This is a genomic window from Variovorax sp. F042 (assembly GCF_057814215.1).
Genome location: NZ_JBVASX010000019.1, coordinates 54,654 through 110,690, shown reverse-complemented (window position 1 = coordinate 110,690; position 56,037 = coordinate 54,654). Strand labels below are relative to the sequence as shown.

The window sequence follows — 56,037 nt, the reverse complement described above, 5'->3', positions numbered from 1 at the left end:
GAGAGCCGAAGAAGCGTCCTCGAAGCGGGAAAACAGCGCCGACAGCGACCCTGGAACGTCGAAATCACACAACCGCCGCCTTCAGTGCGCAGGATGGCTTCGGCGCGCCTGGTATTTCAGCAGCCTGCTAGTGGTGCGGCTACGGCGCCACCCAACTTCCCGACTTCCCCCCATGCTTCTCCAGCACATGCACATCGGTGATCCGCATCCCCCGGTCCACCGCCTTGCACATGTCGTAGATCGTCAGTAGCGCCACCTGCACCGCCGTCAACGCCTCCATCTCCACCCCCGTCGGCCCGACAGTCTCGACGGTCGCCGTACAGACCACTTGCGGCACGCTCCCCGCGTCGGCAAGCGCAAACGCCACAGCCACCCGCGTCAACGCCAGCGGATGACACAGCGGAATCAGATCACTCGTCTTCTTCGCCGCCTGAATCCCCGCAATCCGTGCGATGCCCAGCACGTCGCCCTTCTTCGCCGTCCCCGATTCGATCAGCGCCAGCGTCGCCGCCTGCATCTCGATGCGCCCGGTGGCGACGGCCACGCGGTGGGTTGCGGGCTTGCCGGCCACGTCGACCATGTGGGCCTGGCCCTGGGCGTCAAAATGGGTGAGAGTGCTCATGGTGAACGTTCGTTTTGAAGATGCATCATACGAGCCCGAGCCACAGACGAGGAATGCCGCGCTTGACTCCCCATCGCCCCACGAAAAGCCCGCCGATGCCTGCCTTGCGGTCGTTGTGCGCTACTTTTTTGATAGCCTCCCAGGTGCTGTTGCCGGTGCCCGCGCTGGCGCAGATGCAGCAGATCCTGCCCGGCATGGGCGATGGCGGCGAGATGACCGCCAGCGCCGAGCGCCACCTCGGCGACCAGATCGCCCGTGAGCTGTACCGCGACACGGACTACATCGACGACCCGGTGATCGCTGCCTACGTGCAGGACATCTGGCAGCGCCTGCTGGCGGCCGCCCGCGCGCGCGGCGAGCTCACGCCCGAGCTCGACGAGCGCTTCGCCTGGACGATCCTGCTGGGCCGGGACCGCAACATCAATGCCTTCGCGTTGCCCGGTGGCTACCTCGGGCTCAACCTCGGCCTGGTGGCGGTGGTCGGCAGCCGCGACGAGCTGGCCACGGTGCTCGGGCACGAACTCTCGCACGTCACGCAGCGCCACATCTCGCGCATCATGAGCAAGCAGGGCAAGCAGATGCCATTGATGATCGCGGGCCTGATCCTCGGGATGATCGCGGCCGGCAAGAGCCGCAACGGCGACGCAGGCCAGGCCGTGATCATGGGCAGCCAGGCGCTGTTCATGCAGAACCAGCTGAGTTTTTCGCGCGACATGGAGCGCGAGGCTGATCGCATCGGCTTCGGCGTGATGACGCAGGCGGGCTTCGCGCCGCAGGGCGCGGCCGCGATGTTCGAGAAGCTGCAGTACGCCTCGCGCCTCAACGACAACGGCTCGTACCCCTACCTGCGCAGCCACCCGCTGACCACCGAGCGCATCTCCGACATGCAGGGTCGCTTCCAGTTCCGCATGGACGCGGCGCCGCCGGTTCCGCTGGCGATGGACCACGCGATGATCGCTGCGCGCGCCCGCGTGCTGACGCGCCCGGGCGTCGACGTGCTGCGGCTCTGGATCGAATCGGCCTCCAGCGGTGAGTTCGCGAAAAGCTCGCCGGCACAGCAGGCCGGCACGCTCTACGCGGCGGCGATGTCGGCCAAGGAAATGCGCGACTACAAGAACGCGCGCACGCTGGTCGAACGACTGGTCGCGCGCACGGCGGAAGACCCGGCTGCGACGAAGCAGGCGCGGTGGCTCAACGCGGAGATCGAACTGGCCGCAGGCGCCGCGCCCAAGGCGGCTGCGCTGCTCGATGCCAAGTCGAAGGAGCGGCCCGAGATGATGCTCGCTGCCGAAGCCGCCACGGCGATGCGCCAGCCCGCGCCGATGATTCCTGTCTTGCGCGACTGGGTCGCCGCGAACCCGCGCGATGCCACGGCGTGGCGCACGCTCGCCAATCTCTACGGTGCCCAGAACGACACGCTGCGCGCGGTGCGCGCCGACGCCGAGGCGAACGTGGCGATCCTCGACTACCCAGCCGCGCGCGACCGCTTCAAGGCCGCGCAGGAACTCGTCCGCCAGTCCAAGGTGGTCGACCACTACGAGGCATCGATCATCGACACCCGTGCGCGGGCCGTGGAGGCGTTGGTGAAAGAGCAGGCCGCGGAGCCGCCGCTGAAGTGACGTAGCGCGGCAGCCGCTGCAGATTCAGCGCTTGGACAGCAGCCCGCCCAGCGCGGACTCGATCAGCAGCCCCAGCAGCGAATACAGCAGCGAGCCGATCAGCGCGGCCAGGAAGCCGCTGACGTGAAAGCCGCTCAGCAGCCCCGACGCGGCCCAGAACAGCAGCGCGTTGATGATGAACAGGAACAGCCCGAGCGTGACGATGGTGACCGGCAGCGTCAGCACCACCAGCACCGGCCGCACGACCATGTTGAGCAGGCCGATCACCGCGGCCGCGATCAGCGCGGAGCCGAAGCTGTTGACCTGGACACCGCTGTAGAGATAGGCAACCGCCAGCAGCGCCACGGCGCTGAGCAGCCATTTGATGATGATGCGCATAGGGCGCTCAGGATACCCCAGGGCCCACAAAACAACGAGCCCCGGTGCGTTGCCGCACCGGGGCTCGTCCAGAGAGACTCGTCCTGCCTTACTCGGCCAGTTCGTTCGCCAGCACCAGCAGCGCGCCCATGCCCATCACTGCGCCGGGAAAGGCCCAGCCCGATTGATGGGCCGGTGTCTGGTCGGGCGTTACCGGCTCCAGGTCGACGCCGATCTTCGGGCGGCGTGCATCGACCACGTGAACGGCCGAGTGCTCGCGCTTGAGCTGTGCCGTCAGTTCGGTCAGCGGGCCCTTGGCCAGCACCGGGGTCACCTGGCCGCCATTGCGCTCCAGCAGCGGCAGCATCTGCGCCTGCACCTTGCTGAACCACTTGGCGCGCCAGTTCTCGCGCGCGCTGTGGCTCACCCACTTGCTGATGCGATGCGTCATGCGCGGCGCGCAGGCCACGAGCACCCAATGGCGCGCCACGACGGTGCTCGCGTCCGGAGCAAGTTCGGCGAACTGCTCACAGGCGTAGGTGACGTCGTCGACATAAAGAATGATCTTTTCCATGGCGTGCTCCTTCAGGTAGTTAGAGTGACAGAGACTGGTTTGGACAGGAAGTTCGTGGTTGAGCAGTGACCACCGGCTCAGCCGGTCGTCACCGCCTGTTGTTCAGGCTTGTTGCGGGCGTGGCGCGCAGCCACCCACTTGCCGATTGCCAGCACCAGCAGCGCACCGGCGATACCGGCGGCGTACTTGACCACGTCGGTCTGCGGCACCTTCGGCACCCAGGTCCAGGCGGCGGCGTTTGCCAGTGCGGGGTCGGACACGGCCATCGTGCCGGCGATCCAGCCGAGCAGCATGCCGCCCAGCGTGATGATCATCGGGAAGCGGTCCATCAGCTTGATGACCAGCTGGCTGCCCCAGACGATGATCGGGATGCTCACGAGCAGGCCGAAGATCACGAGCGGCATCTGGTGGCCGTCGCCCGCGCCTTGCGCGGCACCGGCAATGGCGATCACGTTGTCGACGCTCATCACGAGGTCGGCCACGATCACGGTCTTGACCGCGCCCCACAGCTTGTCGCTGCCGGTGATGTTGCCGTGTGCGTCGTCGTGTTCAGGGGCCAGCAGCTTGACGCCGATCCACAGCAGCAGGATTGCGCCCACCAGCTTCAGGAACGGAATGGCCAGCAGCGTCAGCGCGAAGAAGATCAGGATGACGCGCAGGATGATGGCGCCCGCTGTGCCCCAAAGAATGCCCTTGGTGCGTTGAGCTGGCGGCAGCTTGCGGCAGGCCAGCGCGATCACGACGGCGTTGTCGCCACCCAGCAGGATGTCGATCATGATGATCTGACCGACCGCGACCCAGAACTCCGGGGTCATGAACATTTCCATAGATTCCTCTTTTGTCTTTGCGCCCCAGCCTCTCCCTTCAGGGGCGACGACGGAAGGCGCATGCCGATGCGTTTCGATTCATCCCGTACGGGAAGGTCGAAAGCGAGGAATGAAGTCCGGGGGTGACACCGGGAGCTTGCGAACGCTTCGACCAAACCTGCACAGGTTCAAATCGAAGGTCTCGCTCGACAGCGCCCGCGCGAGTGCGCGTACGTTGTCCGGCAGGCCGGAAGTGTTTTGCTTCGTATTGACGACCTGACGATTCGCGCTGCCGTGGACAGCGGTCGGGAGCTACTCCCCTTCGTGGGGCGGATTAGAGCATCGAAGCTCCCGTCGCTGCAATCGAAAGTTTCCACGGGCTTAAAGAGAACGCCTTGGAAATGCTGATGGATAGGGCGTTTGACGCTCTGCTTTTCATAGCAATCTTGTCCCTTCGGCGTTTCAGGACATTGCCGGACTATGATCGCCGTCCGCTGCTTTTTCACGTTCCATGGCCGCCATACACATCACCGACATCGAGGCCGCCATCAATCACTGGCGCGAGAAGACGCCGTCGCCCGACGGGGTCACGCTCGGTCCCGAATTGCGCGCGCTGGCCGAGGTCTACGCGCTCATGGTTTTTCACCACGAGGACGAAGTCGACGAGGTCGGCTTTCCGCCCAAGGCCTGGGCCGCCTGGATGGCCTGGTACGAGAGCACGCCCGACACGCCCTGCATCGCGATCTGCTCCACCAGCCAGGGCGACGACGAATGCAAGGGCTGCGGCCGCACCTTCGACGAGGTGCAGTTCTGGCCCGGCATGACACCCGTCGAGAAGCGCGCCACGTGGCGCCGCATCACGATGGAAGACTCGGCCTGGCGCTTCAACCGCTATGCCGAACGCGCACGCGAGGCAGAACCGCCGCCGTCCGCCGCCGAGCCTGAGCTCGATCCCGACGACGAGAAAAACTGGGCCCCCTGACCATGCGCCGCCTCGCGCAAGCCCCCAACCTCGCGATCGCGACCGTGTGGGTGCACGCGCTGCGCGAAGAGGGCGTGGCCGCCACCGTGCAGCGCGAATTCCTCGGCGCGGTGATGGGCCAGCTGCCACCCGACCAGTGCCTGCCCGAGATCTGGATCGACGACGAGGCCCAGTTCGATCTGGCCAGGAGGCTGCTGCACGAGTTGCAGCACCGCCCTCAGCGCAGCTGGCTGTGCGTGTGCGGCGAGCAGGTCGAAGGCGGCTTCGAGCAGTGCTGGCAGTGCGGCGAGATGATGCCGGCCGCCTAGCCGCGCGGTATTACTTCCAGCGAAGCAGTTCGACGTCGATGCTGTTGACGCCGTCGCCCAGCGTCAGCGTGTTTTCCTGAATGGTCGCCTGCAGCTGCATGCTGCGCTGCGCCAGCGCGGCCAGCGCCTGCGAGGCATTCGTCGGCACGCGATAGACCTTCAGGTTCTGCGGCCGCGTGAGCTTGTTCTCGATGCCGCGCCACCAGATTTCTGCCGCGTGGTTGAAGCAATAGACGATCACCTCGTCAGCCTTGCCGCAGGCCTTGATGATGGGCTTGTCTTCCGGCTGGCCGACCTCGATCCAGATCTTGACCTCGCCCGTGAAGTCGCGCAGCCACACGTCGGGCTCGTCGACGTTCGACAAGCCGGCGCCGAAGGCCAGCGTGCCGTCGCCCTGGCAGATGTCCTGCAGCTGGTGCGCGTTGAGCGCGAGCGCGACCAGCCGGATCATCATCCGCTCGTCGGTTTCGCTCGGGTGGCGCGCCAGGGTCAGCGCATGGTCGGCGTAGTAGCCGTGGTCGATGTCGGCCACCGCGAGGGTGGCCTTGAAGATGGTGGACTTGAGGGCCATCAGATGCGCTTGGCCAGCTCGGCAGCCTTGCCGACGTAGCTGGCCGGCGTCATCGCCAGCAGGCGGGCCTTTTCCTCTTCCGGAATCTCCAGCGAGCGGATCAGCCCGTGCAGCGCCTCGGCCGTCACGGTCTTGCCGCGCGTCACTTCCTTCAGCTGCTCGTAGGCGCCCTGCACGCCGAAGCGGCGCATCACGGTCTGGATCGGCTCGGCCAGCACTTCCCACGAGGCGTCGAGGTCTTCGGCCAGCGCTTCCTCGTTGAGCTCCAGCTTGCCCAGGCCGGTGGCCAGGCTGGCGTAGGCCAGAGTGGCATAGCCGAAGGCCACGCCGATGTTGCGCAGCACCGTGCTGTCGGTCAGGTCACGCTGCCAGCGGCTGATGGGCAGCTTCTCGCTCAGGTGGCGCAGCACCGCGTTGGCCAGGCCCAGGTTGCCTTCGGCGTTCTCGAAGTCGATCGGGTTGACCTTGTGCGGCATCGTCGAGGAGCCGATCTCGCCCTTCTTCAGGCGCTGCTTGAAGTAGCCCAGGCTCACGTAGCCCCAGATGTCGCGCGAGAAGTCGATCAGGATCGTGTTGGCGCGGGCCACCGCGTCGAACAGCTCGGCCATGTAGTCGTGCGGCTCGATCTGGATGCTGTACGGCTGGAAGCTCAGGCCCAGGCCCAGCGGCGCGGGCGTCTCGATGACCTTGCGGCTGAAGGCTTCCCAGTCGAAGTCGGGCCAGGCGGCAAGGTGGGCGTTGTAGTTGCCGACCGCGCCGTTCATCTTGCCCAGCAGCTGCACCGAGGCGATCTGCGCGCGGGCCTTCGACAGGCGCACCGTCACGTTGGCGATTTCCTTGCCGACCGTGGTCGGGCTGGCGGTCTGGCCGTGCGTGCGCGACAGCATCGACACGTTGGCGAACTGGTGCGCCATTTCGCGCAGCTTGGTGATCAGGCCGTCGATGGCCGGCAGCACCACCTTGTCGCGCGCGGCCTGGATCTGCAGGGCGTGGCTGGTGTTGTTGATGTCCTCGCTGGTACAGGCGAAGTGCACGAACTCGGCGGCCGCAAGCAGCTCGGGCCGGGCCTCGAACTTGGACTTGATCCAGTATTCGACCGCCTTCACGTCGTGGTTGGTGGTTTTCTCGATTTCCTTGATGGCCAGCGCGTCGGCCTCGGAAAAGTGCGACACCAGGCCCAGCAGGTACTTGCGGGCGCCGCCCGTCAGGGGCTTGAATTCGGCGAAGCCGCAGTCGGACAGCGCAATGAACCACGCCACCTCGACTTGCACGCGCCGGTGCATATAGCCCTGTTCACTCATCAGCGGACGCAACGCCGCGAGTTTGGCCGCGTAACGGCCATCAAGGGGGGAAAGGGCGGAAACGGTGGAAAAGCTCATGCCCGAATTTTAGGCGGCCGGCGGTCCGTGGGGCGGTACCGACACATTGGGGTCGATTTGGGGCTCTGGTTTTCCCGTTCACCTAAAATGACTATTAACAAACGTCATTAAAGCTAGGGAGAGAGCCTTCATGAAACTGATCGGATCCGCCGCCAGCCCTTATGTGCGCAAGGTGCGCGTGGTGCTGGCCGAAAAGCGGCTCGATTACCAGTTCGTGATCGAAGACGTCTGGGCTGCCGACACCACGATCTCCAATTCCAACCCGCTCGGCAAGGTTCCCTGCCTGATCATGGAAGGCGGCGAGGCGATGTTCGACTCCCGCGTGATCGTCGAATACCTGGACACCCTGTCGCCGGTCGGCAAACTGATTCCGCAGCAGGGCCGCGAGCGCGCCGAGGTCAAGACCTGGGAGGCGCTGGCCGATGGCGTCATGGACGCCGGCGTGCTCTGGCGCCTGGAAGCCACCTGGGCCGGCCGCAACGACGGCGAGCGCAGCGCGGCCTGGATCGAGCGCCAGCGCACCAAGGTCGAGGACGGCGTTGCCGCCATGTCCAAGGGCCTGGGCGACAAGCCCTTCTGCAGCGGCATCCACCTGAGCCTTTCAGACATCGCAGTGGGTTGCACGCTGGGCTGGCTTGACCTGCGCTTCCCCGAAATCGACTGGCGCGGCGACCACGGCAACCTCGCGAAGCTGTTCGACAAGCTGATGCTGCGGCCCAGCTTCATCGACACCAAGCCCTGAGAAACGAGCTCTGAAGAAAGGCGCCACGCGGCGCCTTTTTCTTTTCAGCGCTTGCGCAGCGTGTACTGCACCACGTCGATGTTCGCCTGCGAGAACGCGGCCTCGCAGTAGGCCAGGTAGAACTCCCAGATACGCATGAAGCGCTCGTCGAAACCCAGCTGCAGGATGCGGCCGCGCTGCCCGAGGAAGCTCTCGCGCCAGCGGCGCAGCGTCTCGGCGTAGTCGGCGCCGAAGGCGAATTCGTCCACCACCTCCAGCCCCGCGGCCTCGGCCTCGCGGCGGAACTCGCGCGGGCACGGCAGGCAGCCGCCCGGGAAGATGTACTGCTGGATGAAGTCGGTCGAGTCGATGTAGCGGTCGAACAGCAGATCGTCGATCACGATGCTCTGCACGCAGGCGCGGCCGCCCGGCTTGAGCAGCCGGCTCACGCTCTGGAAGTAGGTCGGCCAGTACGCGCGGCCCACGGCTTCCACCATTTCGATGGAGCACACCGCGTCGAAGGGGGCGTCGGCGATGTCGCGGTAGTCCTGCAGGCGCAGGTCGGTGACCAGTCCGGCGGTGCGCTCGCGGGCGTAGGCGAGCTGCTCGGTCGACAGCGTCACGCCCGTCACCGAGGCGCCGAAGTCCGTCGCCGCCATCTCGGCCAGCGCGCCCCAGCCGCAGCCGATCTCGAGCACGCGGTCGCCGGGTTGCACGGCCGCCAGTTCGAGCGCGCGGCGCACCTTGGCGCGCTGCGCCTCGGGCATTGGCTTGGACAGGTCGCCATCGAACCAGGCCGACGAGTAGTTCATCGTCTCGTCGAGCCAGAGTTTGTAGAACGCGTTGCCCAGGTCGTAGTGCGCGTGGATGTTGCGCGAGCTGCCCGCCTTGCTGTTGCGGTTCATGAGGTGCCGCACGCGGTACAGCAGGCGGCCGGGCCAGCTGCCGTACACCACGTCCTCGATGGCGCGGCGGTTGGCGATGAACACCTTGATCAGCTCGGTCAGGTTGGGCGTGGTCCAGTCGCCGGAGATGTAGCTCTCGGCAAAGCCGATGTCGCCTGACTTGAGCGCGGCCTTGCAGGCGTTCCAGTTGCGCAGCGTGAGCGACGCCGTGGGGCCGCTGCCCGGCGTGGCGCCGAAGTGCCGCACCGAGTCGTCGGGCAGGCGCACGGTGAGCGAGCCATGGGCCAGCCGCTGCAGCAGGCCGAGTACGGTGCGCGCGGCGGCGGGCGCGCCCTGGGGCAGCGAGAAGCGGGACGCGGTTGTTGTGGACGTCATGGATTCACCTGCTGCTGCTGGTTGTCGCGTGAAACGAAGTGCGTGGGCGGCGCCGGCCTGGCGACCAAGGGCACGCGCTTGACCCACAGCTTCGCAGCCTGCCAGTGGATGCGCGCGATCAGCCCGAAGGTCATGGCCGGGTAGCGCCACAGCGCACGGCGCACGCTGGCCGCGGTCATGGGACCGAGGTCGCCGCTCACGCTGGTCTGCAGCAGCGGGCCGTCGGTGTCGTCGTGGTCGATGCGCACCACCGTATGTGCGCGGCCGGCATCGACGAAGAAGCGGAAGCGGTAGCTGCCATGGACGCTGCAGAAAGGCGAGACGTGGAAGGCTTTCGTCGCCTGGAGTTCTTTGCCGTACACCGGGCGGTCCAGCAGGTAGCAATGGCGCTCGCCGAAGGTGTTGTTGACCTCGACCACGATCGCCCGCAGCGCGCCTTCGGGCGTGTGGCAGTACCAGAAGCTCACCGGCTTGAAGGTGTAGCCGAACACGCGCGGGTAGCAGTGCAGCCAGGCTTCTCCGCCGGCGTCGTGGATCTGGTGGGCGGCCAGCAGGTCGTCGAGCCAGGCCAGCGCGCCGCCTTGCTCGGGCGGTCGGCCGTCGCCGTGATCGACGTCGTGAAAAGAGATGGCGGCCGCGCGGTTGAGCGCCACGGCTTTGCTGCCGTGCTCGCGCAGGGCGCGCATCGGCAGCATCAGGAAGTAGGTCGGATAGACGAAGGCGTTGCGCGCCGGGCGCAGGCGTGTGTGGCGGACTTCGCCGAAGCCCATCAGCGGCATGGTCTGCGTGGGTGTCATGCTGCAAGCCTCGCCGTCGTCGGGTTCTCGCCGGCGGAAAGCCGTGCGCGCAGTCCTTCGGCCACCGCCAGTCCGGCCTTGAGGCCGTCTTCGTGGAAGCCGTAGCCCATCCACGCGCCGGCGAACCAGGTGTTGCGCTGGCCTTGCAGGGCGGGCACCTCGGCCTGCGCGCGGATCGCGGCGAGGTCAAGCACCGGGTGGTCGTAGTCGTATTCGGCCATGACCTGACTACGCTGGACTTCGCGCACCGGATTCAACGAAATGACGACCGGTTGTTCCCAGGGCAGCGGCTGCAGCTTGTTCAGCAGGTAGTGCAGGCAGATGCGGCCCGATTCGCGCTCGCCGGCTCGTTCGTAGTCGGCGCGCTCGTAGTTCCAGGCGGCCCAGGCCGCGCGGCACTGCGGCAGCACCGTTGCGTCGGTGTGCAGCACGGCATGGTTCGACTGGTAGCGGATCGCGTCCAGCACCGCGGCCTCGGCGGGGCTCGCGTCGCCGAGCATGGCGAGCGACTGGTCGGAGTGCGTGGCCAGCACGACGTGGTCGAAGCGCTCGACGCCTGCGTCGGTGGCCACCAGCACCCCGGCGTCGCTGCGGGTGATGCTGCGCACGGGGGTGTTCAGGCGCTTGTCGGGCAGGCCCGCGACGATCTTCTCGACGTAGTGGCGCGAGCCGCCGCGCACGGTGCGCCACTGCGGCCGGTTGGCGATCTGGATCAGGCCGTGGTTGTGGCAGAAGCGGATCATGGTCGCGACCGGGAACCTCAGCATCCGCGTGGTCGAGCAGCTCCAGATGCAGCCCATCATCGGCAGGAAATACCACTCGCGAAACGCCGTGCCGAAGCGGTGGGCGTCGAGGAATTCGCCCAGCGGCTGGGCCATTTCGCCCTCGGTGCCGGCCTCGGCGATGCGCGTGGTCAGGCGGTTGAAGCGCAGCAGGTCGCCGAGCATTCCCAGGAAGCGGCGGTCGAACAGGTTGCGCCGCTGCGCGAACACGGTGCCGAGGCTGTTGCCGCTCCACTCCAGCCGGCCGCCGCTGTTGTCGCGCGCGGCCTGGACCGAGAACGACATGTCGGACGCAGCCGTCTCGACGCCGAGTTCGGCGAAAAGACGGATCAGGTTCGGGTAGGTGCGGTCGTTGTAGACCAGGAAACCGGTGTCGACGCCATGGGCGACCCGGGTGGTGTCGGCGGAGGAGCGTGGAAGCTCGATCGTTGCCGTATGGGCGTGACCACCGAAGTAGTCACTGGCTTCGAAGAGGGTGACGGTGGCCGCGTCGCGCAGCGAATGCGCTGCGGCCAATCCTGAGATGCCGGCGCCGATGACGGCGATGCGAGGGGGCCGCGTCATCGCGAAACCCCAGCCCGGCTGGAAGACAAAAATGCTGCGAGGCGCCCCGACGCGAAGGAGGGAGGGAGGGAGGAGGAGAAGAATCGCCTCGGGATTTCGACCAGACGGCAGGCGCCCGGAAGACCTCGCAACATGAAAACTGCTGGGCAATCACTGCCCACCCAAGTTAGGAGCGCGACATCCGCGGCACGGTTCCCGCGCGTTTGGTAAACGTTTGTGACGCCGAGTTCACGATGATTTAGACGCATCGGTAAATAATATTACCGATTCGTTTTCTTGTGAACTGCTCAGTCTCAATTTGACCCGAGTTGCTTCTCGATGACGTTCACAAAGCCGTTTTCATCGGGCGCCGTCATGCTCGACCACGCCTGCACGACCTTGCCGTCGCGCCCGATCAGATACTTGTAGAAGTTCCACTTCGGCGTGGTGCCGGAGGCCTGCGCGAGCTGCTTGAACAGCGGATTCGCCTCGGTGCCGCGCACCGACGACTTGGCGAACATCGGGAATTTCACGCCGAAGGTGCTTTCGCAGAAGTCGGCAATTTCCTTGTTGGAGCCCGATTCCTGGGAGAAATCGTTGGACGGGAAACCCAGCACCACGAGCCCGCGCGAGCGGTATTTCATGTCCAGCGACTCCAGCCCCTTGTATTGCGGAGTGAATCCGCAGAAGCTGGCCGTATTGACTACCAGAACCACCTTGCCGGAGTACTGGCACAAAGACTGGGGTTTTTCATCCTGCAGCCGCGGGAAGGTGTGTTGCAGGATTGCCGGGCATCCTGCGGCCTCTGCCGGAGCGGGCGCGGCGGACGCCGTCTGGGCGTGGGCGGGAAGGGTCGAAAAGAGGCTCGCCACGAGGGAAATCGCGGGGGCGCAGCGCCAGAGCGTCGACAATCGGAAGAGGGTTCGCATGGCGGGCTCCTGGGTCAAAAAGGGGGGTGTGCATCCGTGCCGCAACGGCGCACGTATTCGCATCATCGCGCGTCTGTCATGGTCGCGCCAAACTGGCCGACTAAAATCGGCGGCCATAGAAAGACATTGATGCTCTATCCGGAACTCTTCAGACAACTCGAATCCGTCCGCTGGGACATGGACAAGGACATTCCCTGGCAGTCGTTCGACGCTTCCTTGCTGTCGGAAGAGCAGGCGCAAACCATCAAGATGAATGCCATCACCGAGTGGGCGGCGTTGCCGGCCACCGAGATGTTCCTGCGCGACAACCGCCACGATAGCGATTTTTCCGCTTTCATGTCGATCTGGTTCTTCGAAGAGCAGAAGCACTCGCTGGTGCTCATGGAGTACCTGAAGCGCTTCAGCCCCAAGCACGCCCCCACCGAAGAAGAGCTGCACGAAGTGCGCTTCGACTTCGACCCGGCCCCACCGCTCGAAACCCTCATGCTGCATTTCTGCGGCGAAATCCGCCTCAACCACTGGTACCGCCGTGCCGCCCAGTGGCACACCGAGCCGGTCATCAAGCACATCTACACCACGCTGAGCCAGGACGAAGCCCGCCACGGCGGCGCCTACCTGCGCTACATGAAGCGCGCGATGGAAAAGTTCGGCGACGAGGCCCGTGCCGCGTTCACCAAGGTCGGCGTCCTGATGGCCAGCGCGCGGCGTACGGCGCAGGCCCTGCACCCGACCAACCTGCACGTCAGCAAGGCGCACTTCCCGCGCGACACCATCCAGAGCCGCATGCCCGATCCGGACTGGCTCGAGCACTGGCTCGACAAGCAGATCAAGTTCGATGCCGTCTGGGAAACCAAGGTTGGCGAGCGCATCCTGCACAACCTGAGCCTGCTGATGAACCGCAGCTTCAAGACGGTCCAGGAACTGAACCGCTACCGCAAGGAACTGGCGGCCACCCTGGGCCCCAAGCCCGAATACCAGGGCGCATAAAGAAAAACGCCCCGCACGCCGGGGCGTTCTTTCTTGAAGGACCCGTGTCACAAACCGGGGACGCCAGCCGTCTAGCTCCCATGGACGACGCCACCCTCACCTTCGACCGCCACCGCCCTCGCCTGCAGGGCATCGCCTACCGCATGCTCGGCTCCCTGGCCGAGGCCGAAGAGGTCGTGCAGGACGCCTGGCTGCGTTGGCATGAAGCCGCCAAGGACACCTTCGACAGCGCCGAAGCCTGGCTCGTGACCGTGGTCACGCGCCTGTCGATCGACCGGCTGCGCGCCGCCAAGGTCCAGCGCGAGCATTACATCGGCGCCTGGATGCCCGAGCCCATGCTGACCGAGGCGCCCGACACGCCCGAGCAACTGCTGGAGCGCGCCGACAACATCTCCGTTGCCTTCCTCGCCGTGCTGGAGCGCCTCGCCCCCGAAGCCCGCGCCGCCTTCCTGCTGCGCGAGGTGTTCGATGCCGACTACGAAGAAGTCGCCCGCACCCTCGGCAAGAGCGAGGCCGCCTGCCGCCAGCTCGTGCACCGCGCCAAGGTCCAGGTGCAGGAAGGGCGCCCGCGCTTCACCGTGCCGCGCGAAACCCACGAGCGCCTGTTGCGCGCCTTTGCCGACGCCGCCGCGCGCGGCAGCCTGCATGACCTGAAGGCGTTGATGGCCGAGGACGTCGAACTCATCGGCGACGGCGGAGGCAAGGTGCAGACCTTCAGCAAGATCCTGCGCGGCAGCCAGCGCCTGGCGCAGCTGTACTACTCGCTGTGGCGCCGCATGGGGCCGGCGGTGCGCATGGAAATGGTCGACATCAACGGCGAGCCGGGCATGCTGCGTTTTCTCGACGGCGAACTCGAATCGGCCCAGACCTTCGAAATCGAGAACGACCGCATCGTGCGCATCCGCGCGCAGCGCAACCCCGACAAGCTGGCGCGCATCGCACAGCTTTTTTCTTCGAAATAGTTCGCGCGGCGTGTCACAGGGCGCATGGCTCGCCCGTCTTCAGTAGGTAGCAAGCAGATTTCATCGCAACCCACCTGGAGAAACCCATGAACACCACCGCACGCCTGAACTGGTTCAAGCTCGTCCCGAAGTCCTTCGAGGCCATCCTCGCCGTCAACACCACCATCGAGTCGAGCACGCTCGGCAAGACCCTGGTCGACTTCGTCTTCGCCCGCGTCTCGCAGATCAACGGTTGCGCCTACTGCCTCGACATGCACGTGCGCGACCTGCGCAAGCAGGGCGAGGAGTGGCAGCGCATCAACAGCCTGCCCACCTGGCGCGAGGTGAGCTTCTTCAACGAGCGCGAACGCGCTGCGCTGGCCTGGGCCGAATCGCTCACGCGCCTGGCCGACGACCATGACGAACGCGAAGCAGAATTCGCCGCGCTGAAGGCCAATTTCAGCGACGTGGAAATTGCAGAACTCACCGTGGCAATCGCGCAGATCAACACCTGGAACCGCCTCAACGTCGGTATGCGCGTGCCGGTCGCAGTCAAGCCGCTGGCCTGAACGGGCTTACCTGCGCTCCACCACCATCGGCGAGATGCGCAGGCTCTCGCGCAACTGCGCGACCGCTTCGCCGGCCGCATTGCGCGAGGCAAAAGGCCCGGCCTGCAGCCGGTGCGTGCCGGCTTCGCTGAACACATGCAGCTGCGGCGCCAGCGAAGGCAGCCCGCGCGCGGCCTGGTTCAGCAGGCTCTGTGCACCGTCGCGTTCGCGAAAGGCGCCGAGTTGCACCCAGAAGCCCGGCAGTGCCAAAGGCTGTGCAGCGCCGGCAGGTGGCTGTGACGCAGGCGCCGCCTGCAACGGGGCCAGGTCGCTCACCACGATGGCCTGCCGGGTCGGCGGAATGGAAGGCGGCGACTGTGCCGATTCCGGCTCAGCCCCCGGCGGCAGCGCCGCGGCCATCGGCGTCTGCGGCGTGACGGGCATCGTCGATGCCGGTGGTGGCATGTCGTCATTCACCGTCGCGACTGGCGCCACCCATTCGGCCGGCACCCGCACCTGCTGCGCGCTCGCCACACGCACCGGCGCTGCGCGTACGGGAGCAGGCGCTTCAGCCGCCGCATACGCCGTCCCCGAATCCCGCCGCCATGCGCCCGTGCGGATGTCCTCGTTCGTGATCCGCTCGATCTCCACCGGCGCGACGCCGCGCAGCAGGTCGAGCTTGAGCGCGGCCGTGTAGCTCAGGTCGATGACGCGGCCGTCCACGAACGGGCCGCGGTCGTTCACGCGCACGATCACCTCGCGCCCGTTGGCCGGGTTGCGCACGCGCACATAGCTCGGCAGCGGCAGCGTCTTGTGCGCGGCCGTCATGGCGTACATGTCGTAGGGCTCGCCGCTGGAGGTCGACGCCGCGTGGAACTTGCGACCGTACCAAGAGGCCAGTCCCGACTCGCGGAACGGCCGATCGTCGGTGAGCGGCGCATAGCCGCGACCCAGCACTGTGTACGGCTTGCTGGTGCCGCCGCTGGTGCGGATGGGCTCGATGCGGGGTTCGGCATCGGGCACGTTGGCGAGGTCCGGCGGAATGTTGGTGCCCGGCCCGTCGCGGCCGCTGGCTACGCCGCTCCCGCTGCGCGGACCGCTCGCGCAACCGGCCAGAAGGACGGCGACAGCCACCGCGCACGCAGCCAGCGCGGTGGCGGCGGAGGAGCGAGCGCCGTCAGCCAAATACCGCCTTCCACAGCGCCAGCATGGCCTCGCGCTCAGGGGCCAGGGCGGGCGGGGTGACTTGCGTCGGTTCTTCGTTGAGGCGCGCGCGATGCTGCACACGGCGCAGCTCGCGATAAGCCCGCGCCGCGCTGCGGCCCACGCCTTCGGGCAGCAGCCCCGCCAGTTCGGCGCGCAGCAGCAGCGCGATGTTGCCCACGTTCGGAATCAGCTCGGGATGCTCGCCCGACGACGACAGCACCAGAAACTGCACCGCGAACTCGGCATCGACCATGCCGCCAGGGCTGTGCTTCACGTCGAAGCGATCGGTCTTCACCGGCCGCGCGCCGCGCAGCTTCTCACGCATGGCGATGATCTCGGCCTTCAGCGCCTCGCGGTCGCGCGGCGACACGAGCACGGCCTCGCGCACCTGGTCGAAACGTGCGCCCAGTTCGGCGCCGTGGTCTTCGCTGCCGAGCACGAAGCGCGCGCGCGTCATGGCCTGGTGCTCCCAGGTCCACGCGGTGTTGCTGCCGCGGCCGAGCTGGTATTTCTCGTAGGCCTCGAAGCTGGTGGTAAGCAGGCCCGAGTTGCCGTTGGGCCGCAGGGCGGTGTCGATCTCGAACAGGTCGCCCTCGCGCGTCTTCACCGTGAGCCAGTTGATGAGCTTGCGCACGTAGGCCGCATAGACCTCGCCAGCGCGCTCGTCGTCATCGTCGTAGACGAACACGATGTCGAGGTCGCTGCCGTAGCCCAACTCTTTTCCTCCCAACTTGCCGTAGCCGATGATCGCGAACTGCGGCACCTCGCGGTGCCGGTTGCGCACGTGCGGCCAGCACCAGCGGGCGGTCACGCGCAGCGTGGTGTCGGCCAGCGCGCTCAGGTCGTCGGCCACCTGCTCGACGGTGATGCGGCCGTCCACGTCGCGTGCCAGAGTGCGGAACACCTCGGCGTGGTGCGCGTGGCGCAGCAGGTTCAGCAGGCGCTCCTCGTCGGCTTCCCCGGTGCGGGTGAGCGATGCGTGGCGCGCCTCGAGCTCGCGCTCGAACTCGGCGGCGACGAAGCGGCCCGACAGCATTTCGTCGCTCGCCAGTTCGTCGATCACGCCCGGGTGCTGCATCAGGTAGCGTGCCGGCCACTTGGCCGCGCCCAGCAGGCGCAGCAGGCGTTCCTGCACGGCCGGTCGTTCGACCAGCAGCGCGAGATAGCTCTCGCGGCGCATCAGCGGCTCGATCCAGTCGGCCCAGCGCATCGCGGCATCGACGTGGCGCGGCGTCTGCCCGGCGCCATCGCCGTCGGGCTCCTTGAGCCACTGGCCGGTGCGCTGCACCAGCTGGCGCAGCCGCCCGCGTGTTTCTTCGCGCAGGGCCAGCACGCGGGGCTGTTCGCACCAGTCGCGGATGCGCTCGGCGAACACCGGGGGCAGGTCGTCGAGCAGGTCGGCCAGATCGGCGGGCGCGGCGGTCTTCTTGCCGCTGCACTTGCCGTTGCAGGGCTTCTCGCCGCCGAGCAGCTTGTCGAACTCCTGCGCGACGAACTCGCGGTGCGTGTCGAGCTGCGCGAGGAAGGGGCAGCACTCGGGATAGCCCAGGGTCTGGGCGATCCAGCGCAGGTCGTCGTCGGACACTGGCAGCACATGGGTCTGCTGGTCGTCGAGGTATTGAATACGGTGCTCCACGCGGCGCAAAAAATCATAGGCCGCGGCCAGAGCATCGGCCGTTTCCTGCGGCATGAGGTTGGCGCGCGCCAGGCGCTGCAGCGCATCGAGCGTGGGCCGCGTGCGCAGCTCGGGAAACTGGCCCCCGCGAACCACCTGCAGCAGCTGCACGGTGAACTCGATCTCGCGGATGCCGCCGCGCGACAGCTTCACGTCGTTCGCGCGCTCGGGCCGCCCGGCGCTGCGGCGCGCCGACTGCTCGCGGATCTGCCGGTGCAGCACGCGCAGCGAATCGAACACGCTGTAGTCGAGATAGCGACGGAACACAAAAGGGAGCACCGCGCCGCGCAATCCCTGGGCCTGGCCCGCGAGCACGATGTCGCGCGGAGCCACCACCCGGCTCTTCATCCAGGCAAAGCGCTCCCATTCGCGGCCCTGCACCTGGAAATACTCTTCAAGCGCATCGAGCGAGACCACGCTCGGGCCCGAGTTGCCGTTGGGCCGCAGAGCCAGGTCGACGCGGAACACGAAGCCGTGCTCGGTGGTGTCGCCCACCAGCGCATAGATGCGCTTCACGGCGCGCGCAAAGTACTCCTGGTTGGCCAGCCGGCCGCGCCCGTCGGCGTCGCCCCTGGTCTCGCCGTCCACGTCGTAAAGGTAGATCAGGTCGATGTCGCTCGACACGTTGAGCTCGCGCGCGCCGAGCTTGCCCATGCCGACGATCCACAGCTGCGCGCGCTGGCCCTCGGGCCCGAGCGGGGCGCCGTGCACTGCGTCGAGTTCGTGGCATGCGTCCTGGCACGCAATATCGAGTGCCAGTTCGGCCAGCTCGGTGACGGCGGTGGTCACCACGGCCAGCGGCGCCTGCTCGTCGCAATCAAGCGTTACAAGCCGCTCCATCACAAGCTGCCGCACAATTCGCAGTGCATCGCCAACGCTGTCCCCACGTTGGCGCAATGCCTCGTAAGCCACCGTCATCGACTCGCGCCGCGGCGCACCAGGGGGAAGCAATGAAAGCTCGGCCGCATACCTGCGACGCAGGCGCTGCACGAAGCGTGAGTAAGAAGAGAGCGCGCTGCGCGTTGAAGTGGCTGGCAACTGGTTCACACTGATGCTGGTTTCCGTGGAACCCCTCTGAATGCTGGCGGTCATAATTCCCGACACAGCGCGATCCTCAATGAACGACACGGCGTCTACCCCTTCACGTCTGCTCAAAATCACCGCTGTGACGGCGCGCTGGCTGCTGGGTCTGTTGATCGCTGCATGGCTTCTGCTGGCGCTGTCAGTCGTTGTCCTACACGCGTGGATTGTGCCGCGAATCGGCGATTTTCGCGGCGCACTGGAGGCACAGGCTAGCAAGGCCATCGGCGTGCCGGTACGCATCGGATCGATCACCGCCCGCTCCGAAGGGCTTTTCCCGGCCTTCGAACTGCGCGACGTGGTGCTGCAGGATGCAGACAAGCGAGAGGCGCTGCGCCTCGTGCGCGTGGTGGCCAGCGTGTCGCCGCGCTCGCTCTGGCGGCTCAACTTCGAGCAGCTCTACGTAGAGGGCCCGGAGCTCGACGTGCGCCGTGACACTCAGGGAAAACTCCATGTGGCTGGATTGCACATGGCGACCGATACGACCGGAGAGACCCGCGGTGCCGACTGGTTTTTCGCTCAGCGCGAGCTGGTCATCGAAGGCGGCACCGTGCGCTGGACCGACGAACAGCGCCAGGCCGAACCCCTGCTGCTGACCGACGTGCGCTTCGTTGCGCGCAACAGCGCCCGGCGCCATGGCCTGCGGCTCGACGCCACGCCGCCGGCCGGCTGGGGCCAGCGCTTCACCCTTCGCGGCCAGTTCCGCCAGCCGCTGCTGTCGATGCGCAGCGGCCACTGGCAGACCTGGGACGGCCAGCTCTATGCCGACCTGCCCTACATCGACGTCACGCGGCTCGGCCAGTACGTCTCGCTCGACGCCCGCATTCGCCAGGGCAACGGCGCGCTGCGCCTGTGGGCCGACGTCGACGACGGCCAGGTCGTCGGCGGCGCGGTCGACCTGGGGCTCGACAAGGTCGACGTCTCTCTCGACAAGGGCCTGCCGCCGCTGGTGCTGAACGCCGTCACCGGTCGTCTCGCGGGGCGGCTCTCCGAGGAAACGCTCGAGTTCTCGACCACTGCGCTGCAGTTCGACACCAGCGACGGCCTGCGCTGGCCCGGCGGCAACCTGTGGCTGCAGCACACGCCGAACAGGGGCCGCACGCCCGAGCACGGCGCGCTGCGCGCCGACCGCCTCGACCTGGCCGCGCTCGCCCTCATCGCCGACCGGCTGCCCCTGGGCGACGCCACGCACCGCGTGCTCGACGCCTACGCGCCGCGCGGCCTCGTCGAGCACGTCGACCTGAACTGGCAGGGCTCGCTGGGCGCGCCCAGCCGCTACCAGGCCAAGGGCCGCGTCAGCGGCCTGCGCATTGCCTCGCAGCCCGGCGCGGCGGATGAGGCGGCGGGCCCGCCCGCGGCGGCGGCCTCGGCACCGTCGGCGACCACCGCTGCGGCCACCCCGCCCAGGGTCCATGCGGGCACCCCCGGCCTGAGCGGCGCCACGATCGACTTCGACGCCACCCACACCGGCGGCACCGCCACGCTCGCCATTGCAAAGGGCACGCTCGAATTCCCGGGCGTGTTCGAGGAGCCGGTCATTCCCATCGACCGGCTCTCGACGCAACTGCAATGGAAGCTCGACAACGGCAACGCGCAGCTGCAGATGTCGAAGCTGAGCTTCGCCAACGCCGACGCCGAGGGCGACGCCCAGGCCAGCTGGCGCACCAGCGACCCGGCCACCTCGAGCAGCAAGGCCCGCTTTCCCGGCGTGCTCGACCTGCAGGGCAAGCTGACCCGCGCCGACGGCACGCGCGTGTTCCGCTACCTGCCGCTCGACATTCCCCAGCACACGCGCGACTACGTGCGCGAAGCCGTCACCAAGGGCGTTGCCAGCAGCGTCGACTTCCGCGTGCGCGGCGACCTGCACGACATGCCGTTCAAGGACCCGAAGCAGGGCGACTTCCGCATCGCGGCCAAGGTTGCGGACGTCAACTACGCCTACGCGCCGCCGTCCGTCGCAGCGCCGTCGCGCAACGGCGTGCCCGCCCCGGTGTGGCCGCCGCTCACCGGCCTTTCGGGTGAGCTGGTGTTCGAGCGCGACGGCATGCTGGTGCGCAACGCGCGCGGTCGCCTGGTCGGCGCCACCGGCGTGGAGGTGACCAAGGGCGAAGCGCAGATCCCCGAGCTGTCGCACCACGCGCAAGTGCTGCGCGTCGATGTACAGGCCAAGGGCCCGCTCGGCGAGGTTCTGCGAGCGGGCGCGCCGCTGGCCGGAGAAACCGGCGAGATCATGCGCACCGCGCGCGCCACCGGCTCGGCCGACTACAAGCTGCACCTCGAGCTGCCCCTTGCGGCCATGGAGAACGCCAAGGTGCAGGCCTCGGTCGTGCTGGCCGACAACGAACTGCAGGTCGTGCCCGAGGCGCCTTCGTTCACGCAGGCCAAGGGCACCGTCAGCTTCACTGAAACAGGCTTCTCGCTGGCCGGCGTGCAGGCCAGGCTGCTGGGCGGTGACATCCGTGTCGAGGGCAAGGGCCGCTTCAGCGGCCCCAACCGCGAAGTCGCCCTGAAGGCACAGGGCACGGCCACCGCCGAGGGCCTGCGCGGCGCGCGCGAGATCGACTGGCTCGCCCGCCTCGCGAAGAACTCGACCGGCAGCACGCCCTACGCGGCCACCTTCTCGGTGCGCGACGGCACACCCGAGTTCTCGCTCACCAGCAGCCTGCAGGGCCTGGCGCTGCAACTGCCGCCGCCGCTCGTGAAGACCGCCGAAGAGCAGATGCCGCTGCGCATCGAGAAGAAGGTGCTCGCGCGCGAAACCCGCCAGGGCACGAGCGTTGCCACGCAGGACCAGCTCTCGCTCGACCTCGGCCGCGTCGGCGCCATCCAGTACGTGCGCGATCTCGTCGGCAACGAGGCGCGCGTGCTGCGCGGCAGCATCGGCGTCGGCCTTGCGCAGGGCGAGACGGCCAGCCTGCCCGACAAGGGCGTGTTTGCGAACGTCAACGTCGCCAAGCTCGACATGGCCGCATGGCAGGCGCTGATCGGCGACGCCGCCAGCACCGGCACCGAGGCCGCGGAGCGGGCCGACGATCCGTCGCAGGCCTACCTGCCAACACGCATCGCGGTGCGCGCGCAGCAGCTCGGCATTGCGGGCCGCACGCTGCACAACGTGGTGCTCGGCGGCACGCGCGAGGGCACCGTCTGGCGCGCCAACATCGACGCCACCGAACTCAGCGGCTACGCCGAATACCGCCACACGCAGGCCGGGCGCCTCTACGCGCGGCTTGCGCGGCTGAAGATCGCGCCGGCCGAGGCCACGCAGGTCGAGGCCCTGCTCGACGAGCAGCCCGGAACCCTGCCGGCCCTGGACATCGTGATCGACGACTTCGAGCTGCTCGGCAAGCGCCTCGGCCGCGCCGAGATCGACGCCGTCAACCGCGGCGGCGCGGGTCGCGAATGGGCGCTCAACAAGCTGGTCTTCACCATGCCCGAGGCCAGCTTCGCGGCCAAGGGCAGCTGGGCCGCGGTGCCCGGCGCCGCGGCCGGCCAGCGCCGCACCGCCATGACCTTCAAGCTCGACATCGCCGATGCCGGCGAACTGCTCACGCGCTTCGGCATGCCGGGCGTGCTTGCGCGCGGCCGCGGGCGGCTCGAAGGCGACGTCAACTGGCGCGGCTCGCCGTTCTCGCTCGACTACCCGAGCCTGGGCGGGCAACTGCAGGTCGACGTGGAGCAAGGCCAGTTCCTCAAGGCCGACCCGGGCCTGGCCAAGCTGCTCGGCGTGCTGAGCCTGCAGGCGCTGCCGAGGCGGCTCACGCTCGACTTCCGCGACGTCTTCAGCCAGGGCTTCGCCTTCGACTTCATCCGCGGCGACGCGAAGATCAACAAGGGCATCGCCAGCACCAACAACCTGCAGATGAAGGGCGTCAACGCCGCCGCGCTGATGGACGGCTCGGCCGACATCGTGCGCGAGACGCAGAACCTGCGCGTGGTGGTGGTGCCCGAGATCAATGCCGGCACGGCCGCGCTCGTGGCCACCGCCATCAACCCCGCCATCGGCCTGGGCACATTCCTGGCCCAATGGGTGCTGAGCAAGCCGCTCGCGGCGGCGGCCACGCAGGAGTTCCACGTCGAGGGCACCTGGGCCGACCCCAAAATAGCGAAGGTGCCGCGCACCCTGCAGCTGTTGCCACAGAGCATTCCGAACATCCCCGGCCTGCCGGGCTCGTCGACAGCAGACGAAGGCAAGAAAACGGAGATCACGCAATGAAAGTCGCAGCCATCCAGATGGTGTCGGCCATCGCCCGCGAAGCCAATCTGGCGCGTGCGCACGGTCTGCTTGCACAGGCCGCAGCTGCGGGCGCCGAGCTGGCCGTGCTGCCCGAGTACTTCTGCATGATGGGCGCGCGAGACACCGACAAGCTCGGCCTGCGCGAGACCGCCGGCGCGGGCGCGGTGCAGGGCTTCCTGGCCGACGCGGCGCGCGAGTTCGGCCTGTGGATCGTCGGCGGCACGCTGCCCATCGAGAGCACCGATGCCGAGCACGTGTTCAACAGCTCGCTGGCTTTCTCGCCCGAAGGCCGGTGCGTGGCGCGCTACGACAAGATCCATCTCTTTTTCTTCGACAACGGCACCGAGCGCTACGACGAGCGCCGCGTCATCGCGCCGGGCAAGGAGCCCGTGGTGTTCGACCTGCCCTCGCGAGACGGCCACAGCTGGCGCGTGGGCATGAGCGTGTGCTACGACCTGCGCTTTCCCGAGCTGTACCGCGCGCTCGCCAAACAGGGCGCCGACCTGCTGCTGGTGCCCAGCGCCTTCACGCGCACCACCGGCGCCGCGCACTGGGAGGTGCTGCTGCGCGCCCGCGCCATCGAGAACCTGGCCTGGGTGGTCGCGCCCGCGCAGGGTGGCACGCACGAGAACGGCCGTCACACCTGGGGCCAGTCGCTGGTGATCGACCCCTGGGGCACGGTGGTGGCGCAGCAGGCCAGCGAAGAGGGCGTGGTGCTGTTCGACATCGATGCCGCACAGGTCGAGCGCACGCGAACGCAATTGCCCGTGCTCTCGCACTGCGTTCTCTAGCAATGTCCGATGCGCGGCTGACCGTCGCACCGCAGCGGTGGGCGCTGCTGGCGTACGCGCGGCTGCGCTCGCTGTGGCAGCGCTGGTTCTTGTGGCTGCTGCTGGCGGTGCTGGTGTCGGTGCTGCTGGTCACGGTGGTGTGGCTCGCGGGGCGGCATGAGGTCGAGCAGGTGCAGGCGGCGCTCGACCGCGACACCGCCGACGCCGTCTCCGACCTGCGCAGCGGCTTCCAGCGCAATGCGCAGAGCCTGCGCGCCACGCAGGCTCCGGGCGTCGACCGCGCGCAATGGTCCGAGGTTGCGGCCGCGCTGCTGCGCGAGCATCGCGAATGGCTGCGGCTCGAATGGCGCGACGCCGCGCTGCGCCCGCAGCAGGCCGTCAACACGCCCTATCGCATGCGCATCCTCGACGAGGAGAGCCGCGGGGCCGAGCAGTCCGACGTGACGCTGGCCTGCGCCGCCGCGCGCAAGCTCGGCGCGCCGGCCTATTCGCCGAGCCACTACGTGCCGATTGCCGGCGGCGGCGGCATCGAAGTGATGGAGCTGTGCGTGCCCATCGATGCCGGGGGCTATCTCGTGGCCAGCTACTCGCTGCGCGACGCGCTGATCGAACTGGTCGGCCCCACGCTCACGCGCGGCCAGGAAGTGGCCTTCACCGAGGCCGACGGCACGCGGCTGGTGGCGCTCGGCACCTCGCGGCGCACCGGCACGCGCGTGTTCACCTCGCAGCAGCTCATCGACCTGCCGGGCACCGCGCTGATGCTGCGCGTCGACGGCTGGCGCGCCGCACCCGACCTGTTCCCGAACATGCTCACGGCGCTGGTCACGGCGATCTCCATCGCGCTGGTGTCGGTGCTGGTGCTGCTCGCGCGCGACACGCGCCGCCGCCTGCGCGCCGAGCGCGACCTGGCCGACGCGCTCGCCTTCCGCAAGGCGATGGAAGACTCGGTCATCACCGGCCTGCGTGCGCGAGATTTGCAGGGCCGCATCACCTACGTGAACCCGGCCTTCTGCGAGATGGTCGGCTTCAGCCCCGAGGAGCTCATGGCCGACAACGCCGATGCGCCCTACTGGCCCACCGAGCTGGCGCACGAATACCAGCAGCGGCAGGCGCGGCGCCTTGCGGGCGGCATGCCGCCGCGCGAAGGCTTCGAGTCGGTCTTCATGCGCAAGGACGGCACGCGCTTTCCGGTGCTGATCTTCGAGGCGCCGCTGATCAACGCGCACAAGGTGCAGACCGGCTGGATGAGCGCGTTCATCGATGTGAGCGAGCAGCGCCGCATCGAGGAGCTTTCGCGCGCGAGCCAGGAGCGGCTGCAGGCGAGCGCGCGGCTTGCAACGGTGGGCGAGATGGCCTCGCTGCTGAGCCACGAGCTCACGCAGCCGCTGGCCGCCATCGCCAGCTACGCGAGTGGTTCGCTCAACCTGCTCGGGCCGCATGCCAAGGGCGACCAGGGAGAGGTGGCGATGGCGGTGAGGCGCATTGCCGAGCAGGCCGACCGCGCGGGCCAGGTCATTCGCAGCGTGCACGACTTCGTGCGCCGGCGTGACCGCACGCGCGAGGCCGTGGCGCCGCAGGCGCTGATCGACGCGGTGCTGCCGCTGGTGCGGCTGCAGGCGCGCAAGCTCGGCGTGATCATCGAGGTGGTGCTGGAAGACCGCCTGCCCGCGGCCATGTGCGACCGCACGCTGGTCGAGCAGGTGCTGCTGAACCTCGCGCGCAATGCGATGCAGGCCATGGACGGCCCCGACAATGTCGGCAGCCGCGTGCTGCGGCTGCGCGTGGCGCGCGCCAACGCGGTGGGCGCCGCGGTGCAGGAAGACGGGCGGCGCTGGCTCGAGTTCTCGGTGGCCGACCTGGGCAGCGGCATCAGCGAGGAAGTTGCCGAGCGGCTCTTCACGCCCTTTTTCACCACGCGCGCCGATGGCATGGGGCTCGGCCTCAGCCTGTGCCGCACGGTGGTGGAGCAACATGGCGGGGCGCTGGTGTTCGAGCCGAACAAGCCGCGCGGCACCGTGTTCAGATTCACGCTGCCGGCCGCGGGCTGACGGCGTTTCAATCAATCAATCAATCAAACAAACTTCTGCTGGATCTCACCGCATGCAACCGCTGATCGATGGCTTGATCTTTATCGTGGACGACGACGCCAGCGTGCGCGAGGCGCTGGCCTGGCTGCTGCGCTCGCGGCGCCTGGCCAGCGAGCACTTCGCAAGTGCCGAGGCCTTCGAGCAGTTTCTCGACCAGGGCCCGCTGCCCGAGCAGCCGCTGTGCCTGCTGCTCGACGTGCGCATGCCCGGCACCAGCGGACTGGTGCTGTTCGACCGGCTGGCCGAGCGCGGCCTGCTGCCCTCGATGCCGGTGATCTTCCTGACGGGCCACGCCGACGTGCCGACGGCCGTCGACGCGGTCAAGCGCGGTGCTTTCGATTTCTGCGAGAAGCCGTTCTCGGACAACGCGCTGGTCGACCGCATCGAGCATGCGTTGAATGCGTCGCTTCAGGCGCTGGAAGTGCAGCGCGTGCGGCGCGGGCTGGCCGAGCGCATCGGCGAGCTGACCGACCGCGAGCGCGACGTGATGCGGCTGGTGGTCGAGGGCCTGCCCAACAAGCTCATCGCCGACCAGCTTGCGATCAGCGTGCGCACGGTGGAAGTGCACCGCGCGCGCGTGTTCGACAAGATGGAAGTGAAGTCGGCCGTCGAATTGGCCAACCGACTTCGGGATCTCTAGAAGATCAGACCTTTTCCGCGACGAAGATTTCGACGCGGCGGTTCTGGGCGCGGCCTGCTGCCGTGCCGTTGTCGGCCAGAGGCTCGCGCGAGCCGCGGCCGTCGGTGGTGATGGCCGTGGTCGACACGCCTCGGCCCACCAGGTGATTGCGCACGCTGTCAGCGCGGCTCACCGAGAGGCGTTCGTTGCCTTCTTCGCTGCCCGTGTTGTCGGTGTGGCCGACCACGCGCACGCTGGCGGCGGTGGCGTTCTTCAGGCCGTCGGCGACCTTGTCGAGTACCTGAGCCAGGTTGCGCTTGACGTTGGCGCGGCCGGTGTCGAACGACAGCTCGTTCGGGATCACCACGTGCAGCTGGTTGTCGGCGGTCTGTTCGATCACCGCGCCCGTGCCCTTGGTCGAGGCTTCCAGGTCGGTCTTCAGTGCGGCCAGGCGGGCCGTCCAGCTGTTGGCTGGCGCAGCCGGTGCAGCAGCCGGAGCGGCGGCTGCCGGCGGCGGCGACTGCGAAGCGCAGCCCGCAATAAAAAGCAAAGCGGCCGCAGCCGCACTAGCAACAACAAACTTCCTCATGAATTTCCCTCTCTATGGACCAATGGAACGGTAGTGGTGGGAACCGGCCTTTCAGCGCGGCCGGTTTCCCGGGGTGGTGAACGCTCAGCCCTGCGGCGCACGCTCGCCCACGTAGATTTCGACTCGGCGGTTCTGCGCACGGCCGGCATCGCTGTTGTTGTCGGCAATCGGTTCGTGCGAGCCGCGGCCCTCGATGCGGAAGGCCGCCGCGTTCACGCCGCGCGCCACGAGGTAGTCGCGGGTGCTGGTGGCACGCTCGACCGACAACGGGTTGTTGATGGCGTCGGAGCCGGTGCTGTCGGTGTGGCCGATGATGCGCACCTCGGCGTTCGGGTTGTTGCGCAGGCCGTTCGCGAACTGGTCGAGCACCGGCGCGAAGTTCGACTTGATGTTGGCGCGGCCCACGTCGAAGGACACGTCGCTCGGGATCTGCAGCTTCAGCTCGTTGTTCGGCGTCTGCGTCACGGCGACGCCGGTGCCCTGCGTGGCGGCTTCCATCTGGCGCTTCTGGTTTTCCATGCGCTGCGACCACAGGTAGCCGCCGAGCGCGCCGGCTGCCGCGCCGAGCACCGCACCCGTACCGATGGCGCCGCGGTTGCCGCCCGTGGCCGAGCCGATGGCGGCGCCGCCGAGCGCGCCGATACCGGCGCCGATGCCGGTGTTGCGCTGCGTGTCGGTCATGCCGCCGGCGCAGCCGGACAGGATGAGCGCTGTGGCAGTGGTGGCGAGTACAAACTTTTTCATGGCGATCCCTTTCTAGGTTGAATCAGGCGGGCCACAGCTTAGCTTCCGGGCGTACGCGATGGTACGGGCTCAAAGCCCCACAGAAAATAAGAAAAGTTTCGCCATAGCGCATGAATGCTACGATGATTGCTACTAAAGTAATAGCGATGGGGTAGTTGTCCGACATGGCGGCGCGGCGCGGGACTGCACAAGCAATTCACGTTTCCGGCGGCGGGTTTCGATCGGTGGCGTCGCGGCCTGCTTCAGGCTCGTCGTCATGCAATTCACCCTTGTTGCGGCCGGAAAACATGGTCCACCAGATGATCAAGATGAACACGAGTCCCGCGGCGAGGGCTTCAAGCAGAATCAAACCCATGAGAAATGGACTCCAGTGGCTGGTCGGGCTTGTGATCGTAGCAACGCTCGCCGCCTGTTCCACCGGCCCGCGCGCGCCCGAGGCCCCCACCCGCCCCCCCGCCACCCAGCCGCGAGACCTCGGCCCGCTCACCGGCTCGCTCGCGCACCCCAAGAGCCGCTGGGTGCCGGTCGGGTGGGGCGAGCTGCCCGGGTTCGGCGAAGACCCGCTGCACGAGGCCTGGATCGCGCTGCTGGCGAATTGCTCGCGCCCCAACGCCGCCTTCGCGCCGCTGTGCCGCGACGTGCGCCAGCTGACCATCGCCACCCCCGAAGAGCAGCGCCAGTGGATGACCGACCGGCTGCAGCCCTATCGCATCGAGGCGCTCAATGGCCAGACCGAAGGCAAGCTCACCAGCTACTACGAGCCGGTATATGAAGCCTCGCGCGTGCCCACCGCCACCTTCAACGTGCCGATCTACCAGGCCCCCGACGGCCTGGTGCCGCGCCGTCCCTGGTACACGCGCCAGGAGATCGAAACCCTGCCCGAAGCCCAGGCTGCCCTGCGCGGCCGCGAGATCGCATGGATGGCCGACCCCATCGACGCGCTGATGCTGCACATCCAGGGCTCCGGGCGCCTGCGCATCACCGAGGCCAACGGCTACCAGCACACCGTGCGCGTGGCCTTCTCGGCCACCAACGAGCAGCCCTACCGCAGCGTGCAGCAATGGCTGATGAGCCAGGGCGTGAGCAAGGTCGGCAAGTGGCCCGACGACACAAAAGCCTGGGCAGCGCAGAACCCGCAGCGCGTGACGCAGCTGATGTGGAGCAACCCGCGCTACGTGTTCTTCCGCGAAGAGACGATGAGCGAGGTCGACGCCGCCTTCGGCCCGCGCGGCGCCCAGGGCGTGCCGCTCACGGCCGGCCGCTCCATCGCGGTCGACCGCGAGAGCATCCCGTACGGCACCCCGGTGTGGCTTGCGTCCAACGGGCCGGCGGCGCAGCTGCAGAAACTGGTGGTGGCGCAGGACACCGGCAGCGCCATCCTCGGCGCCGTGCGCGCCGACTACTTCGCGGGCACCGGTGCCGATGCGGGCAGGCTTGCGGCGAGCATGAACCAGCCGCTGCGCCTGTGGGCGCTGTGGCCGCGGCAACTGCCCGCGCCCTGAGCCGCGCGGGCCTGAAGGGTTGATGAAGAGGTGCTGAAAACAGCCTGATTCAACCTGACTGGAACCTGAGCAATTCACGGAGTCGTCATACGAAGTGCCTAACTTCGCGGGCTGGTTTCTCCCCCAACCCACGAAGAAAGACATTGCGCATGACCGCAAATACCCGCACCGACGATCCCTCGGTCGACCTCGACGACATCGGCACCAACCCCACGTCGAACCCCTCGTTCACCGACCTGATCGCCTCGCGCCTGAGCCGCCGCCATCTGTTCGGCCTGGGCGTCGGCACTGCCGGTACCGCGCTGCTCCAGGCATGCGGCGGTGGTGGCGGCGGTGGCACCAGCTTCCCGGTCCTGCCCCCGGCCCCCGCACCCGCCCCCCCTGCGCCGGCTCCCGCTCCTTCCCCCGCTCCGATGAAGCTCGGCTTCAATGCCGTCGCAAAGAGCCTCGCCGACGTCGTGACCGTGCCTGCCGGCTACACCGCCAGCGTGCTGTACCGCCTGGGCGACCCGATCGCCTCGGGCGTCGCTGCCTACAAGAACGACGGCACCGACGACGCCACCACCTACGACCGCCGCGCCGGCGACCACCACGACGGCATGACCTTCTTCGGCATGAATGCCTCGAACAAGTGGGATGCCGCCAACGCCTCGCGCGGCATGCTCGTGATGAACCACGAGGCCATCACGCCGCTGTTCCTGCACCCCGCCGGCCAGACCATCACCGGCACCGGCAATGCCGCCGTGCGTACCGTCGCCGACGAAGTGCTGCGCGAGTTTTACCTGCACGGCGTGAGCGCGATCGAGGTCAACAAGAGCGGCAGCACCTGGAGCTACAAGCAGGACTCGACTTTCAATCGTCGCGTCCACACGCTGACCGAGATGACCTTCTCGGGCCCGGCCGCCAAGACCGACTACCTGAAGACCAAGTACTCGACCGACGGCAGCAAGACCCGCGGCACGCTCAACAACTGCGCCAACGGCACCACGCCGTGGGGCACGTACCTGACCTGCGAAGAGAACTGGGCCGGCTACTTCCGCCGCATCAAGGCCAACGACGACCCCCAGCGCACCGCGAAGGAAATCGCAAGCTTCACCCGCTATGGCGTGGCCAGCGCCGGCCGCGAGCTCTGGGCCACCGTCACGCCCGACACTGCCGACAACCTGTATGGCCGTTGGAATACCGAAGTCATCGGCGCGACAGCCGTCGACGACTACCGCAACGGCTCCAACACATACGGCTGGGTGGTCGAGATCGATCCGTTCACCCCCGCCAGCACGCCGAAGAAGCGCACCGCGCTCGGCCGCTTCGGCCACGAAGGCGCATGCCTCGGCCCGGTCGTGGTCGGCAAGCCGCTGGTCTGGTACATGGGCGACGACTCGCAGAACGAGTACCTCTACAAGTTCGTGTCCACCAAGAACTGGGACGCGGCCGACATCGGCGGCGGCATTGCGGCCGGCGACAAGTACATGGACGACGGCAAGCTCTACGTCGCCAAATTCAAGGCCGACGGCACGGGCGACTGGCTCGAACTGAAGCTCGGTGTCAACAACATCACCTCGAGCTACACCGGCTATGCATTCGCCGATGCGGCCGATGTCGTGATCAACGTACGCCACGCAGCCGATGCGGCTGGCGCCACGAAGATGGACCGCCCGGAATGGACGGCCGTCAACCCGAAGAACGGCGAGGTGTACCTCACCCTCACCAACAACTCGGCACGTCCGGTCACTGGCACCGACGCGGCCAACCCGCGTTCGTACAACGACCCGAAGAACGGCGTCGATCAGAAGGGCAACCCGAACGGCCACATCATCCGTTTCGCGGATGCCGGTGGCGACCCCGCTGCAGTCACCTTCAAGTGGGACGTGTACCTGTTCGGCGCGCGCTCGACCGCGTCGGCCGACGTGAACCTGTCCGCCCTTGGAGCTGACAACGACTTCTCCAGCCCTGACGGCATGTGGTTCAGCCAGGCCGCGCCCGGCCTGCTGTGGATCGAGACCGACGACGGCAAGTACACCGACGTGACCAACTGCATGCTGCTCGGCGCCCTGCCGGGCAAGGTCGGCGATGGTGCCGCGAAGACCATCACCAACGTCGATGGCGGCACCACCGCCACGCAGGCCACCTTCGTCGGCAAGGCCCCGGGCACCGACGGCCTGCGCCGCTTCCTCGTTGGCCCGGTTGATTGCGAAATCACCGGCATCGCCGAATCGGGCGACGGCCGTGCGCTGTTCGTGAACATCCAGCACCCGGGCGAGAACACGGCCAAGGCCAACATCAGCGATCCGACGAAGTTCCTCAGCCACTGGCCGCAGGGCGGCACCGCCCGTCCTCGCTCGGCGACCGTGGTCATCACGAAGGACGACGGCGGCCTGATCGGCCTCTGAGCGTTGAGTCCCTAGGCCCCTCCGGGGAACACCGTGGAACCGGCTTTGCCGGGCCACCGGTGTTGCCCCCGGCGAGGGGGTGGGCGAAGCGACACGAAGTGCGCGAAGCCTGGGGGAGTACCTACTCCCTCGGCAACGGCAGCGCCGTTTTGTATCGCACTTGCTTGAGCGCAAAGCTCGAGCGGATCTTCTCGATTCCCGGAATCGGCGTGAGCTGTTCCAGGATGAATTTTTCCAGCGCCGCCATGTCGGCCACCGCGATGCGGATCAGGTAGTCGCTGTCGCCCGTCATCAGGTAGCACTCCATCACCTCGTCGTGCTCGGCGATGCGTTGCTCGAAGTCGGCGAGCGATTGCTTGCTCTGCGTCGTGAGGCTGATCGAGATGAACACGTTGAGCCCCAGGCCCAATGCCTTCGCGCTGACGAGCGCCACATAGCGGTCGATCACGCCATTCGCTTCGAGCACCTTCACGCGCGCCAGGCAGGGCGACGGCGACAGGTGCACGCGCCGCGCCAGCTCCACGTTCGACAGCGCACCGTCGCGCTGCAACTCATCCAGAATGCGCAGGTCGATGGCGTCGAGTTGCATGAAATGCTTTGAATTCAAGAAATGGCGGAATTTTATGCTGCGAGGCTGGCGTGGGATTGCCCGCGCCAGTAGCTAATTTTCCACAAAGCGGCCTAAAGTGCCGGTATGAACGCCCCGATTTCCGCCGACCAGATGCGCGCCTTGCTGCTCGACCCGCAGCTTTCGCACGACCCCGATCCCGCCGAGACCGCCGAATGGCGCGATGCCTTCGTGGCGCTGGCGCAAACACAGGGGCCGCAGCGCGCCAGGCAGATGCTGGTCGAGCTGGCCCGCCTCGCGCGGCAGCAGCGCATCGGCTGGCAGCCCGAACTCGCGACGCCGTACGTCAACACCATCGCCGCGGAAGACCAGCCGCCGTTCCCGGGCGACCTTGCCATCGAGGAAAAGCTCGCCTCGCTGATGCGCTGGAACGCGCTCGCGATGGTGGCCAAGGCCAACCAGGCGTATGGCGAACTCGGCGGCCACATCGCCAGCTACGCCAGCGCGGCAGACCTGTTCGAGACCGGCTTCAACCACTTCTTCCACGCGCGCAGCGAACAGCACCGAGGCGACCTCGTGTTCTTCCAGCCGCACAGCGCCCCGGGCGTCTATGCGCGGGCCTACCTCGAAGGCCGCCTGAGCGAAGAAGACCTGAAGCACTACCGCCAGGAGCTCACCGCTCCCGCCTTCGTCGACGGCAGCGGCGCGCGCGGCCTGTGCAGCTACCCGCATCCGTACCTGATGCCGGACTTCTGGCAGTTCCCCACCGGCTCGATGGGCATCGGCCCCATCAGCTCGATCTACCACGCGCGCTTCATGCGCTACCTCACGCACCGCAACCTGCTGAACTGCGAAGGCCGCAAGGTGTGGGGCGTGTTCGGCGACGGCGAGATGGACGAGCCCGAGTCGATGAGTGCGCTGACGCTCGCCGCGCGCGAGAAGCTCGACAACCTCGTGTGGGTCGTCAACTGCAACCTGCAGCGGCTGGACGGCCCGGTGCGCGGCAACGGCCGCATCATCGACGAGCTCGAAAAGCTGTTTGCCGGCGCGGGCTGGAACGTCATCAAGCTCGTGTGGGGCAGCGACTGGGATGGCCTCTTCGCGCAGGACACGAGCGGCGCGCTGGCCCGCGTGTTCGCCAACACCGTCGACGGCCAGATGCAGACCTTCGCCGCAAAGGACGGCCGCTTCAACCGCGACAACTTCTTCGGCCAGAACCCCGAACTCGCGCGCCTGGCCGAAGGCATGACCGACGAGCAGATCGATCGCCTCAAGCGCGGCGGCCACGACCTCGTGAAGATCCATGCGGCTTACGCGGCGGCGGCCAAGCACAAGGGCCAGCCCACTGTGATCCTCGCCCACACCAAGAAGGGCTACGGCATGGGCAGCGCCGCGCAGGGCAAGATGACCACGCACTCGCACAAGAAGATGGGCGACGTGGACCTCATCGAATTCCGCGACCGCTTCAACCTGCCGCTGACCGATGCGCAGGCCACCGCGATGGACTTCTATCGCCCCGCCGAAGACAGCGCCGAGATGCGCTACCTGCGCCAGCACCGCGAATCGCTCGGCGGCGCCATGCCGCGCCGCGAGACCGCCTGCGACGTGGTGGCCAAGCCCGACATCGCGAGCTACGCGCAGTTCGCCACGGCCGCCGCCGGCAAGGAAATGAGCACCACCATGGCCTTCGTGCGCATGCTGGGCAATCTCATGAAGGACAAGGCCCTGGGCCCGCGCATCGTGCCCATCGTGGCCGACGAGGCGCGCACCTTCGGCATGGCCAACCTGTTCAAGCAGGTGGGCATCTATTCGAGCGTGGGCCAGCGCTACGCGCCGGAAGACATCGGCTCGGTGCTGAGCTATCGCGAAGCCACCGACGGGCAGATCCTGGAAGAGGGCATCAGCGAAGCCGGCGCCATCGCGAGCTGGACGGCGGCCGCCACCAGCTACAGCGTGCATGGCCTGGCGATGCTGCCCTTCTACATCTACTACTCGATGTTCGGCTTCCAGCGCGTGGGCGACGCCATCTGGGCTGCCGCGGACCAGCGTGCGCGCGGCTTCCTGCTCGGCGCCACGTCCGGGCGCACCACGCTCGGCGGCGAAGGACTGCAGCATCAGGACGGCAGCAGCCACCTCGTGGCCGCGACCATTCCCAACTGCAAGGCCTACGACCCGGCCTACGCGGGCGAGATGGCGGTGATCGTCGATGCGGGCATCCGCGAGATGATGGTCGAGCAGAAGGACGTGTTCTATTACGTCACGCTCATGAACGAGAACTACGCGCAGCCCGATGTGCCCGAGGGCGCGGAAGGCGACATCCTGCGCGGGTGCTATCGCTTCGGCACGTATGCGCCGGCATCGGGCAAGGCGAAGAAGAAGGTCACGCTGATGGGCTCCGGCGCGATCCTCACAGAGGTTGTGAAGGCCGCGCAGCTGCTGGCCGAAGAAGGTATCGAGGCCGAGGTGTTCAGCGTCACGAGCTGGAGCGAACTTGCGCGCGACGGGCTGGCTTGCGAGCAGCGCGCGTTGTCGGGTGAAGAAGCCGGCACCGCGTTCATCGCGCAGCAGCTCGGCAAGGGCAGCAAGGCGCCCATCATTGCCGCCACCGACTACGTGCGCGCCGTGCCTGAGAGCGTGCGTGCCTTCCTGCCGGAAGGCCGCCGCTACATCACGCTCGGCACCGATGGTTTCGGCCGCAGCGACACGCGTGCGGCGCTGCGCGGATTCTTCGGCGTCGATGCGGCCAGCATCGCGCGGGCTGCTCGCCACGCGCTGAACTGAGCCGGCGGCGGTCGCGCAGAGCCTGCGTTAGAGTCGCAGGCCCCACCCCATTCGCGCCCATGACCGCCCGCTTCCAATCCCTCGCCCCCAGCGTCCGCCTGGCCGACCAGGTCGCCGATGCATTGGCCGCCGAGGTGCGCAGCGGGCGCCTTTCCGAAGGCGACCGCCTGCCGACCGAAACCGCGCTGGCCGAGCAGTTCGGCGTGAGCCGCACCGTGGTGCGTGAAGCGGTGTCGCGGCTCAAGTCGCTGGGCCTGCTCGATTCGCGCCAGGGCAGCGGCGTGTATGTGCGTGCCGCCGGCGTCGAGCCGCTGCGCTTCGAGATGCCGCACGTGGCCTCGCGCGAAGCCGTCATCCAGATGGTCGAGCTGCGCCGCGCGCTCGAAGCCGAAGTGGCAGCGCTGGCCGCCGAGCGCCGCACGCCAGACGATGTGCAGCGCATCCGCGACGCCATCGATGCGCTGCACGCCGCCGTGGAAGCGGGTGGCAACGGAGCCGACGAAGACGTGCGCTTCCACCGCGCCATTGCCGAGGCTGCGCGCAACCCCTTCCTCATCGGCACGCTGCAGTACCTGCGGCAGTTTTTGCACGGCGCCACCCGCGTCACGCGCGCCAACGAGGCGCGCCGCGCCGACTTCGCGCGCGAGGTGGCGCAAGAGCATGCGCGCATCGTCGAAGCCATCGAGGCCGGCGATCCGCTGCGGGCGCGCGAGGCGGCCAAGAACCACATGGACAACGCGATCCGCCGCATCGAGCAGGCCGATCCCGCGTTCTGGCAGCAGGAAGGCGCGCAGCTCGCGCGGCCCTTGGTCGAAGGCTGGCCAATAGGCAGCTAAAGCGAGCTGTAGGCAGCCGAGCCGACACAGAAAGACACCAGAAAGTCGCCGCGAACGGCGCGATCTCCGGGTTTACCCGGGTCGGTTCACAAATCTCAAATTTGTATGATGACCTGACAAATTAACCGAGACAAAGCTTTCTCATGACTTCCTCGACCCTCCAGGCCGGCGCCATGCCGTCGTCCGCCGCAGCCGATGCCGCGCTCGAAAAGCGCACTTACGCCAAGGTGTTCTGGCGCCTCGTGCCTTTTCTCATGCTGTGCTACGTGGTCGCGTATCTCGACCGCGTCAACGTGGGCTTCGCCAAGCTGCAGATGGGGCAAGACCTGGGCTTCAGCGAAACCGTGTTCGGCCTGGGCGCGGGCATCTTCTTCCTCGGCTACTTCCTGTTCGAGGTGCCGAGCAACCTGCTGCTCAACCGCGTGGGCGCGCGCATCTGGATCGCGCGGATCATGATCACCTGGGGCCTGCTCTCGGCCTGCTTCATGTTCGTGAAGACGCCGACCAGCTTCTACATCCTGCGCTTCCTGCTCGGCGTGGCCGAGGCGGGCTTCTACCCGGGCGTGATCCTGTACCTCACGCACTGGTACCCGGCGCACCGGCGCGCGCGGATCATCGCGGTGTTCATGTCGGCCATTCCGGTGGCGGGCATCTTCGGCAACCCGCTGTCGGGCTGGATCATGGACAGCTTCCACGGCGTCTCGTCGATGAGCGGCTGGCAGTGGATGTTCCTGATCGAAGCCGTTCCCGCCGTGCTCGTGGGCGTGATGGTGCTGGTCTACCTCGACAACGGCATCGCCCAGGCGCGCTGGCTGAGTGCTGAAGAAAAGGCGCTGCTGCAGCGTGAGGTGGCGCGCGACGCAGCCCATGGCGCCAAGGGCCCGCACTCGGTGGCTGGCGTGTTCCGCGATGCGCGCATATGGTGGATGGCGTTCATCTACTTCGCCTTCGTCATGGGCCAATACGCACTCACTTTCTGGCTGCCCACGCTGGTCAAGGCCACGGGCGTGCAGGGCAACCTGAACATCGGGCTGCTCAGCGCGATCCCCTTCGTCTGCGCCATCGTCGCGATGAACCTCTTCGGCCGCAGCGCCGACCGCCGCCAGGAGCGCCGTTGGCACCTGATCGTGCCCGCGCTGATGGGCGCGATTGGCTTCACCGTCGCGGCTTCGTACACGCAGAACACGGTCGTGTCGCTGGCGTTCCTCTCGCTCGCCGCAGCCGGCGTGCTGACCTGCGCGCCGCTCTTCTGGTCGCTGCCCACCGCTTTCCTCACCGGCACGGCGGCGGCCGCCGGCATCGCGGCCATCAACTCGGTGGGCAACCTCGCGGGCTTCGTGAGCCCGTACCTCATCGGTTACCTGAAAGACCTGACCGGCAGCACGCAGATCGGCATGTACGTGCTGGCCGGTGCGCTGGTGCTTGGCGCCATCGGCGTGTGGCTGACCCCCAAGCAACTCGTGAATCGCTGATCCTCGAAAGAAAGAATCCCTGCATGACTTCCAGCACCAACACTCCCGTCGTCGGCCTCGTAGGCCTCGGCGCCATGGGCGCCGGCATGGCGCAATCGCTGCGCCGTGCGGGCCATGCGCCGCACGTGTTCGACGTGCGCCGCGAGGTCGCCGAAGCCTTCGCGCGCGATGGCGGCACGGCCTGCGACACGCTGGCCGCGCTCGGCGCGCAGTGCGACATCGTCGTCAGCGTCGTCGTGAATGCGGCGCAGACCGAGTCGGTGCTGTTCGGCGACGGCACCACGCCCGGCTGCGCCGCATCGATGAAGCCCGGCAGCCTGTTCGTGATGTGCTCCACCGTCGATCCGAACTGGTCGGTGGCGCTCGAAGCGCGCCTTGAGAAGCTGGGCATCCTGTACCTCGACGCGCCCATCTCCGGCGGCGCAGCGAAAGCTGCGAGTGGCCAGATGACGATGATGACCGCCGGTACGCCCGCCGCCTACGAGAAGGCCGGCGCGGTGCTCGACGCGATGGCCGCCAAGGTCTACCGCCTGGGCGACAGCGCGGGCGCGGGCAGCAAGGTGAAAGTCATCAACCAGCTGCTGGCCGGCGTGCACATCGCCGCGGCGGCCGAGGCCATGGCGCTGGGCCTGCGCGAAGGCGTGGACCCGGCGGCGCTGTACGAAGTCATCACGCACAGCGCGGGCAACAGCTGGATGTTCGAGAACCGCATGGCGCACGTGCTCGCGGGCGACTACACGCCACTGTCGGCCGTCGACATCTTCGTGAAGGACCTGGGCCTGGTGCTCGACGTGGCGCGCGCGACCAAGTTTCCGCTGCCGCTGTCGTCCACCGCGCACCAGATGTTCATGCAGGCATCGACCGCGGGCTATGCGCGCGAAGACGACAGCGCGGTGATCAAGATTTTCCCGGGCATCGAAGTGCCGGCGCCGAAAAAACAGGCCTGAACAAGACAAGAAGGACACACTCGCTCATGAACATCCTCATCACCGGCGGCTGCGGCTTCCTCGGCGCCCGCCTCGCCCGCACGCTGCTTGCGGGCGGCAACCTCGCACTGGCCGGCGGCGCCGCGCAGCCGGTGTCGCGCATCACCCTGGCCGACCGCGTGTCGCCGCCCGCCGACCTGGCCGGCGACGCCCGCGTGCAATTCGTGCAGGGCGACCTGTACGAGCAGGCCGGCAACGGAGCGCTGCCGCTGGCCGACACCGACGCGGTGTTCCACCTCGCCGCCGCTGTGAGCGGCGAATGCGAGGCCGACTTCGACCTGGGCATGCGCAGCAACCTCGACACCACGCGCGGCCTGCTCGAGGCCTGCCGCCGCGCGGGCCACTCGCCGGTGTTCGTGTTCTCCAGCTCGGTCGCCGTGTTCGGCGATTCGCCCGAGCAGCGCCTGCCCGCCGTGATCGAAGACACCACGCTGCCGACACCGCAGAACAGCTACGGCATCCAGAAATTCATCGGCGAGCAATTGGTGGCCGACTTCACGCGCAAGGGCTTCGTGCAGGGCCGCAATGTGCGGCTCATGACGGTGTCGGTGCGCCCAGGCAAACCCAACGGCGCGGCCTCCAGCTTCCTGAGCGGCATGCTGCGCGAGCCGCTGGCGGGCGAACGCGCGCGCTGCCCCGTGTCGCCCGACACGCCTGTCGCGCTGGCATCGCCCGGCAACACCGTCGCGGGAATCGTGCGCGCGGCCACCGCCAGCGCCGCGGAATGGGGTGCACGCACTGCGATCAACCTGCCGGCATTGACGACCACCGTGCGCGAGATGGCGCAGGCGCTCGAACGCATTGCCGGCAAGGACGCCACCGGCCTGATCGACTGGGAGCCCGACGCCGCCATCGCGAAGATCGTCACCAGCTGGCCCAGTCGCATCCACGCAGCGCGCGCCGAAGCGCTGGGCCTGAAGGCCGACGCCAGCTTCGACGCGATCCTGCGCGACTACGTGCGCGAGAACACACAGGCCGTGAAGCTGCCTGTCGTGAAGGACTGACCCATGGCAAAGCTCGTTCTCGGCTGCATCGCCGACGATTTCACCGGCGCCACCGACCTCGCCAACAACCTCGTGCGCGCGGGCATGCGCGTGGTGCAGGCCATCGGCGTGCCCGAAGGCCCGCTCGATGCCGATGTGGATGCCGTCGTCGTCGCACTCAAGTCGCGCACCATCGCGCCGGCCGAGGCCATCGCGCAGTCGCTCGATGCGCTGCGCTGGCTGCAGGCGCAGGGCGCAAAGCAGATCTACTTCAAGTACTGCTCCACCTTCGACAGCACGGCGCAAGGCAACATCGGCCCCGTGACCGAGGCGCTGATGGATGCGCTGCAATGCGACTTCACCATCGCCACGCCCGCTTTTCCAGACAACAAGCGCACCGTGTTCAAGGGCTACCTGTTCGCGGGCGACGTGCTGCTCAACGAGAGCGGCATGCAGAACCACCCGCTCACGCCGATGACCGACCCGAACCTCGTGCGTGTGCTGCAGGCGCAGTGCAAGCGCAAGGTGGGCCTCATCGACTACACGGTGGTGGCGCGCGGCGCGACTGCCATCGATGAGCGCATCGCTCAGTTGAAGGCCGAGGGCGTGTCTATCGCCATCGTCGACGCCGTGTCGAACGACGACCTTCTGCGCATGGGCCCGGCGCTCGCGAAGATGCCGTTGCTCACCGCGGGCTCGGGCGTGGCCATCGGCCTGCCGGCCAACTTCGGACTCGCGCCTTCTTCGCAGGCCAGTGCATTGCCAAAGGTCGGCGGCAAGACGGCGGTGGTCTCGGGCAGCTGCTCGCTAGCCACCAACCGGCAGGTGCTCGATTTCATCCAGCGCGGCGGCGCGGCAATGGCCGTCGACCCATTGCGCATCGCCGCGGGCGTGGACGTTGCCGCCGAAGTGCTGGCCTGGGCCGCGCCCTTGATCGACAAGGGCCCCGTGCTCGTCTACTCGACCGCCGAAGCCGGCGCCGTGAAGTCGGTGCAAGGCAGGCTCGGTGTCGAAGAGGCCGGCGCGATGGTCGAACGCACCATTGCAGCCATCGCGCGCGGTTTGGTCGAACGCGGCGTACACCAGCTGGTGGTGGCCGGCGGTGAAACCTCGGGTGCATGCGTGCAGGCGCTGGGCATCGCGCAGATGCAGATCGGCCCGCAGATCGACCCCGGCGTGCCGTGGTGCCATGCGCGTTCCGATGCTGCGCCAGAGGCAGGCGTGCATATCGCGCTGAAGTCCGGCAACTTCGGAAGCGACGATTTCTTCACCAAGGCATTTACAGTGCTCGCATGACCGAGAACGAAGCCCGCGAAGAAATCTGCCGCGTCGGCCGCAGCCTGTTCGAGCGCGGCTACGTGCATGCCACAGCCGGCAACATCAGCGTGCGGCTGGACGACGGCTTTCTGATCACGCCGACCGATGCCTGCCTCGGCTTTCTCGACCCGGCGCGATTGGCCAGACTCGATGCGCAAGGCCAGCAGACCAGCGGAGACCGCGCCAGCAAGACCATCGCACTGCACACGCGCATTTACGCCGCGACGCGCAAGTTCGATGCGAACACCGCCTGCGTGATCCACACACACAGCACGCATTGCGTCGCGCTCACGCTGAACGAGCCGGGAGACGAACTGCTGCCCGCACTTACACCGTATTTCGTGATGAAGGTCGGCCATGTACCCGTCATTGCGTACCACCGGCCTGGTGCTCCAGAAGCAGCCGAGCAGGTGGCACAAACCATCGAGCGCTTCGGCACCGCCGGCACGCCGATTCGCGCCGTGATGCTCACGCGCCTCGGGCCCAACGTCTGGCACGACACGCCGGCCGCCGCCATGGCCGTGCTCGAAGAACTCGAAGAAACCGCACGGCTTCAGCAGCTCGCGCAGGCCGCTCGGCCCGAGCCGCTGAACGCCGATCAGATCGATGAACTGCGCCGTACCTTCGGTGCGCGCTGGTAGTACAAACACCCCATGCCCCAATTTGCCGCCAACCTCTCGATGCTCTACCCGGAGCTCGCTTTTCTCGACCGCTTCGACGCCGCCGCGAAAGACGGCTTCAAGGCCGTGGAATATCTCTTCCCCTACGACTTCGCGAAAGACGAAATCCTGGCGCGGCTCAGGCACAACGGCTTGCAGCAGGTGCTGTTCAACGGCCCGCCCGGCGACTGGAACGGCGGCGAGCGCGGCCTGGCCTGCCTGCCCGGGCGCGACGCCGAGTTTCGCGAAGGCATTGCCAAGGCGATCGACTACGCCGTGGCGCTCGACTGCCCGCGCATCCACGTCATGGCCGGCCTCGTGCCCGAAGGCCTGGAGCGCGACGCGCTGCAGCCCGTGTACCTCGACAACCTGCGCTGGGCCGCGGCCGAAGCAGCCAAGGCCGGCCGCGACGTGTTGATCGAGCCGATCAACACGCGCGACATTCCGCGCTTCTTTCTCAACCGGCAGGACCACGCGCACGAGATCGTCGAAACGGTGGGCGCGCCTAACCTCAAGGTGCAGATGGACCTGTACCACTGCCAGATCGTCGAAGGCGACGTGGCAATGAAGATCCGCAAGTACCTTCCCACCGGCCGCGTCGGCCACATCCAGATCGCCGGCGTGCCCGAGCGCCACGAGCCGGACATCGGCGAACAGAACTACCCGTACCTGTTCGACGTGATCGACGAGGTGTCGGCGCAGTGCGGCTGGCAGGGCTGGGTCGGCTGCGAATACCGGCCGAAGCGCGGCTCGGAGCCGAGCGGCACCTCGGCCGGCCTCGGCTGGCTGCGGGCCTGGGAGCAGCGGCACGCATGAAGCTCGAGGCGCTGCGCATTCCGGCGCCGCTGCGTGCATTCGCGGCGGGCGATGCGCAGTTGTTTGATGTCACGTTGACTGGCGACAGCGTTGCATCCATCGTGCCGAGCGCCCAACAGAAGCACGCAAGCGGCACGCTGCTGAGCGCGCTGGTCGAGGCGCACGCGCACATCGACAAGAACTACACCGTGCAGGACGTCGGCGCTGCGCAAGGCAACCTGTTCGCCGCCATCGAGCGCATGAACAGGCACCGCGACAGCTGGACCGGCGAATCGCTGCGCCTGCGCATGGAGCGTGCGCTGCACGACGCCTGGCAATCGGGCACGCGCGCACTGCGCACGCACCTCGACTGGGTTCAGGCCGAACCACCGGCCGCGCTGGCTGTGTTCGAGTCGCTGCGCGAGGAGTGGCGCGGCCGCGTCGAACTGCAGTTCGTCTCGCTCACGCCGCTCGACCTGTTCGCCGACCACGCTGCAGCCGAACGCATTGCACGTGAAGTGAAGCGCGCGGGCGGTGTGCTCGGCGCGTTCGTCTATCGCAACGAAGGCATCGTCCACAAGCTCGGACGTGTGTTCGACCTCGCGCAGCAACACGGGCTGGGCCTCGACTTCCATGTCGACGAGGGGCTCGACCCCGAGGCCAGCGGCCTGCGCAGCATCGCGCAGCTGGTGCGGGCGCGCGACTTCAGGCACGGCGTGGTCTGCGGCCATGCCTGCTCGCTCTCGGTGCAGGACGACGCGGTTGCCGGAGAAACGCTGGCACTGTGCGCCGGCGCGGGCATTCACCTTGTCGCGCTGCCCACCACCAACCTCTACCTGCAGGGCGCCTGGGACCGCACACCGGTGCAACGCGGCATCACGCGCATCCGCGAGGCGGCGGCACGGGGCTTGCGTGCAAGCCTCGCAACCGACAACGTGCAGGACGCCTTCTATCCCTACGGCAGCTACGACTTGCTGGAGACCTTCGGCCTCGGCGTGCAGATGGCGCACCTGGCCCCGGCCTCCGACTGGCTCGACACCGTCACCGTGAGTCCCGCGAAAGCGCTGGGGCTCGCATGGGACGGGCGCATCGCGCCGGGCTGCCCGGCGGACCTGCTGCTGCTGTCGGCCACAGACGAACACGAACTCATCGGCCCGCGCGGGCGGCAACGCACCGTCATCCGCGCTGGCCAGGTACTGGAGAAAACACAATGAGCACGATGGGCAAGCCAATGGCCAACTACGCCGCCGCCAAGCGCGTCGGCGATTTCGTCTTCATGAGCGGCGTGGTCGCGGTCGATCCGGCCACACGCCGCGCCGTCGCCGGCTACGACGCGATTCCCGAAGCGGCGCGCACCGCGCTGCAGGGCGTGGGCTATGCCACCGGCCAGATGTCGGTCGACGTGTTCGAGGCGCCCATCGTCGCGCAGAGCTGGTTCGTGCTGGAGCGCATCCGCCAGATCGCCGCCGAGCATGGCGGCACCATGGAAGACGTGGTGAAGCTGGTGCAGTACTTCCGCCACCTGCCGCACTACGCCTTCTACAACCGCGTGCGCGGCCTGTTCTATCCGGGCGAGCCGCCGGTGAGCACGGTGGTGGAGGTGTCGCGCTTCCTGCCGGGGGACGAAGTGCTGGTGGAAGTCGAAGCCACCATGTACCTGCCCCAGCGCTCGCCTTCTACTTGACCCCCGCGCCCTTCAGCAGGAACTCCGTCACCTGCTCGATCAGGTAGCGCCGGTCTTTGCCGTCCTTGTCCTGGCCCTGCTGGGCTGCGTTGCGGTAGTAGGCCGCCTGCGTGGCGTGGTCGGCGTAGAACTGCGTCACCGCCCAGATGTGGAACAGCACCAGCATCGGGTCTGCCTTGTCCATCAGGCCCTGGTTCATCCAGTTCTGGATCACGGCTGCAGCCTGTTCGGTGCGCTGCTTGCTCGTGTCCATCATGTTGTTGATGACGGGCGCGCCGCGCATCATCTCGGCGGTGAAGATCCGCGAGCGCAGCGGGTGCTCGAACGAGAACATCATCTTGCGCTGGATCAGGTCGCCCAGCACCTTGCGCGGGCCGAAGGCCTCGTCGCTGAAGCCGAACACCACGATCCAGTCGGTGAGGATGTCTTGCAGCACCTGGCGGTACAGCGCTTCCTTGCTCTCGATGTAGTAATGCAGCTGCGCCTTCGAAAGCCCCGCCTTGTCGGCGATGGCCTGCGTGGACGCGCCGGCCAGCCCTTCGCTTGCGAACACCTCGATGGCGGCCTGGTTGATGAGGCCGAGCACCTGCGTGTACTTGCGCGAGCGGCCGCGCGTGGCGGGCGCCTCGGCGTCGCTCTCTTCGTTGACGGAAGCCGGACGCGCGCTCACAGCTGGAGTTCCAGTTCCTGGCCCCTGGCGCGCGAGCAGCACAGCGCAATCTTGTGGCGGCGCTCGCTGCCCGTGAGGCAGAAGTCGCGGTGCTCGGCGCCTTCGCCGTCGCCCTCGACCACGCAGGTGCCGCACAGGCCCTGCTGGCACGACACGGGAATGTCGATGCCGACTTCGTGCAGCGCGTCGACGGCCGTCTGGTCGGCAGCCACCGGCACGCTGATGCCACGCCGGGCGAGCTTCAGCGTGAAGGGCAGGCCGGTAGTGGCGTTGGCGTCGGTCGGTGCGGCGAAGTATTCGGCGTGCAGCGCGTCTTCGGGCCAGTGCGCGGCTGCATCGCGCACCGCCTTCATGAAGCCGCCGGGGCCGCAGACGTAAAGGTGCGTGCCGGGCGCGCGGTCGGCCAGCAACCCATGCAGGTCGATACGCTGCAAGGCGTCACCCTGGTCGAGATGCAGTCGCAGGTGCGGCGCCAGCGAGGGCGCGTGCAGTGCATCGGTGAAGGCCAGATGCTCTTCGCTGCGCGCGAACACGCACAGCGTGAACTGCGCGCCGCGCGCCGCAAGCGCCTGTGCCATCGCCAGCAGCGGCGTCATGCCGATGCCACCGGCCAGCAGCAGGTGGTGCGTGGCTTCCTCGCGCAACGGAAAGGTGTTGCGCGGCGCGCTGATCGGCAGCAGGTCGCCCTCGCGCACGCGCTCGTGCATCGAGGCCGAACCGCCGCGGCTGGCGAGCTCGCGCTTCACGCCGATCACGTAGGAGTTGGCGTCGGAGGGCGCGCGCGCCAGCGAGTACTGCCGCGAGAAGCCGCCGGGCATGTGCACGTCGATGTGCGCGCCCGCCTCGTAGGAAGGCAGCGGCCGGCCCCACGGGTGGGCCAGCTCGAAGGCCAGGATTTCCGGCGTCTGCCGCGAGATGCGTTCGACGCGGACGGTGAGCGTGCGTTCGAGGCTCATGGAGTTGTCTCCCTGTGTCGATGTTTTCTAGATGCTGCCCAGCTTGCGCGACACGCGCTCGATGAAATGGGTCCGATCGCGTGCGGTCGCTGCGTTCATGTCGTGCAGCTGCAGCCACGTCACCTTGCAGCGCCACGCGAACAGCGCACGCAGCGCGCGCGTGAACAGCCGCCGGCCCGGGTCGCCGATCATCAGCACGAACCAGCGCGGCGAGCCGCCGGTGGTCACCACCGTCAGCCGCCTGATGTGCCGCATGCCCGACTTCGCGAGCTGCCCCTTGCGTTCCGCCGGCAGGAAGGCCACGCCCGGCAGCCACACCCTTTCGAGCCAGCCCTTGAGCATTGACGGCGGCCCGTGGAACCAGGTGGGAAACACGAACACAAGATGCTCGGCCCATAGCAGCGCTTCGACGTGGGGTTTCACGCGTTCGCGGATCAGGTCGGGGTTGTCGAGGTAGGCGATGCGCTCTTCGCGTGTCAGCGTCGGGTCGAAGCCCTCGGCGTACAGGTCGATGGCCTTGACGGGGTGTCGCGGTTCGAGCGCCTCGAGGGCGGTGCGATAGAGCGCGTGATTGAAGCTGTCAGGGTTCGGATGGCAGTGGACGACTAGCGTTTTCATGGTTGAGGGCCGGTTCGCCCAGGACTTGCGTCGCTGGCGAGACGGGGTCAGAGCCCAAGGAGTGAAAGGCCGCGCGGTGCCTTATGGCAACCCAGGCGCCGGCATCTGACCCCGGCGCAAGCCCCGCGCGACCCACGGGAAAAAATCGGTGTGCTTACTTGCCGGTGAGCTTCTTGCGGACGTCGACGCCGACGCCCTTGTTGACGAACTGCGTGGTCACGACTTTCGAGAGATCGACCTCGCCGGTCTTGTACAGGCCGGCCTTGACCATCTTGTCGTAGAAGTCCTTCACGCGGGCCTCGTCCATCGCGCCGATGCCCTTGGTGAGCGATTCGCCGCTGTCGACGATGCCCATCTTCTTCATCAGCTCGATGGAGCCCTGCGAGGCGGCCACGGGCGAGTCGGGGTTGATCTTGGCGATCATCTCGTTAGCGGCCTTGTTGTCGCCGTAGAGGTAGTTGTTCCAGCCGATGATCGAGGCCTCGACGAACTTGCGCACCGTCTCGGGCTTGGTCTTGATCAGGTCGGCGCGCGTCTCGATGGTGGTCGAGTAGGTCGAGAAGCCGTTGTCGGCCAGCAGCTGCACCACCGGGTCGAAGCCGGCCTGCGCCTTGATCGACAGCGGCTCCGAAATGGCATAGCCCTGCTGGATCGACTTCTTGTCGGCCAGGAAGGGGCCCACGTTGAAGGTGTAGGGCTTGAGCTGCGAATCCTTGAAGCCGTGCTCGGACTTCATCCACTGCCAGAAGCTGAACTGGCCGTCCTTGCCGATGAAGGCCACGGGTGCCTTGGTCATGTCCTTGAAGGTGTCGAAGCCCTGGCCCGGGTGGGCGAACATGGCCTGCGGGTCTTTCTGGAAGAAGGCCGCGACCACCACCGTGGGCACGCCGTTCTTCACGTTGTCGAAGGACTGCAGCAGGTTGCCGGTCATCAGGAAGTCGACCTTGCCGGCCGGCAGCATCGGCCGGTTGTTGACCATCGGGCCGCCCTGCTGGATGTCGACGTCGAGGCCGTACTTCTTGTAGGTGCCGTCCACCAGGGCCTGGTAGAAGCCGCCGTGGCCGGCCTGCGCCTTCCAGTTGGTGGCGAACACCACTTTTTCCTGCGCCTGCGCGGCGAAGGCGGCGGCCCCGAGGGCCAGGCCGAGGGCAAGCGGTCGGAGATTGAAAGCGGGGATGCGCATGGGGACGGACTCCTGTGGAGGTTTTGGAAGGTACGGGATGCGGAGACTAAATCTTTTCAGCGTTCGGTCGCCATCTCTGGCGACCAGCCGCGCGTCTTGCCCGGGTTCATGAGGCCCATCGGGTCGCTGCGCTTCTTGAATTCGATCTGCTGCGTGTCGATGGTCTTCATGCCGCCGTCCTCGATGGTGACGACGTGCGGGTTGAAGATCTGGCAGCCGCCCTGCGACTCGATCTCGCGGATCACTTCGTACTGGTGGGCCTCGCCCTTCCAGCGCACCAGCAGGATGCCGAAGGTGCCGCACTCGCCGTTGGCGCGCGCGAAGTCCTGGTGCTGCAGCACGTCGTTGCCGAAGATCTGCAGATGGCGCTCGACCACGGCCGGGTCGAAGGGCTGGGCGTAGGCCACCTGCAGATAGGTCCAGCCGCGGTCTGCCTTCAGCGCCTGCAGCGTCGTGTGATTGAACGCGCATTCGTAGGCCGGGGGTAGGCCTTCGGCGAGCAGCTCGGCTTCGGTGCCGGCGACCGAGATCGTGCCGCCCTGTGCATCAGCCAAGGCGCGAAAGTCCGCCATCGACTCGGGCGAGACCATGGCGAACACCGCATGCCGGTCGGCAGGAAAGCGGTCGCGCATGGCGGTGTAGTAGGGCGAGAAACGCGCCTCCACCGTTGAGAGCAGGAAGATGTCGAGCGAAGGCGCCTGCGCCGCAATGCCGAAATCGAGCGCGTCGCGATAGGTCTCGAAGAGCACCGTGCAGTGCACCCATCCGACGGCGGGGCTCAGCGCGACTTCCACATCGAGGATCACGCCGTTGGTGCCATAGGCGTGGTGCACCTGCTGGATCTCGTCGCCGTGCAGTTCGATGATGCGCGGCTCGCGCTCTACCGTCATCACGCGCGCGCGCAGCAGGTTGCCGGGGTCGCGCAGGATGCCGTGGCGGAACGAGCCGATGCCGCCGAAGCCGCCCGCGATGAAGCCGCCGATGGACGCCACGTGCCAGGTCGAGGGCCACATGCGCAGCGCCTGGTCGGTCTCGCGTGCGGCGAGGTCGATGTCGTGCATGCGCGCGCCGGCCTCGACGCGGATGCGTCCGGGCTGGATGTCGAGCACGCGGCACATCTGCGTCACGTCGAGCACGATGCCGCCTTCGAGTGGCACGCACTGGCCGTAGTTGCCGGTACCGCCGGCACGCACGGTGAGCGGCAGCTTCCATTTCGCGGCCACGGCGGCGGCCTGCCGCACGTCGTCTTCGGTGCTGACCTTGACGACGAGGTCGGCCACGCAGCCCGCGAGCTGCGCGGTGAGGATGGGGCTGTACCAGTAGAAGTCTTTCGACAGCTGCTTGCGCTGGGCCGGCGCGGTGATCAGGTTGAGGCCGCGCAGGTCGGCGCGCACGGCATCCCAGTCGACGGCAGGCACGATGGTCCTAGCGTTCACGGCGCATTTCGCTTTCGTGCCAATGCCCGAGCACCAGCCGCGACAAGGCCGCGAACACGATGAAGATCACGATGCCCAGCAACGACACCAGCAGCAGCGCCGCGAACATCATCGGAATCTCGGTGCGGAAACTCGATTCGAGAATGCGCGATGCAAGACCCGTTTCCTTGCCCGCCGTGCCGGCCGTGAACTCGGCCACCACCGCGCCGATCAGGCTCAGCCCGCCCGCGATCTTCAGGCCCGCCATGAAGTACGGCAGCGCGCTGGGCGCGAGCAGGTAGCGGAAGGTCTGCCACGGCGAGGCCTTGTAGAGCTGGAACAGGTCGCGAAGGTTGCTGTCCGCGCTTTTCAGGCCGATGACGGTGTTCGACAGGATCGGGAAGAAGGCCACGATCCACGCGCACAGCAGCAGCGCCGCCGTGGTGCTCGACACATAGATCAGGATCAGCGGCGCAATCGCGATGATCGGCGTCACCTGCAGGATCACGGCGATCGGGAACAGGCCGATCTCCACCCACTTGAAGAGCGCGAACGCAATGGCCAGCAGCACGCCGCCGACGATGGCCGCGGCGAGCGCGAGCAGCGTGAGCTTCACAGTGAACCACAGAGCGCTCGACAGCGAATCCCAGTTGTCGAACAGCGTGCGAAGAATGAGCGAGGGCGCGGGCAGGATGTAGTGCGGGATGTTGTTGGCGCGAACCGTCCATTCCCAGATGAGCAGCAGCAGCACGACGATGCCCGCGGGCACGACGATGCGCAGCAGCGACTCGCGCCGGCGCAGCCTGTCTTCGTGCGCACGCAGCGAGGCCTCGGAGGGCGCCGCATCCGCATTGGCGTCCGCGAGGGCGACGGGCTCAGTGATCGATGTCGAGGCCATGCAGGGCTCCGTGCAGGGATTGCGACACGGCAGTGCAGTGCGCGTTGTAGCGGCTCGATGTGCGGAACTCTTCGCCGCGCGGATAGGGTTCGTCGATGCGGATCTCGTCGATCACGCGGCCCGGGCGCGCGGCCATCACGACGATGCGGTTCGACAGGTACACCGACTCGTACACGCTGTGCGTGACGAACACGACCGAGAAGCGGTGCTCGCGCCAGATGGCCAGCAGGTCGTTGTTGAGCTTGATGCGCGTCATCTCGTCGAGCGCGGCAAAGGGCTCGTCCATCAGCAGCAGCCGTGGGTGCGTGACCAGTGCGCGCGCAATCGACACGCGCATCTTCATGCCGCCCGAGAGCTCGCGCGGGTACACGTCGGCAAAGCGCGAGAGCCCGACCATTTCAAGCACCTGCTGCACCACCGGCGCAGCCGCGTCGCGGCTCATGCCCGCGAGCTTGAGCGGCAGCCAGACGTTGTCGAACACCTTGGCCCAGGGCATGAGCGTGGGCTCCTGGAACACGAAGCCCAGGTCGCGGTCGCTCTGCGTCTTTCCGGTGTTGGCACCCGACCAGTGCATGTCGCCCGAACTGAGGCGCGTGAGCCCCGCGATGAGGCGCAGCGCGGTGCTCTTGCCGCAGCCCGAGGGGCCCAGGAAGCTGATGAAGTCGTGCTCGCCGATGTCGAGCGTCATGCCCTGCAGCGCGAGCGTGCCGTTGGCGAAACGCTTGCTGACGTTGCGCAGGGTGACCAGCGGCGGGGTGGATGGCGTGGTGCTTTCCATGATGGCTGCGAGCCTAGCGCCAGGCGGGTTGGTTGGCGAGGCGCGACAGGGGGAAGCGGTCGACCTCGTGCAGCAGCTCGACGAAGCGGCGGCCCACGTGGTCGAGCACCGCCGCGCCCTTTTCGGCGGTGGCGCGCGTGGCGTCGCCGGCTGCGCCTGCGGGGTTGATGTCGTGCATCTGCCAGCCGAGCTTGCCGCTGGGGGTGATCGACAGGAACTTGTTCTCGGCGGCCAGTTGCTCCGTCATGGAGCTGAAGTTCTGGAACTGGTCCTTGCGCACGTAGTCGGGCGTGAGGTGCAGCATGACCGAGCTTTCAAGGTCGCCGGCGTGGATGCCGTGCCTGCCTTCGTGCGCGGTGAACAGGCCTTCGGGCAGGCCCAGCGTGTACCAGTTGGCGGCCACGACCATCATGTCGTGGGCTTCGCGCAGGTCGCGCGCCACGATATCCATCACGCTCATCTGGCCGCCGTGGCTGTTGTAGAGCACCAGCTTGCGCACGCCGGCCTTGGCAACGCAGGCACCGATGTCGGTCCACAGCGAGATCAGCGTGTTCGCCGACACGGTGAGCGTGCCGGGGTAGCGCGAATGTTCGTTGCTCTTGCCATAGGGCACGGTGGGCAGGAACAGCACCGGCAGGTCGTCGGGCAGGTGCGGCAGCGTGGCGCGCACCATGCCGTCGATGGTGGCGGTGTCGGTCGACATCGGCAGATGGGGGCCGTGCTGCTCGGTCGCGCCCACGGGCAGCACGGCGATCAGCCGTTCACGGTCGAGGCGGGAGAACTCTTCGCTGGTCAGGTCAGACCAGAAACGGCTGCGCAGTGGGGGCGGATTCATCGTGGTGTACCTCGTGGCGACGGACGGGATGATGGTCTAAATTATCCATACGGTCAAAAAAGATTGGCTATCCGTGGATACCCGTTGATCCTTCATGACCAATCCCATGCAAGCCGCATGCCATCAAATTTGCTCGAATGGTCAAAAATTGACCCCGAGCACCCGCCGCCCGGGGTTCACCAGCGCAGGCGCAGCCCCACTTGCCCCTGCACGCCGGTCTGCTCGGTGATGCCGATGGCGCTGGTGTACGCCAGGCCGCCGTAGACCGCCAGCGTCTTGTTCACCTGGCCGACAACGCCGCCGCCGACTTCGAGCGCGCTCGAATTGCGGCGGTTGACGACCTGGTCGGTCGGCCCGAAGTAGATCGCGTTGCTGCCGCTGAAGGTGTGCCACAGGTTGACCTTCAGGTACGGCTTCCAGACGCCGCCGCCCGCGTCGAAGCGGCCTTCGAGCCGCGCGCCCAGCCGGCCGGTGACGGCGTTGTCGCGCTGGAAGCGCACGGTGGAAAGGCCATCGTCGAAATCGTCGATCGAGCTGCGCTGCCAGATCAGCTGCGCCTGTGGCTGCAGCGTCACGGTGTCGCTCAGGGCAAACGGATAGCCCGCTTCCAGCGATGCGGTGATCGTCTTGCCGTGCGGCCTGCCGCCGCGGCCGAGCGTGGAAATCGCGTCGGTCTTGAAGCGGGTGGCCATGAGCACGGCGTCGCTGTACCAGCCGCTGCTCGCAATACGGGTCCAGTACGCGCCGAGGCTGTAGCCCTCCACGCTCAGCCGGCCGGCCGCCTCGTTGGTGGCGCCGTCGGCGACGCCGCTCGCGCTGCCGCTGGCGCGCGTGTAGCCGCCCAGCACCCCGACGCGGTTGCGTCCGCCGGCGGCGTCGGTGCCCACCAGGAAGTCGTGGCCGAGCTGCAGGCCGTGGACGTTGCCGTCGAACTGCGGATTGGCATCGCCGCGCAGGCGCTGCCGTGTGCTCTCGCCGAACACGCGGCCCCACGAGGCCTGTCGGCCTTCGCTGTCCCCGTCGCCGGCCAGCAATTGCTGGTCGCCCTGCCGGTCGTGGAAGCTGCCCAGCTGCGCGAGCCCGAGGCGGCGCACCGCGATCGGCAGGGCGCTGTAGAGCGGGACCTCGGGCCGGTAGAGCTTGACCGGTTCCACCGACATGGCGGCTGGCGGCGCGCCGGGCACCGGCGGTGTTTCGTTGAGGACTGCGAGCGCTTCTGTCAGCGAGCCCACCACGGTGCCGCCGACCAGGTAGCCGTTGTTGCGCAGGTACCAGTTGTCGGGGTTGTTGCCGGCCGCGCCGCCTCGGAACAGCCGGTAGTTGTAGGCGCCGGCCTCGACCGCCTGGGTCAGCGAGAACGCGGTGGAGGCCGTGGTGGCGCCGTTGAGTGCCTGCACCACCAGGATGCCGTCGGCCAGCGTGGGCGCGCCCAGGCCGCCGCGGTTGACCACGCGGATGCCGGTGCTGCCCGATGCCGCGCCGCCGTCGATCACGAGCTTGTCCGAGGGCGAGTTGTCGCCCGTCAGCACCGTGTTGACCTGCATCAGCGCGCCGCTGCCGCCGAAGTAGTTGCCGCGCACGGTGAAGGCCCCGAAGTTCACGCCGTCGTTGGGGCCGGGCAGCAGCGTGCCCTGGTTGGTCACGTTGCCCGCGAAGGTGCCGGTGCCGGCCACCGTTGTGCCGGGGAGCACCGTGATGACGGGGCTCGTCAGCGTCGCGGGGAGGTTGAAGCGGCCGGACTCCACCCGTATCGAGTCGGAGAAATTCGCGTCGGTCAGCCACGACCATTCGGTGCCGCGCATCGTCAGGTTCTGGAAATTGCGGAACGCGTTGTCCACCGTGCCGGTGCCTTCGAGGAAGGTGCTGGCAGTCTTTCCGACGCCGCCGTCGGCGCCGCCCCGGATGACCGAGCCGGTCTGCAATATCAGCGTGCCGTTGCCCAGCGCGCCCATGTAGATCGCGTCGGTGTTGGCGGCGCCGCCGTGTCCTTCGATGGTGCCGGCGTTGACCAGCACGTCGTTGCCGTTCTGGCCGCGATAGCCGTAGCCGTTGGCGCTCGACAGCGTGCCACCGGCCCGGTTTTCCACGCGCGAGAAGAAGCTGGAGCCCAGAGTGTTCGCATGCACCGCGTCGGCGCCGCCCGCGGGCGAGTTGGCACCGGTGGTGGTGATGGTGCCAGTGTTCACCAGCAGGTTGGCGACGAGGTTGCCGCCCTGCAGGTAGACGCCCTTGGCCGAGGTGCCGCTGGTATTGATGGTGCCGTTGTTGATCACCGTGTTGCCCGGGCCCAGCATGGAGACGCCGTGCGAGCTGCCGCCCGTGGTGCTGATGCTGCCGTTGTTGGTGATGACCGTGCGCGTGCTGCTGTTCGACGTCACCAGGATGCCGGAGGTGCTGCTGCTCGTCGTGCGGATGGCGCCGTTGTTGGTCAGGGTGTTGTCATTGCCCGTGGCGACCATCGCCGCGCGGGCAGAACCCGAGCCGCCCGAGACGGTGATGGTGCCGTTGTTCGTGATGGTGCTGGCATCGCGCACCAGCAGGACCTGCGTGGCATTGGTGCTGAGCGTGGCGCCGTTGTTCACGGTGATGCCGACGCCGGTGCTGCCCGGCGTGGCGATCACGCTGGCCGAGCCGGTCGTTGCGCCGTCGCAGACCACGGAGGTGTTCGAGCCCGGCGTGGCGGTCGGCGCGCAGGCGGCATAGGCGCCATCGGCGGCCAGCGTGGCGAGCGTTGCCGCAAGGCAGCGAACTAGAGGGGAAGGGGAAGGAAGGTGACGCGGAATCCGATGCGATCGCGCGATGCTCATGCTTGCTCCTTTGTCTTTGTTCTTGGTTGTCTCTCGTGCACGACCCTGAGGCTGGGCGGTCGTTTGGCCATTTGCCAAGACATTTGGCACGATTAACAATCAAGAAACAATCGAGCGAATGTTTGCATGTTGCTGTAGTGAGACGGCGCGGGCGCCGGTGTCTTTCAGGCCGCCACGGCCTGCGTCTTGCGGCGCGGCCACGGAATGAGCAGGCATGCGCCGAGCAGCGTGACAACGCCCACCAAGCCGCAAAACAGGGTCACCGAAAAGCGCGGAACGACGGTGCCCAGCGCGAACGAGACCGAGAAGATGCCCAGGTTGAGCAGGCTCGCGTGGTACGAGTTGATGGTGCCCCGGCAGCGCTCGGACAGGGCGCTCAGCCTGGCATGGCGCCCATCATCGGGCCGGCGAGCACCTCCGCCGAACCGATGAGGAAGAGGCAGCCGAAGAGCGTTGCGATCTGCGAGGTTTTCATGCTCATCGCCGCACCACATAGCGCGTGACCACGGGCGGCGATTCGCCGAGGTGAAAGGCCAGCCGCCGTTCGCGCAATGCCATGTCGCTGGCCGTCGCGCGATTGAAGCGGCGCAGGTGGTCGGTCCACGATTCGTCGACGATCTGCTCCACGTAGCGCTCCGGCTGCGCGATGTCGTGCAGCAGCTCCCAGCCGATGGCGCCCTGGCTCAGGCGCGCGCGGCGGGTCTGCTGCATCACGAGGTGGAAGGCGGCGGCGCGGGCCGGGTCGATCATGAATTCGACGGTGATGACCACGCGGCCGTCTTCCTGCGGCGCCTCGGTCGGCGGGCCGGCGGCCCAGCCGGCCTGCGCGGGGCTGGTGTCGTCCTCGCCGCTCACGTCGGTGACCCAGCGCAGGGCCATGAGCATCAGCAGCGTGCCGCTGATGGCGGCGACGGAAAGGCTGGCGACCAGCGAGGTGACCGTGGCCACCTGCCCCCAGATCGCCGCGCCGATCGCGCTCGCGCCCATGATCGCCATCTGGTACATCGACATGCCGCGCGCGCGCACCCAGTCGGGCAGTGCGAGCTGGGCCGACACCGACAGCGAATTGGCCACCGTGATCCACGCCATGCCGCCGAAGAACATCGCCGGCACCGCGACCCATGCGTTGGGCGCGAAGGCCATCACGGCTGTGGCGCCCGACTGCAGCAGCGTGCCGCGCAGCACCAGCTGGTCGCGCCCCAGCGCCTGGCGCAGCCGTGGCAGGAACAGCACCGCGATGATCGCGCCCGCGCCCATGGCCGCCAGCAGCAGCGTGAAGGTGCCCGCGCCGCCGCCCTGGAGGTTGCGCGCCAGCAGCGGCAGCAGTGCCAGCAGTGCGGTCGAGTGGAAGAAGAAGATAGAGATGCGCGTGAGCACCGCGCGCATGCGCTGCGACTGCCGCACGAACTGCACGCCCACGCGCATCGCGCTGATGAGCTTCTCGCGGCCCAGCGGGTTGGGCGTGTGCTCGCGCCGCCAGCGCAGCACCACGAAGCCCGAGGCCACCGACAGCACCGCGTTCAGCGCAAAGACCCAGATGCTGCCCGCGCTCGCGATCAGCATGCCGGCCGTGAGCGGGCCGACGATGCGCGAGGCGTTCATCGCGATGCCGTTCAGGCCGAGTGCGGCCGGCAGCTGCGGCCGCGGCACCAGCTCGGGCACGATGGCCGCGAACACCGGCCAGCGCAGCGCCAGGCCGATGCCGTTGGCAAACGTGAGCGCCAGCAGCAGCGGCGCGGTCATGAGGTCGAGCGCCAGCGCGGCGCACAGCACGATGGCGGTGCCGGCCAGCCAGAACTGCGTGGCAACCAGCCAGCGCCGGCGGTCGAGGATGTCGGCCAGCGCGCCGCTGGGCAGGCCCAGCAGGAAAACCGGCAGCGTGGAGGCCGACTGCACCAGCGCCACCCAGATGGGCGAGGTGGTCAGCGAGGTCATCATCCACGCGGCGGCCACGTCGTTCATCCACATGCAGATGTTGGCGACGAGCCATGTGCTCCACAGCATGCGGAACACGGGGAGCTTGAGGGGCTCGAGGGCCGCGAGCTTCGTTGGCTGCGGCCGCGCGGGCGGGATCGGTGTCTCTTCGGGGGATATGGGTGGCATGTGCCGCTATTGTGGCGCGGCCTCTTCTCT

50 protein-coding genes (1 of these 50 cut by a window edge) are annotated in these 56,037 nt (G+C 67.6%); 23 read left to right on the top strand and 27 right to left on the bottom strand.

From position 1 onward, the window contains the following. Positions 1–139: 139 nt before the first annotated feature. Entirely contained in the window at positions 140–622 is a 483-nt protein-coding gene (gene moaC / locus ACZYSP_RS33275; RefSeq protein WP_097197643.1) for a cyclic pyranopterin monophosphate synthase MoaC, read from the bottom strand. A gap of 53 nt (positions 623–675) precedes the next feature. On the opposite strand from moaC, the gene ACZYSP_RS33270 reads away from it, so the two are divergent. After that, positions 676–2,241 (top strand): M48 family metalloprotease, encoded by a 1,566-nt coding sequence (locus tag ACZYSP_RS33270; RefSeq protein WP_489018834.1) that lies wholly within the window; start codon positions 676–678, stop codon positions 2,239–2,241. Between the two features lie 24 nt (positions 2,242–2,265). On the opposite strand, the gene ACZYSP_RS33265 is transcribed toward ACZYSP_RS33270, so the two are convergent. From ACZYSP_RS33265 to ACZYSP_RS33255, 3 genes are all read right to left on the bottom strand, one after another. After that, positions 2,266–2,619, bottom strand: coding sequence for a phage holin family protein (locus ACZYSP_RS33265; protein ID WP_093055261.1), 354 nt, complete (start codon positions 2,617–2,619; stop codon positions 2,266–2,268). Positions 2,620–2,707: 88 nt separating this feature from the next. Beyond that, complete coding sequence (locus tag ACZYSP_RS33260; protein ID WP_093055263.1) at positions 2,708–3,172, bottom strand: hypothetical protein; 465 nt, start codon at positions 3,170–3,172, stop codon at positions 2,708–2,710. Positions 3,173–3,249: 77 nt separating this feature from the next. Beyond that, complete coding sequence (locus ACZYSP_RS33255) at positions 3,250–3,999, bottom strand: TerC family protein (protein ID WP_093076270.1); 750 nt, start codon at positions 3,997–3,999, stop codon at positions 3,250–3,252. A 490-nt stretch (positions 4,000–4,489) separates the two neighbouring features. Here ACZYSP_RS33255 and ACZYSP_RS33250 point away from each other — a divergent pair, with 490 nt between their 5' ends. Next, a complete protein-coding gene (locus ACZYSP_RS33250; protein WP_093055267.1) occupies positions 4,490–4,960 on the top strand; it encodes a DUF3717 domain-containing protein in 471 nt (156 codons plus the stop codon). 2 nt (positions 4,961–4,962) lie between these two features. Then, positions 4,963–5,268, top strand: coding sequence for a putative signal transducing protein (locus ACZYSP_RS33245; protein WP_093055269.1), 306 nt, complete (start codon positions 4,963–4,965; stop codon positions 5,266–5,268). Between the two features lie 10 nt (positions 5,269–5,278). Here ACZYSP_RS33245 and ACZYSP_RS33240 read toward each other — a convergent pair whose 3' ends face one another. Together ACZYSP_RS33240 and purB are read right to left on the bottom strand one after the other, a co-directional pair. After that, on the bottom strand, positions 5,279–5,839 hold the full coding sequence (locus ACZYSP_RS33240) for a YaeQ family protein (RefSeq protein WP_093055271.1): 561 nt from the start codon (positions 5,837–5,839) through the stop codon (positions 5,279–5,281). Next, positions 5,839–7,218, bottom strand: coding sequence for an adenylosuccinate lyase (gene purB, locus ACZYSP_RS33235; RefSeq protein ID WP_093174419.1), 1,380 nt, complete (start codon positions 7,216–7,218; stop codon positions 5,839–5,841). Before purB ends, ACZYSP_RS33240 begins: the two co-directional genes overlap by 1 nt. 130 nt (positions 7,219–7,348) lie before the next feature. Between purB and ACZYSP_RS33230 the strand changes: the two genes are divergently transcribed. Further along, positions 7,349–7,960 carry a glutathione S-transferase N-terminal domain-containing protein gene (locus tag ACZYSP_RS33230; RefSeq protein ID WP_093174417.1) on the top strand — a complete coding sequence of 204 codons (612 nt, stop codon included), beginning with the start codon at positions 7,349–7,351 and terminating at the stop codon, positions 7,958–7,960. A gap of 44 nt (positions 7,961–8,004) precedes the next feature. Here the strand turns inward: ACZYSP_RS33230 and ACZYSP_RS33225 are convergent, their stop codons facing one another. The 4 genes from ACZYSP_RS33225 to ACZYSP_RS33210 all read right to left on the bottom strand — a co-directional run bounded on the left by ACZYSP_RS33225 (position 8,005) and on the right by ACZYSP_RS33210 (position 12,270). Continuing rightward, positions 8,005–9,219, bottom strand: a complete 1,215-nt coding sequence (locus ACZYSP_RS33225) for an SAM-dependent methyltransferase (protein ID WP_093055277.1) — start codon at positions 9,217–9,219, stop codon at positions 8,005–8,007. Continuing rightward, positions 9,216–10,016: a DUF1365 domain-containing protein gene (locus tag ACZYSP_RS33220; RefSeq protein ID WP_489018829.1), complete on the bottom strand. Its 801-nt coding sequence runs from the start codon at positions 10,014–10,016 to the stop codon at positions 9,216–9,218. The genes ACZYSP_RS33225 and ACZYSP_RS33220 overlap by 4 nt, the downstream gene beginning before the upstream one ends. Then, positions 10,013–11,362: an NAD(P)/FAD-dependent oxidoreductase gene (locus ACZYSP_RS33215; RefSeq protein ID WP_489018827.1), complete on the bottom strand. Its 1,350-nt coding sequence runs from the start codon at positions 11,360–11,362 to the stop codon at positions 10,013–10,015. The genes ACZYSP_RS33220 and ACZYSP_RS33215 overlap by 4 nt, the downstream gene beginning before the upstream one ends. Before the next feature lie 293 nt (positions 11,363–11,655). Beyond that, positions 11,656–12,270 (bottom strand): glutathione peroxidase, encoded by a 615-nt coding sequence (locus ACZYSP_RS33210; RefSeq protein ID WP_093055284.1) that lies wholly within the window; start codon positions 12,268–12,270, stop codon positions 11,656–11,658. Between the two features lie 129 nt (positions 12,271–12,399). On the opposite strand from ACZYSP_RS33210, the gene ACZYSP_RS33205 reads away from it, so the two are divergent. The 3 genes from ACZYSP_RS33205 (at position 12,400) to ACZYSP_RS33195 (ending at position 14,767) form a co-directional block, all read left to right on the top strand. Continuing rightward, complete coding sequence (locus tag ACZYSP_RS33205; protein WP_093055286.1) at positions 12,400–13,257, top strand: ferritin family protein; 858 nt, start codon at positions 12,400–12,402, stop codon at positions 13,255–13,257. Between the two features lie 80 nt (positions 13,258–13,337). Then, positions 13,338–14,219 carry an RNA polymerase sigma-70 factor gene (locus ACZYSP_RS33200; RefSeq protein ID WP_489018824.1) on the top strand — a complete coding sequence of 294 codons (882 nt, stop codon included), beginning with the start codon at positions 13,338–13,340 and terminating at the stop codon, positions 14,217–14,219. Positions 14,220–14,305: 86 nt separating this feature from the next. Next, positions 14,306–14,767 carry a carboxymuconolactone decarboxylase family protein gene (locus tag ACZYSP_RS33195; protein ID WP_093055290.1) on the top strand — a complete coding sequence of 154 codons (462 nt, stop codon included), beginning with the start codon at positions 14,306–14,308 and terminating at the stop codon, positions 14,765–14,767. A gap of 6 nt (positions 14,768–14,773) precedes the next feature. On the opposite strand, the gene ACZYSP_RS33190 is transcribed toward ACZYSP_RS33195, so the two are convergent. Further along, positions 14,774–15,931: a septal ring lytic transglycosylase RlpA family protein gene (locus tag ACZYSP_RS33190; protein ID WP_354336627.1), complete on the bottom strand. Its 1,158-nt coding sequence runs from the start codon at positions 15,929–15,931 to the stop codon at positions 14,774–14,776. Further along, positions 15,924–18,719, bottom strand: coding sequence for a bifunctional [glutamate--ammonia ligase]-adenylyl-L-tyrosine phosphorylase/[glutamate--ammonia-ligase] adenylyltransferase (gene glnE, locus ACZYSP_RS33185; protein WP_489018821.1), 2,796 nt, complete (start codon positions 18,717–18,719; stop codon positions 15,924–15,926). The genes ACZYSP_RS33190 and glnE overlap by 8 nt, the downstream gene beginning before the upstream one ends. 25 nt (positions 18,720–18,744) lie before the next feature. Between glnE and ACZYSP_RS33180 the strand changes: the two genes are divergently transcribed. Genes ACZYSP_RS33180 through ACZYSP_RS33165 form a run of 4 tightly spaced genes read left to right on the top strand, consistent with a single transcriptional unit; the run spans position 18,745 to position 26,459 of the window. Then, on the top strand, positions 18,745–22,920 hold the full coding sequence (locus tag ACZYSP_RS33180) for a YhdP family protein (protein ID WP_489018819.1): 4,176 nt from the start codon (positions 18,745–18,747) through the stop codon (positions 22,918–22,920). Continuing rightward, positions 22,917–23,732 (top strand): carbon-nitrogen hydrolase family protein, encoded by an 816-nt coding sequence (locus ACZYSP_RS33175; protein ID WP_426390856.1) that lies wholly within the window; start codon positions 22,917–22,919, stop codon positions 23,730–23,732. The genes ACZYSP_RS33180 and ACZYSP_RS33175 overlap by 4 nt, the downstream gene beginning before the upstream one ends. Before the next feature lie 2 nt (positions 23,733–23,734). Further along, complete coding sequence (locus tag ACZYSP_RS33170) at positions 23,735–25,780, top strand: ATP-binding protein (RefSeq protein WP_489018816.1); 2,046 nt, start codon at positions 23,735–23,737, stop codon at positions 25,778–25,780. 52 nt (positions 25,781–25,832) lie between these two features. Next, entirely contained in the window at positions 25,833–26,459 is a 627-nt protein-coding gene (locus ACZYSP_RS33165; protein WP_093076246.1) for a response regulator transcription factor, read from the top strand. Positions 26,460–26,463: 4 nt separating this feature from the next. Here the strand turns inward: ACZYSP_RS33165 and ACZYSP_RS33160 are convergent, their stop codons facing one another. The 3 genes from ACZYSP_RS33160 to ACZYSP_RS33150 form a co-directional block, all read right to left on the bottom strand. Beyond that, a complete protein-coding gene (locus tag ACZYSP_RS33160) occupies positions 26,464–27,027 on the bottom strand; it encodes an OmpA family protein (protein ID WP_093055304.1) in 564 nt (187 codons plus the stop codon). Positions 27,028–27,111: 84 nt separating this feature from the next. Further along, positions 27,112–27,771 (bottom strand): YiaD family glycine zipper/OmpA-like lipoprotein, encoded by a 660-nt coding sequence (locus ACZYSP_RS33155; RefSeq protein ID WP_093174399.1) that lies wholly within the window; start codon positions 27,769–27,771, stop codon positions 27,112–27,114. Between the two features lie 196 nt (positions 27,772–27,967). Beyond that, on the bottom strand, positions 27,968–28,126 hold the full coding sequence (locus ACZYSP_RS33150) for a hypothetical protein (protein WP_489018813.1): 159 nt from the start codon (positions 28,124–28,126) through the stop codon (positions 27,968–27,970). Here ACZYSP_RS33150 and mltA point away from each other — a divergent pair. Together mltA and ACZYSP_RS33140 are read left to right on the top strand one after the other, a co-directional pair. Continuing rightward, complete coding sequence (mltA, locus tag ACZYSP_RS33145) at positions 28,125–29,273, top strand: murein transglycosylase A (RefSeq protein WP_093055308.1); 1,149 nt, start codon at positions 28,125–28,127, stop codon at positions 29,271–29,273. The genes ACZYSP_RS33150 and mltA overlap by 2 nt on opposite strands. A gap of 149 nt (positions 29,274–29,422) precedes the next feature. Beyond that, positions 29,423–31,663 (top strand): PhoX family protein, encoded by a 2,241-nt coding sequence (locus tag ACZYSP_RS33140; protein ID WP_489018811.1) that lies wholly within the window; start codon positions 29,423–29,425, stop codon positions 31,661–31,663. Positions 31,664–31,784: 121 nt separating this feature from the next. Here ACZYSP_RS33140 and ACZYSP_RS33135 read toward each other — a convergent pair whose 3' ends face one another. Continuing rightward, positions 31,785–32,252 (bottom strand): Lrp/AsnC family transcriptional regulator, encoded by a 468-nt coding sequence (locus ACZYSP_RS33135; protein ID WP_093076240.1) that lies wholly within the window; start codon positions 32,250–32,252, stop codon positions 31,785–31,787. A gap of 105 nt (positions 32,253–32,357) precedes the next feature. Here ACZYSP_RS33135 and mdeB point away from each other — a divergent pair, with 105 nt between their 5' ends. From mdeB to ACZYSP_RS33085, 10 genes are all read left to right on the top strand, one after another. Next, complete coding sequence (gene mdeB / locus ACZYSP_RS33130; protein WP_426390853.1) at positions 32,358–35,012, top strand: alpha-ketoglutarate dehydrogenase; 2,655 nt, start codon at positions 32,358–32,360, stop codon at positions 35,010–35,012. A gap of 59 nt (positions 35,013–35,071) precedes the next feature. Then, the gene (locus tag ACZYSP_RS33125; RefSeq protein WP_097197659.1) at positions 35,072–35,848 is read left to right on the top strand and encodes a FadR/GntR family transcriptional regulator; all 777 of its coding nucleotides are present in this window, start codon (positions 35,072–35,074) and stop codon (positions 35,846–35,848) included. Positions 35,849–35,991: 143 nt separating this feature from the next. Next, positions 35,992–37,320: an MFS transporter gene (locus tag ACZYSP_RS33120; RefSeq protein ID WP_093055318.1), complete on the top strand. Its 1,329-nt coding sequence runs from the start codon at positions 35,992–35,994 to the stop codon at positions 37,318–37,320. Positions 37,321–37,343: 23 nt separating this feature from the next. Further along, complete coding sequence (gene ltnD / locus ACZYSP_RS33115; protein WP_489018807.1) at positions 37,344–38,267, top strand: L-threonate dehydrogenase; 924 nt, start codon at positions 37,344–37,346, stop codon at positions 38,265–38,267. A 26-nt stretch (positions 38,268–38,293) separates the two neighbouring features. Then, positions 38,294–39,310: a D-erythronate dehydrogenase gene (gene denD, locus ACZYSP_RS33110; RefSeq protein WP_489018805.1), complete on the top strand. Its 1,017-nt coding sequence runs from the start codon at positions 38,294–38,296 to the stop codon at positions 39,308–39,310. Between the two features lie 3 nt (positions 39,311–39,313). Continuing rightward, complete coding sequence (gene otnK / locus ACZYSP_RS33105; RefSeq protein WP_489018803.1) at positions 39,314–40,585, top strand: 3-oxo-tetronate kinase; 1,272 nt, start codon at positions 39,314–39,316, stop codon at positions 40,583–40,585. Continuing rightward, positions 40,582–41,247 carry a class II aldolase/adducin family protein gene (locus ACZYSP_RS33100; protein ID WP_354336642.1) on the top strand — a complete coding sequence of 222 codons (666 nt, stop codon included), beginning with the start codon at positions 40,582–40,584 and terminating at the stop codon, positions 41,245–41,247. Before otnK ends, ACZYSP_RS33100 begins: the two co-directional genes overlap by 4 nt. Before the next feature lie 12 nt (positions 41,248–41,259). After that, the gene (gene otnI, locus ACZYSP_RS33095) at positions 41,260–42,081 is read left to right on the top strand and encodes a 2-oxo-tetronate isomerase (RefSeq protein WP_489018800.1); all 822 of its coding nucleotides are present in this window, start codon (positions 41,260–41,262) and stop codon (positions 42,079–42,081) included. Then, a complete protein-coding gene (locus ACZYSP_RS33090) occupies positions 42,078–43,274 on the top strand; it encodes an amidohydrolase family protein (RefSeq protein WP_489018798.1) in 1,197 nt (398 codons plus the stop codon). The genes otnI and ACZYSP_RS33090 overlap by 4 nt, the downstream gene beginning before the upstream one ends. Beyond that, positions 43,271–43,744: a RidA family protein gene (locus ACZYSP_RS33085; protein WP_307614677.1), complete on the top strand. Its 474-nt coding sequence runs from the start codon at positions 43,271–43,273 to the stop codon at positions 43,742–43,744. The genes ACZYSP_RS33090 and ACZYSP_RS33085 overlap by 4 nt, the downstream gene beginning before the upstream one ends. Here ACZYSP_RS33085 and ACZYSP_RS33080 read toward each other — a convergent pair. The 11 genes from ACZYSP_RS33080 to ACZYSP_RS33030 form a co-directional block, all read right to left on the bottom strand. After that, positions 43,737–44,414, bottom strand: coding sequence for a TetR family transcriptional regulator C-terminal domain-containing protein (locus ACZYSP_RS33080; protein WP_489018796.1), 678 nt, complete (start codon positions 44,412–44,414; stop codon positions 43,737–43,739). The two genes, ACZYSP_RS33085 and ACZYSP_RS33080, sit on opposite strands and share 8 nt — an antisense overlap. Further along, the gene (locus ACZYSP_RS33075; RefSeq protein WP_489018794.1) at positions 44,411–45,370 is read right to left on the bottom strand and encodes a PDR/VanB family oxidoreductase; all 960 of its coding nucleotides are present in this window, start codon (positions 45,368–45,370) and stop codon (positions 44,411–44,413) included. The genes ACZYSP_RS33080 and ACZYSP_RS33075 overlap by 4 nt, the downstream gene beginning before the upstream one ends. Before the next feature lie 27 nt (positions 45,371–45,397). Further along, a complete protein-coding gene (locus tag ACZYSP_RS33070) occupies positions 45,398–45,988 on the bottom strand; it encodes an NAD(P)H-dependent oxidoreductase (RefSeq protein WP_093055338.1) in 591 nt (196 codons plus the stop codon). A 154-nt stretch (positions 45,989–46,142) separates the two neighbouring features. Next, a complete protein-coding gene (locus ACZYSP_RS33065) occupies positions 46,143–47,171 on the bottom strand; it encodes an ABC transporter substrate-binding protein (protein ID WP_489018791.1) in 1,029 nt (342 codons plus the stop codon). A 56-nt stretch (positions 47,172–47,227) separates the two neighbouring features. After that, positions 47,228–48,607: an FAD-binding oxidoreductase gene (locus tag ACZYSP_RS33060; RefSeq protein ID WP_489018789.1), complete on the bottom strand. Its 1,380-nt coding sequence runs from the start codon at positions 48,605–48,607 to the stop codon at positions 47,228–47,230. Continuing rightward, positions 48,597–49,484: an ABC transporter permease gene (locus tag ACZYSP_RS33055; protein ID WP_176928797.1), complete on the bottom strand. Its 888-nt coding sequence runs from the start codon at positions 49,482–49,484 to the stop codon at positions 48,597–48,599. Before ACZYSP_RS33055 ends, ACZYSP_RS33060 begins: the two co-directional genes overlap by 11 nt. Next, positions 49,462–50,262: an ABC transporter ATP-binding protein gene (locus ACZYSP_RS33050; RefSeq protein ID WP_093055344.1), complete on the bottom strand. Its 801-nt coding sequence runs from the start codon at positions 50,260–50,262 to the stop codon at positions 49,462–49,464. The genes ACZYSP_RS33055 and ACZYSP_RS33050 overlap by 23 nt, the downstream gene beginning before the upstream one ends. A gap of 13 nt (positions 50,263–50,275) precedes the next feature. Beyond that, positions 50,276–51,097 (bottom strand): creatininase family protein, encoded by an 822-nt coding sequence (locus ACZYSP_RS33045; RefSeq protein ID WP_093076220.1) that lies wholly within the window; start codon positions 51,095–51,097, stop codon positions 50,276–50,278. Positions 51,098–51,273: 176 nt separating this feature from the next. Then, on the bottom strand, positions 51,274–53,904 hold the full coding sequence (locus ACZYSP_RS33040) for an autotransporter family protein (protein WP_489018786.1): 2,631 nt from the start codon (positions 53,902–53,904) through the stop codon (positions 51,274–51,276). Between the two features lie 477 nt (positions 53,905–54,381). Beyond that, a complete protein-coding gene (locus tag ACZYSP_RS33035; protein ID WP_093055350.1) occupies positions 54,382–56,007 on the bottom strand; it encodes an MFS transporter in 1,626 nt (541 codons plus the stop codon). 29 nt (positions 56,008–56,036) lie between these two features. After that, a protein-coding gene (locus tag ACZYSP_RS33030; protein ID WP_093076217.1) for an amino acid ABC transporter permease crosses the window boundary here: on the bottom strand, position 56,037 shows a 1-nt sliver of it. It continues 770 nt past the right edge of the window; a 1-nt sliver of its 771-nt coding sequence is all that appears in the window; its start codon lies beyond the right edge, outside the window; only part of the stop codon is in view: it crosses the right edge, with 1 base visible at position 56,037.

Excerpts from the sequence above, each read along its gene's own strand:
- ACZYSP_RS33170 (WP_489018816.1), top strand. The coding sequence starts at position 23,735 with ATGTCCGATGCGCGGCTGACCGTCGCACCGCAGCGGTGGGCGCTGCTG.
- otnK (WP_489018803.1), top strand. The coding sequence starts at position 39,314 with ATGGCAAAGCTCGTTCTCGGCTGCATCGCCGACGATTTCACCGGCGCC.
- ACZYSP_RS33175 (WP_426390856.1), top strand. The coding sequence starts at position 22,917 with ATGAAAGTCGCAGCCATCCAGATGGTGTCGGCCATCGCCCGCGAAGCC.
- ltnD (WP_489018807.1), top strand. The coding sequence starts at position 37,344 with ATGACTTCCAGCACCAACACTCCCGTCGTCGGCCTCGTAGGCCTCGGC.
- ACZYSP_RS33045 (WP_093076220.1), bottom strand. The coding sequence starts at position 51,097 with ATGAATCCGCCCCCACTGCGCAGCCGTTTCTGGTCTGACCTGACCAGC.
- ACZYSP_RS33180 (WP_489018819.1), top strand. The coding sequence starts at position 18,745 with ATGAACGACACGGCGTCTACCCCTTCACGTCTGCTCAAAATCACCGCT.
- otnI (WP_489018800.1), top strand. The coding sequence starts at position 41,260 with ATGCCCCAATTTGCCGCCAACCTCTCGATGCTCTACCCGGAGCTCGCT.
- moaC (WP_097197643.1), bottom strand. The coding sequence starts at position 622 with ATGAGCACTCTCACCCATTTTGACGCCCAGGGCCAGGCCCACATGGTC.
- denD (WP_489018805.1), top strand. The coding sequence starts at position 38,294 with ATGAACATCCTCATCACCGGCGGCTGCGGCTTCCTCGGCGCCCGCCTC.
- ACZYSP_RS33220 (WP_489018829.1), bottom strand. The coding sequence starts at position 10,016 with ATGACACCCACGCAGACCATGCCGCTGATGGGCTTCGGCGAAGTCCGC.
- ACZYSP_RS33040 (WP_489018786.1), bottom strand. The coding sequence starts at position 53,904 with ATGAGCATCGCGCGATCGCATCGGATTCCGCGTCACCTTCCTTCCCCT.
- ACZYSP_RS33055 (WP_176928797.1), bottom strand. The coding sequence starts at position 49,484 with ATGGCCTCGACATCGATCACTGAGCCCGTCGCCCTCGCGGACGCCAAT.
- ACZYSP_RS33050 (WP_093055344.1), bottom strand. The coding sequence starts at position 50,262 with ATGGAAAGCACCACGCCATCCACCCCGCCGCTGGTCACCCTGCGCAAC.
- ACZYSP_RS33120 (WP_093055318.1), top strand. The coding sequence starts at position 35,992 with ATGACTTCCTCGACCCTCCAGGCCGGCGCCATGCCGTCGTCCGCCGCA.
- ACZYSP_RS33065 (WP_489018791.1), bottom strand. The coding sequence starts at position 47,171 with ATGCGCATCCCCGCTTTCAATCTCCGACCGCTTGCCCTCGGCCTGGCC.
- ACZYSP_RS33150 (WP_489018813.1), bottom strand. The coding sequence starts at position 28,126 with ATGGGTTTGATTCTGCTTGAAGCCCTCGCCGCGGGACTCGTGTTCATC.
- ACZYSP_RS33210 (WP_093055284.1), bottom strand. The coding sequence starts at position 12,270 with ATGCGAACCCTCTTCCGATTGTCGACGCTCTGGCGCTGCGCCCCCGCG.
- mdeB (WP_426390853.1), top strand. The coding sequence starts at position 32,358 with ATGAACGCCCCGATTTCCGCCGACCAGATGCGCGCCTTGCTGCTCGAC.
- ACZYSP_RS33135 (WP_093076240.1), bottom strand. The coding sequence starts at position 32,252 with ATGCAACTCGACGCCATCGACCTGCGCATTCTGGATGAGTTGCAGCGC.
- ACZYSP_RS33260 (WP_093055263.1), bottom strand. The coding sequence starts at position 3,172 with ATGGAAAAGATCATTCTTTATGTCGACGACGTCACCTACGCCTGTGAG.
- ACZYSP_RS33200 (WP_489018824.1), top strand. The coding sequence starts at position 13,338 with ATGGACGACGCCACCCTCACCTTCGACCGCCACCGCCCTCGCCTGCAG.
- ACZYSP_RS33195 (WP_093055290.1), top strand. The coding sequence starts at position 14,306 with ATGAACACCACCGCACGCCTGAACTGGTTCAAGCTCGTCCCGAAGTCC.
- ACZYSP_RS33270 (WP_489018834.1), top strand. The coding sequence starts at position 676 with ATGCCGCGCTTGACTCCCCATCGCCCCACGAAAAGCCCGCCGATGCCT.
- ACZYSP_RS33265 (WP_093055261.1), bottom strand. The coding sequence starts at position 2,619 with ATGCGCATCATCATCAAATGGCTGCTCAGCGCCGTGGCGCTGCTGGCG.
- ACZYSP_RS33140 (WP_489018811.1), top strand. The coding sequence starts at position 29,423 with ATGACCGCAAATACCCGCACCGACGATCCCTCGGTCGACCTCGACGAC.
- ACZYSP_RS33165 (WP_093076246.1), top strand. The coding sequence starts at position 25,833 with ATGCAACCGCTGATCGATGGCTTGATCTTTATCGTGGACGACGACGCC.
- ACZYSP_RS33085 (WP_307614677.1), top strand. The coding sequence starts at position 43,271 with ATGAGCACGATGGGCAAGCCAATGGCCAACTACGCCGCCGCCAAGCGC.
- ACZYSP_RS33225 (WP_093055277.1), bottom strand. The coding sequence starts at position 9,219 with ATGACGTCCACAACAACCGCGTCCCGCTTCTCGCTGCCCCAGGGCGCG.
- ACZYSP_RS33230 (WP_093174417.1), top strand. The coding sequence starts at position 7,349 with ATGAAACTGATCGGATCCGCCGCCAGCCCTTATGTGCGCAAGGTGCGC.
- ACZYSP_RS33155 (WP_093174399.1), bottom strand. The coding sequence starts at position 27,771 with ATGAAAAAGTTTGTACTCGCCACCACTGCCACAGCGCTCATCCTGTCC.
- ACZYSP_RS33070 (WP_093055338.1), bottom strand. The coding sequence starts at position 45,988 with ATGAAAACGCTAGTCGTCCACTGCCATCCGAACCCTGACAGCTTCAAT.
- mltA (WP_093055308.1), top strand. The coding sequence starts at position 28,125 with ATGAGAAATGGACTCCAGTGGCTGGTCGGGCTTGTGATCGTAGCAACG.
- ACZYSP_RS33255 (WP_093076270.1), bottom strand. The coding sequence starts at position 3,999 with ATGGAAATGTTCATGACCCCGGAGTTCTGGGTCGCGGTCGGTCAGATC.
- ACZYSP_RS33075 (WP_489018794.1), bottom strand. The coding sequence starts at position 45,370 with ATGAGCCTCGAACGCACGCTCACCGTCCGCGTCGAACGCATCTCGCGG.
- ACZYSP_RS33160 (WP_093055304.1), bottom strand. The coding sequence starts at position 27,027 with ATGAGGAAGTTTGTTGTTGCTAGTGCGGCTGCGGCCGCTTTGCTTTTT.
- ACZYSP_RS33100 (WP_354336642.1), top strand. The coding sequence starts at position 40,582 with ATGACCGAGAACGAAGCCCGCGAAGAAATCTGCCGCGTCGGCCGCAGC.
- ACZYSP_RS33245 (WP_093055269.1), top strand. The coding sequence starts at position 4,963 with ATGCGCCGCCTCGCGCAAGCCCCCAACCTCGCGATCGCGACCGTGTGG.
- ACZYSP_RS33250 (WP_093055267.1), top strand. The coding sequence starts at position 4,490 with ATGGCCGCCATACACATCACCGACATCGAGGCCGCCATCAATCACTGG.
- ACZYSP_RS33090 (WP_489018798.1), top strand. The coding sequence starts at position 42,078 with ATGAAGCTCGAGGCGCTGCGCATTCCGGCGCCGCTGCGTGCATTCGCG.
- ACZYSP_RS33205 (WP_093055286.1), top strand. The coding sequence starts at position 12,400 with ATGCTCTATCCGGAACTCTTCAGACAACTCGAATCCGTCCGCTGGGAC.
- ACZYSP_RS33215 (WP_489018827.1), bottom strand. The coding sequence starts at position 11,362 with ATGACGCGGCCCCCTCGCATCGCCGTCATCGGCGCCGGCATCTCAGGA.
- ACZYSP_RS33035 (WP_093055350.1), bottom strand. The coding sequence starts at position 56,007 with ATGCCACCCATATCCCCCGAAGAGACACCGATCCCGCCCGCGCGGCCG.
- ACZYSP_RS33125 (WP_097197659.1), top strand. The coding sequence starts at position 35,072 with ATGACCGCCCGCTTCCAATCCCTCGCCCCCAGCGTCCGCCTGGCCGAC.
- glnE (WP_489018821.1), bottom strand. The coding sequence starts at position 18,719 with ATGACCGCCAGCATTCAGAGGGGTTCCACGGAAACCAGCATCAGTGTG.
- ACZYSP_RS33240 (WP_093055271.1), bottom strand. The coding sequence starts at position 5,839 with ATGGCCCTCAAGTCCACCATCTTCAAGGCCACCCTCGCGGTGGCCGAC.
- purB (WP_093174419.1), bottom strand. The coding sequence starts at position 7,218 with ATGAGCTTTTCCACCGTTTCCGCCCTTTCCCCCCTTGATGGCCGTTAC.